Genomic DNA, 57671 nt, shown 5'->3' with positions numbered 1-57671 from the left:
TGGCTTCAAGCCCCTCGGGATTGGGGAAGACAGCTATGTTAAAGCGATCCACTGGTACCTCCTGGCCATTGTACACCTCGATGGGCTGACCATTTATATCCAAGACATGCTCCCCTTGAGGCGTGACCAGACGATTGACCATCACTCCGCCCACCTGTTCGGCCGAAACATGGAAACTCCCATCTCTGGTGTAACATAGTGTCCCGTCGGGGCGCAGCAATACAAAAAAGCCTTCCCCCTCGATAGCAAAGTCCATGGGACGGCCAGTCTCCTGCAACCTCCCATGGCGAAAATGGCGCTGGGTGGCCGCCACCCTCACCCCATTCCCTATCTGCAGGTTTACCGGCTCAGGCGCTCTTCTCGCGTCCATGGCCGAATACAGCGCATCCTGAAAAGCAGGCCTTACTTTCTTGTATGCCACAGTGTTCATATTTGCGATGTTGTTGGATATGATGTCCAGGTTTTGCTGCTGGGCCATCATGGCCGAAGCCGAGCTGTATAGCGCACGAATCATGAGCACTCCCTCCTTTTACACTCGCCCTAGCTCGTTTACCGTCTTGGACAGCACGCCATCTATCATCTTAATGACCTTTTGATTGGATTCATAATTTCGAAGAGCCGTTATCATGTCCACAGTCTCCCGCACCACGTCCACATTGGAGCTTTCCACGAAACCCTGGACGACTTCCCCTTCAAACTCTATTGCGGGATTGTTTTCAGGGTCAGGATTTATATAAAGGTTGTGCCCTACTTTTCTCAAAGCCTGAAGGTCTTGGAAATTCACCAGCCTCAACCGATCAACATACACCCCATTCACCGTCACATTTCCCTCAGAATCGATGACGAAATCCTGCGTCCCCACAAATATGGGCCCCATCTCGCCGGCCACTGGCCATCCATCAACCGTCACCAGACGCCCCTGATTGTCCAACACAAACCCTCCATCGCGCGTATACCTCTCCCCATCTTCCGTAAGGATGACGAAAAATCCTGCCCCTTTAATGGCCACATGGGTAGTCTCGCCGGTCTCCTGCAGGCTGCCCTGATCAAACGAGGTTACAACCCTATCGACATACACCCCGTGATTGATGGTCCCTATATGCCTGTTCAAAGGGGCCTGCCCCTTATCCACCCTTGACAGCAGCTCCTCATCAAACGCACGGCTTACCACTTGATCCCGTTTGAACCCACGGGTATTAACATTGGCGATGTTGTTAGCCACCTTGTCCAGCCTTCTCATCTGATTTATCATTCCGGTAGCTGCAGCATACAAGCCTCTCACCATCTCTAACACCATCCCATATCAACGTGTCAAATTCACTCTTTGTATGATAATATCGTCACCAGTTGGAATTGACTTTAGCAACAAAATGCAGAAGATACAACAACTCCAGGGCCAACTCAAACAATCATCCCTGATAGGCTGCCCCTCGGGAATGTTCCATGACCGCCATGGGCCCATAAACGTCAAGGGATTCCAGAGCCCTGCCTGTCCCAAGGGCAACGCAGGATATGGCATCCTCCATCACATGGACGGGAATCTGGGTATGTTTATACAAAAGCTGATTCATCCCGTAAAGCAGGGCACCACCCCCTACCATGATAATGCCGCGCTCGTGTATATCCGATGCCAGCTCGGGAGGCGTCTTTTCTAGCATGGCATGCACAGCCTCCACAATGGCCTGTAGCGGCTCTTCCAAAGCCTCCACCATCTCATTGGATGTAACCGTCACAGACTTTGGCAGTCCTGAAATTAAATTCCTCCCGGTTACCACCATGGAAGGGCCATCCGGCCGTGGAACGGCTGCACCTATGTTTATCTTCATGTCCTCAGCCGTCCTCTCACCTATGAGGAGATTGTACTTCTTACGCATATATCGTATTATGGCTTCATCAAACTTGTCCCCGGCCACCTTTATGGAATCCGATACCACAATGCCACCAAGGGAGATAACAGCGATGTTGGTGGTACCGCCGCCTATGTCCACCACCATATTGCCGCATGGCTTGCTTATGTCGATTCCCGCTCCGATGGCGGCGGCAATGGGCTCTTCTATAAGATATGTACGCCTGGCACCCGCCTCATAAGCAGCATCCAATACAGCCCTTTTCTCTACCTCGGTAGCTCCACTGGGAACGCATATCATCACCCGGGGCTTAAAGATCAGCGGGTGCCCACACACTTTCCGCAAGAAATACCGAAGCATCTTCTCTGTAACTTCGTAATCGGATATGACCCCATCCCGTAGCGGTCGAATAGCCACTATGTTTCCGGGGGTCCTACCTATCATCCTTCGGGCCTCTTCGCCCACCGCCAGTATCCTCTTGGTATTCTTATCAATGGCAACCACCGATGGCTCCCTGAGCACAATTCCTTTTCCTTTTATGTAAACCAAAACGCTGGCTGTCCCCAAGTCAATACCTATATCTCTAAACATGAACACGCATATCTATCCTTTCTTTGGTTTATTTAAAAATCATTTGTTTTACCAAACCCAACACTTACATTAAAATATTCTACTTTTTTTCCAAAAATCCTCTTTATTTTTTGGTTTTTTAATTTTGTTCTTTCATCTTTTTGTACTTTAAGCGGGTAGCCTTGCCTCCTCTTATATGCCGTTCCGCCTTGTTGTGCTCCAGCACCTTTTTTACTTCTTCCCACAGGATGGGATTGATTTTGGGAAGGCGTTCCGAGACGTCTTTGTGCACTGTGCTTTTGCTCACCTTGAAAACTTTGGCCACCTCTCTGACGGTAGCTTTGGATTGAATCATATAATTGGCTATTTCAAGAACCCTTTCCTCAATATAATCCTTCAAGTCCAAGACCCCCCTCACCGCAATCCCTTTTAACTATTAAAAATTGCCATAAAATCCACAAATCTGTGTTTATAAAATAATTATGCAGAGAAGAACTCATATAGAAGAAAAAAGATAAAAAAAGAGCCCCATAAAATAAATTTACGGAGCTCTTTACTCTAAGTAGTTCTTGGGATCGACATTTTTCCCATCCTTTAATACCTCAAAATGAACATGAGGGGGATCCAATATCTCGCTTATTGCCGTTCTGCCCACTCCGCTTATGACCTGGCCTTTTTTCACCTGCTGATTGGGCCTAACCATATCTTTAGTGGAGAGATTTGCATACCGCGTTTTCAGCCCGTTTCCATGGTCAATGGTGATTATGATCCCCATCAGAGAGTCCTCTTCTATGGATTCCACCACTCCGTCCAACGCCGCCCTGACCTGGCTGCCTAGCGGACTCTCAATGTCGATTCCAGGATGGGTTGTCCACTCTTTAAGCGTTCTCGAATACTGTAGGTGGTCCAGCGCAAAATCTACGATGGTTTTTCCATCCGCAGGCTTTTGCATCAAAACCCCATAGGATTTTTGTGACTGAGCTGCCGCGCTAACTTGCACAACCTCTAACTTAGGTTTTGTTGCCCTCACCGGAACGGGCTTGTCTGCTGTAGCTTTCGATTTATCGTCGTCATGGTCAACCTCACCGGACTGGGATTTGGGTGCCACTTGATTCTGCTCCCCCTGGGTCTTTTCATCCTCTACCACATCTTTTATCTTTATATCCACCTTATCGGCTTTATCGCTGGCATCTGCTTGTTGTACCGGCTCCTCAGGAGGCTCATCCTGCTTTTGCTCTTGACTGATCATATCGTCCTCGGCTTCTTCTTGCATCTGCACCTCATTCCTATCCATGGATGTCCAAAACGCGGTAGCGCCTATTGCGCACACGCATATGAACAGGATGATATAAAAGCCCTGTCTGTTCCAGAAGTCCTTAAACGCCTGCCTATTAAATATCTTCTTCATCTTCTCTTTATACTTAGCAAAACCCATTTAAATCACCTCCTCTTAGGATTCTATCCAAAAAATAAAAAAAAATACAGATATATGAATTTTACCTGTATTTTTCTATCTCCACTCCCTTGTAGTAATGCTTCAATATTTCCACATAAGTGTGTCCCTGCTGTGCCATATAGTTGGCCCCCACCTGGCTCATGCCTACCCCATGACCGTATCCCGTCGTCTCAATGACAACCCTATCCTCCTCAAACTTAAACTTAAAATCGGTGGAATTAAGGTTATAAAGATAGCGAAAATCCGTTCCCTTTACGGTAATGCCCCCTACTATCAGCTCTCCAACCCTGCCGCTTTTTGTATAGTTCTTTACCCTTATCTGAGAGGACAGGTTTTTGGCACTTAAATTGCTGCTGGGATATCTGCTCTTGAAAATCTTCACAAATTGGTCATTGGAAAAAGTAAATGTTTGCTTGTATTTGGGGCTGTTTTCCTCCCCAGGGCTGTCCACCACAGTATAATAGGGCAGTGAATGTGAGAAAACTTCGCCAGCATCCTCGGTTTTGCCGTTGCTGGTAGAATGAAAAAACACCTCGATAGGAGCACCATCATATGTCATTATGTAGCCCCTGGTCTCTTCCACCGCCCTGACTATTTTTTCATGGTTGGCGGCATAATCGCTGCCCCAATTCTTCTTCTGCTGCTCATCGGAGATCCATGCCTGGCAGTGACTGTACAAGCTGCATACATCGGCCTGTGGGTGGCTCGAACATCCGTTGCCGCCAAAGGTGCGCATCTTTCTTACAGCAAAAGTTCTGGCGGCAACAGCTTGGGCCTTTAATGCCTCCAGCTCAAAGGAGGCCGGCATCTCGGCCGCCACCACACCTATAATATATTCCTCCAGGGGCATCCTGATTATACTTTTGGTAGCATGGTCATACATCGCTATTTCAGGCTCATCAACGCCCTCTTTGCTTTTGCTTGTAATATCAATCTCATCATTCGGCTGTCCATTCATTTCAGATGAAGACCTCTTATCCTTAAACCCAAACAGGGAAAAGTCCTGTACAGTCAACGCGGGAATGACCACCACGATTATGACGATTGACAGCAGCAAATTGATCCACCATCTCATCCTCTCCCCCACTCTCCATCCAAAACTTCAATCAATAATACCATTGTATGATGGAAAGCAGGAGGTTTAGAACTCAAAAGTCAGCTCTCAGTACTCAATGCTTATAATCGGCGTTCCCACCCAGATATATGTTCTGCCTTTATAGGAGTTGTAGCGCAGGGCCACCTGAAGGTTCACCGGCCTGCCCCCTGATACAATCCCTTTGCCCAACGCTGGGGAATAACCGCTGATGCTCATAAGTCCTTCCTCATATAAGCCCTCTACCACCCTTGCCCTAAGCCATCCGAACAGGCTGCGGCAGATGCTTTGCATATCGCTGGGCTCAAGCCGTCCTTTAAAGCTCCCCACCAGCGTCACTGTGATAGTGGGATTCATCCCTATTGTGTCAAAAAACTCTTTTAACAAAGCTTTAACCGCCCTGCTATTAACCTTATGAGTACTGTCCACTATGTCCACGGCTATATAGCTTTCATATCCCTGGTTCTTATCAGCTAAGGCTTGAATGCTCTGGCACACTATTGAAATTACCTGTCCGCCCTTATTGACACCCCTTATACTAACCTGCTTTATACCATTGCCCTGGCTGGAAAAAAAGTCATAACTTTGTTTAAGATCAAAAAAGTCAGCTGCTTTCCTTGCCAGTGATTTTAAGTCGCTGAGAGACATATAATCCTTATTCAGCATGCACCAGCCACTTGCATTTAAATACTCTCTATTGCATCCGACAAAATCCAATACCTGCTCTATGGAAACAAGCTCCTGAAATGATTCCTGAACAGCCCATCCCTGCACAGAAACGGGAAATAAAGTTAAGCATATTATTATTGCTGAAAGCAATACCTTCTTATAACCCACTATAACCCTGCACCCTCTCGATAAATTCGTGTTAAACAACTGCTACGCTTTGATTATTGCCATTTGCAGGGTTTTATATACAGGATATTATCTGTTTTCGGGGTTATTTTATTTAATACACTCTATTTAAAATCCCTTTTTACACATTGTATTGGCTTAACTCAACAAACAATCAACTCAATATAGATATCCAAACCAAAATTGCAGGACGATCATCCTCCACCATTCTCGTCATGTTGGTAAGGCTGATAAGAGCTGCTACCAGGAAGAAAATAAGCGGAAATACATTCCCAATAGCCCCAACGCGCTGGGTATCCTGTTCATACCCCGAAAACCCGCTATTCATACTCAAGTCCAGTATGTACCATTCAGGTTGTGAGAGAGAGCTCAGCTCCTTTTCACCCTCCTCAATTTTTGCACGGGCATCTTCTATTTTCGCTACTGCCTCATCGTATCCATCTTCATAGGCTGCAAGGCTCTCCTGGTATTTTTGTCGCATTTTCTCCAGGTTAGCCCCCCCTTGGCTTCAAGCAGCTGCCTTTTTCCTTCTTTTTTGAACCGTACAAACTCTCTGTATTTTGCCTCATATTCTTTCAGCTTGCTATTGTACTCCGAAAAGCCTTGATCTAAGGCTGCCTTTCCCGCATTGAGTTCCTGTTCTGCAGCCTTTAGCATTTCATACTGTGCATCATACTGCTGACGTGCCTGCTCATACTGCGCTGCGTTTTGCTCATAAGCAGCTTGTAAGGAAGCGATCTGGGCTTGCAATTGCAAAGCCTCCTGGCTATCGGCAGGTAATTATGAAGCTATTTCTCACCTTCTATTAATTTTTTCTCCGCCTCCTGCAGTTCCTGCTTCGCATTTGCCAACTCTTGTTCTGCCTTTTTAACTTCCAGTTTAGTATCTTGTAATTTCGAAGTGGCTTCTTCTATCAATCTTTTATAAACGAATAGGATTACGCTCATCGCCTACTGCCTGTATACGTTGTTTAATATCCTCTATTAGGTCCTTATAATCATCGGAAAAACGGGATAAATTTTGCTTATCGACTACTACATATACACCGGTATACACCGGCATGGTGTACACACTCTTGGGAAGGTATACAAAACCCCTTATTATTCCATCGCCTTTGCTGCTGCTACCCCGGTCGTATGAAATGTATTCCACGCCATTATTGTCATCCAGCGCGCCCGTGGGTTCATCGCAAAGCAGAAGTTTAGGATTTTTCACAATTGCGCGGGCAATAGCCACACGCTGCTGTTCGCCACCCGATAATTGTGCAGGAAAATTATTCATTCGGTGGCTAAGCCCAACATCCTCCAAAACTTTTTTTGGATCCAGAGGATTTTTGGATAGCTGTGCTGCCAGTTCCACTTGCTGCACATGGGAGACTTACATTGAAGACAGCGCTTTGCATCCTCAATAACGTGCTTACTCATGTACTCGTTTCCTCCCGATTAATTTTTTGCGCCACTCAGTTATCCAAGCGGCAGCTGTGCCACACCATTGACAGCAAGAGAGAATACAATGGCCTTGGCATCTGTTTGAAGACCTTTTTTGCTTGGAACATTATCCGCTTTGGGAGACTTAATTCCTGTTGCTGTTTTATGCACCTGTGTTAAACGTTTGCAATCGGCTTCGGCAATGACCTTTCATAGCATTTTCTCTAAGACGCTGTGTGATGTTTGTAACTCCGGCAACCCCGCCCTTTTCTATAAAAGTTTCGACCATCGGTTAACTTTTCATACACAGCTCATATTACGAATCGAAGGCAATTCTCTAGAATACACAATAAAAAAGAGTTGTCAAATAGACAACTCTTACTCAAGATTATATTATATAGATTCTTAAGCAGTGCTTCTTTTCTTTTGGTCTATGTTCAATACAAGGTTAAGAAGGATTCCGAATATCGCTGCACCCGCAACACTTGGAACTTCTATACCAAAGAACGGAATATTTCCTCCAAATGCGTATTGTCCTCCAAGGCCGATAACCATGATGGTTGCAATAATCGCTATATTCTTAGCGCTAAACAGGTCAACCTTTTTTTCAACCATAATGGCAATACCTTGAGCGGCTATTGCACCAAACAAGTAAACTTCCATGCCTCCTATCACTGCGGTTGGAATTGAATAAATGGCATTTATAAGCGGTGTGAAGCAGGCAATAATCATAGCTATTATCGAAGCGGCAATAAGAACCGATATGGAAAACACTTTCGTGATTGCCATTGCGCTTATGTTTTCTCCGTAGTTTGTACCAGCAGGGCCTCCAATAAACCCGGCAACGATATCGCCAATACCGTCACCAATTAAGTTAAGCCCCAGCTTGTCCGCAATATTATACCTCCTACCCGTACCCTTTTTGTTTGCCAAATCATTTACATAAAGGTCGAGCTGGTATACATGTGCTGTTGACTCGGGAATGGTCGCAATTGCTATGGGCATAATGGCTGCAACTGCCATCCATGACGCTTTTGGGAACGTGAATATCGGAAGCGCAAAAATTTCGGTGTTTGCCGTCTCGGGCAAAACTTTAAAAAGATCAATGCCTGTTGCAAGTTTGATAATAAATGCTGTAATACACCCTAGGATTGGACCAAGAAGAAGTGGAATCTGCCCAATAAATCCTTTCAAATACACTGAAAACAAGATGGTTGAAATCAATGTGACGAGTGAAACAATCCAAGCCATATTCTTTGCAAGTGCTACCTGTGATTCTGGAACGGCAATCGTTCCTGCAGTATCAATTGCAATGGACGCTGCATCATTTAAAGCGGTTCCTGCAAGTGTAAGTCCGATTACCATAGCAATAGGACCTGTAACCGATGCCGGAAGAATCTTTTCCAAGGAATCCCTCCCAAAGCGTTTAACAATAAGACCTGCTGCTATTGACACAAACCCGGACATGATGATGCCAAATTGAGCTACCGCTATTTTTTCGTTGAGAGTGTATCCCGCAAGTGCCTCGGAGCTCATCAGACTGCCAATTGCAGCAATATAGGAAAAGCTTGACCCATAATAAAGCGGAATTTTTCTTCCTGTAACAATAATAAAGCAGATAGTCGCAAGACCACTTGCAAAGATAGTTGTTGAGATGTGGAAACCTGTAATAATTGCGACGGCTACTGTTGCAGGAAACATTACAATAACCTGTTGTATTGCGTAAAGTAGCAGTTTCCATATTGGTGGATGTTCATCTGGAAGATATCCTATTACTTGTTGACTTTTTGCCATAATATAACATCTCTCCTTATTTTTATTTATGTGCTCTTTTATGCAGCTGAATTGTGGCATTCCTATTTTACACAATCATCCATTATTTGCGACTTTAGTTATACTTATACTCATCCCCTTTTGCATAAAAAAATCTTGTCTGTCACATTGCGCAGGCAAGATTATCCCTCAAAATAAGACTATACGCTTATAATTAATTTTGTCAGATATCTTGTCGGCATCTCTGTACCAGACTTAAACTTGAGCTTGCATTCAAGCAATTCCTGTGTTCCCTGCGCGTTGAAATCCCGAATCGCTTGTGTTGCTCTAGGGCTTGTTCCCGTAACCTTTGCCAGCAGTACTATCATATAGTAAAACTCATTTAGGATTGGGAGGAATGTTCTGTTTTCTGCATTCATTATCAAGGTTGTTTTTATTTATTGATTCGAATTTATGAGCCATACACTCATCCCGCTTTCATCCCCTAAAGACTTTTCCACAGTATTTTGTAGATATTCTCTTTCAACTCCAGATAAGCCAAATCAACACATACCCTGTTGTAACGGCTGCCAAGGTAAACGGAACGCTGATTTTCATGAATTCGCTTGTGCGCACCTCAAACCTGGGGAACAAAAGCAACAATACATAAGTCAAAATAAAAAGTATAAGTGCCTTAATCATGATCGTATTACCTCGCTAACAAAAATTTATATTGGTTATATAAACCTAATATTAGTACAACAACCCTCGATAACTTGGGCAACAAGCTTCAAGTGGGGAAACTTATCATCCCATAATTTACAGTTTGCAAAAATCAATTATTTCGTTATATGGTTGCATCCTTTTTCTCCAGCATATCCTTCACCTTCATCAGCCTGGTACGGTTTCCGCGCTCGTTTTCATCCAGCTTCATGGTAATATAACGTATGGTCTCTTTAAGCTGAGGGATCACGACGTATTCCAGGGCATTTACCCTGCGACGGGTCTTTTCAATTTCATCAGCCAGCATCTGACACGTCTTTTCTATCTGAGCCAGCTCCACCATAAGAGGGAGGATGTCAGAAAAGGCGGCAATAGCGCCATCCAGCTCGGCCGAAGTGGCCGCAAAGCTATAAGGGTAAGGAGAAAGCTCCCGGTCGGTCACTTCCTTGTACTCAATGACCGGAACGGTCACCCCCATGATGTTCCCAATTGAAGGCTTTATCTCCACCTTACGGGTGGGAAACATTATGGCCTCTTCCAGCACTTCAGATGACATAACAGCCCGCGCCATCAAAAAATCCTTAAACGCCAGGGTTAATTTTTGCTCCACGCGCTCCCGCAACTCCTTATTTCGCTTTATCAAGTCTATAAACCTGCGCATCATCTCATCACGCTTGTCTTTAAGCAGCTTGTGCCCCCTTACAGCCACCTGGAGCCTATTCTTCAGGCGGGTAAGCTCCATGCGCGTGGGGTTAACCCTCATTACAGCCATAAACTATTCATCCCCTTTGTCTCCGGGAAAATATTTATCGATGTACTCATCGCGAATACGCTTAAGCTCGCTTCTGGGCAGTATTGACAACAGCTCCCACCCCAGGTTGAGCGTCTCCTCAATCGAGCGGTTGGTCTCAAAGCCCTGGGATACATACCGCCTCTCAAATTCGTCGGCAAATTTGGCGTACAGCTTATCTATATCCGAGAGAGCCGCTTCGCCCAGCACCACCGCTAGTTCCTTGGCTTCCTTACCCCGGGCATAGGCTGCAAACAGCTGGTTCATGGTATCGGCATGGTCCTCCCGAGTTTTACCCTCACCTATACCTTTATCCTTCAGACGGGACAGGGATGGCAAAACATCAATGGGCGGATTTACGCCCTTGCGGTAAAGCTCCCTGCTCAGTATTATCTGCCCCTCTGTGATATAACCCGTTAGGTCGGGAATGGGATGCGTCTTGTCGTCCTCTGGCATGGTGAGTATGGGGATCTGCGTAATAGAACCCTTTTTACCCTTTATCCTCCCCGCTCTCTCGTACATTGTGGCCAGGTCGGTATACATGTAGCCTGGATAACCGCGACGACCGGGTACCTCTTTGCGGGCCGCCGATATCTCCCTCAACGCCTCGGCGTAGTTGGTAATATCGGTGAGTATGACCAACACATGCATATCCTCTTCAAAGGCCAGATATTCGGCAGCCGTCAATGCCATACGGGGAGTGGAGATGCGCTCAATGGCCGGGTCATCGGCCAGGTTCATGAATAACACCGCGCGTTCGATGGCACCGGTCCTTCGAAAATCCGATACGAAGAAGTCGGCCTCTTCAAAGGTTATACCTATGGCAGCAAACACTACAGCAAAGTTGGTATCGCTGCCTAGCACACAGGCCTGACGGGCAATCTGTGCAGCCAGCTGGGCATGGGGCAAACCCGCCCCCGAGAAAATGGGCAGCTTTTGCCCACGCACCAGAGTATTAAGACCGTCGATAGCTGAAATTCCCGTTTGGATGAACTCGGAAGGATAGTCGCGAGCTGCCGGGTTGATAGGTTCACCGTTTATGTCCATGCGCTTTTTGGGAATAATCTCGGGACCTCCATCTATAGGCCTTCCCATTCCATCAAATACGCGTCCCAGCATATCCCTAGATACACCCAGCTCTATACTCCTGCCCAAAAAGCGCGCCTTGCTATCGGCAATCCTCAAGCCGTGAGAGCCCTCAAAGAGCTGAACCAGTGCTCTATCTCCATCCACCTCAAGGACGCGGCCTCTACGAATCTCGCCATTGGCCTGCTCGATCTCCACCAGCTCGTTATATTTTGCCCCCTCTACATGTTCCACCAGCATCAAGGGGCCAACTACTTCGGTAATGGTCCTGTATTCCTTAAGCATAAGCCACGCCTCCCTCTGACATCAAAGACGACATCTGTTCCCTTAACTCTTTTAGGATCTCATCCAGCTGCTCCAGCTGACCCTCGGGGATGTACTTGGCCCGCCCTATACGCTCTCTTACCGGAAGGTTGACCACCTGGCTGAACTCCGCCCCTGCATCCAGAGCTTTTTGGCCTAGATGATAAAACTCGATTATCAGCTTGAGCATCTTGTACTGCTTGGCAAGAGAAGTATAGGTATCCACGTCGTGGAAAGCGTTTTGGTGCAGGTAATCTTCCCTGATGGACTTAGCAGCCTCCAGCACCAGCCTATCCCTCACCGATAAGGCATCTACTCCCACCAGCCTGACTATCTCCTCCAGCTGAGCCTCCTCCTGCAAAAGGGCCATGGCCTCCTGCCTAAGCTTAAGCCACTCCTCCGATATTTCCTTGTTGTACCATTCGTTCAACCGATCAAGATACAGCGAATAGCTGGTTAGCCAGTTTATGGCAGGGAAGTGCCTGCGGTATGCAAGCTGCGAATCCAAAGCCCAGAAGACTTTAACTATGCGCAATGTGGCCTGGGTTACAGGTTCCGAGAAGTCACCGCCGGGCGGTGAAACGGCACCAATAGCGGTTATAGTGCCTTCTCGGCCGTCTTTCCCTAAACATATGACGCGGCCAGCCCGTTCGTAGAATTCCGCAAGCCTGGAGCTCAAGTAAGCCGGATAGCCCTCCTCACCAGGCATCTCCTCCAAACGGCCCGACATCTCGCGAAGGGCCTCAGCCCACCTTGATGTGGAGTCGGCCATGATAGCGACGTTGTAGCCCATATCCCTGAAATATTCCGCAATGGTAATACCAGTGTATATGGACGCCTCACGGGCCGCCACAGGCATATCAGAAGTATTGGCAATGAGCACCGTCCGCTTCATAAGCGGTTCACCGGTCTTGGGGTCTCTCAGCTGAGGGAACTCCATGAGAACATCGGTCATCTCGTTACCCCGCTCGCCGCAGCCTACATACACTATGATGTCGGCATCGGCCCACTTTGCCAGTTGGTGCTGTACCACCGTTTTACCGCTGCCAAAAGGCCCGGGTACGGCAGCCACCCCTCCCTTGGCCACTGGGAAGAAGGTATCAATAACCCGCTGGCCCGTTATCAGGGGAAGAGTGGGCGGGAGTTTTTCCTTGTACTTTCTCCCGATGCGAACGGGGGTCTTTTGCATCATGGTAATATCCACAGTAGCCCCATCAGCTGTTTTGACCTTGGCCACGGGCTCTACAATTGTAGCCAGCCCCTGGTGGATCCACTCTATGACACCTCCTATACCCTGGGGCACCATAATGCGGTGCTCCACTATAGAGGTCTCCTGGACCACCCCTATTATGTCACCGGGTTCAACCTGGTCCCCTGGCTTGACACAGGGCACAAATTCCCACTTGCGCTCTCGATCCAATGAAGGAACCTCAACACCCCTTGTAATACGGTCCCCCACCTTTTCACGTATGAGGGTTAAGGGACGCTGTATGCCGTCAAATATGGAGCCTATAAGCCCCGGCCCCAGCTCTACGCTTAAAGGCTCGCCAGTGGAGTACACAGGCTCTCCCGGCCCTAGCCCCGAGGTCTCCTCATATACCTGAATCGAAGCCTTATCTCCCCGTAGCTCTATTATCTCGCCAATGAGCCTCTTGTCGCTTACTCGCACCACGTCGAACATCTTGGCATCGGCCATTCCTTCGGCTACGACAAGCGGCCCCGACACCTTTATTATCCTACCCTGCATAGCTCACCTACCCTCGCTCTCCAAATAAAATGTCAACTCCTACTGCTTTTTCCACGCTGGCTTTGACCCCTTTCATTCCCAGCCCTATGCTCCCAGCATTATTGGGAATCAAGGTAATAATAGGAAAAGGCTGAGCGCTGTATCTATCGATGGTCTCCTGGATGTCCTTTGCTATCGGTTCGGTTATGAACAAAACCGCATAGTTCTCTTTGGCCAGCCTGTGAATAAGCCTAGCAGCCTGTTCAGGCTGTGTAACCGGAAAAACCGACAGGCCCAAAGCCTTAAACCCCAGTATTGAGTCCTTGTCGCCAATTACGCCCATCTTATACATACACATCACGTAGCCTTTCACGAATTTTTTCGGCAGGCAGGTTGTTTATCTTACCCACCATGATTATGCGTATGAGCTTAATCTCGTTTTCCTTGGCCAACAGATACCCCACAATGGCTTCTATTCCAAATGGATTATATCTCACCGACCTGACGTAACTCAGCAAATAGTCATCCATCAGCCTTTCAAAAGCAGTTAGAGTACCCCCCCGCAAAAAGTCCTCAACGCCCTCAGCTACAACTTTCCCGTAAGGAGTGGATTCCACCTCTTTGATCAACTGCTCATACGGCTGCTCAATGGCACGGCTATAGAAAGAAACACTCAGGCTGCCGTGTGGAATCAGCATTTCCTTCAAAAAGTCAAACCCCTGGCCCAGCCTTTTTGCCCGCAAAAGCGAACGGAGGTTTAAAAGGTCAACCTGCATTTGAAAATAACGGAGAGCAAACGAATTCCTTTTCCTACGGCACACTTCAAATATATGGTCATACATGGCCCGGTCCAGCATAGTGTCAATCCTTTGTGGGTCAACCTTCAGCACACAGATCTCGTCAATATCCTTTACGACATCAGCCATAAACGGCGGAAGTATGCCGCTGTCCGAATCCTCCACGGCCTTCTTTAAAACCTCCACCGGAATAGTGCCCATTCGAGCCAAGGGCAACTCATCATCCTGGCCGCTTAAATACCTGTGTTTCAATAAAACCTTGAGATTATGAAAATCATATTTTAAGAAAAACAGCTCGGTAATGGCTGGGTCAGGCGAAATCTCGTCGATGAAATCACGTACTCTCTTCATCTCTTTCGAAAGGAGCTCATCATATTCATAGGGAGAACTCAGCTCTGCAACCAGAGGAGCATAGCTGGTCTCCGACAGTACCTTGAGTGCCTCCTCGGCAGATTCGGCATCCACCATCCGCTCAATGCGCTCCCGAGTAAGCAGCCTGGTCTCCAAAACCCTGACTCTGGCCACCCCGTATTCATAACTGGGTTGAGGCATCATATCATCCTTCCTACAGCCAACAACAAGTCAATTATGTACTCTGCTACTCTAAAACCTTTTATAAGCTTAACAAGTTAAATTTAAGTAAGTTCACCGAATAGAATTTCAGCCACTTGAGGCTCCATTTCAATTCGCAATGCCCTCACAATTGCCTCAAACGAGCTGTTTATCTCAACTTCATGTCCTCGAAGGACAAATCCGGCCTTAAACTGCCCTCTATCGGGCGCCAAGCGCAACTGTCCCTTCCGCCCTTGTTTTTTTAGCTGTTCATTGACGTAATCCAGGAAACCCTGGTCCAGGCGGTACTGATCATAAGCCGAGAATACCACCTCTTCATCTCCCTGAAGAGGGGCATTCAAAAGCATGGAAGCAATGACCTCCCTGTATTGGTCATCGGCCATGCCGCTTATCCCCTCAATAACCCCTCTAAATACGGCTTCTATCATATCTCGCTTGGCAGCCAACACCTTTTTTTTCATCTCCAGCTGAGCTGACACCAGCATCCTTCTTTTATGCTCGCGGGCCGCCTCCATGTTTTGCTCGGTCAAGCGCTTTCTAAGCTTGCCGGCCTCATTGGCCTTGGCCTCTTTAATCTCCCTTGCTTTTTCCTCAGCCGACTGGATTATGCGTTCGGCCTCCTGCTGAGCATCTTCCAGAATACGCCGCTTGATCTTGTCAAACCCATTCATGGCACCCACTCCTACACTGGGATACCGTTCACCATGAGGAAGGAAGCCAGCAGAGCCAGCACAGCGTAGGTCTCCACCACTACCGGAAATGTGATGGCCTTACCAAGCTCTTCAGGCCGCTTTGCAATTATACCAATGCAGGCCGCGGAGGTTCTCCCTTGGTATATGGCCGATATAAGCCCCACTATGGCAATGGGCAAAGCGCTCACAAAGAGCAACAGCCCAGTCTCGGTGGAAATATCTATCATACCACCAAAGATGTTCAGCTTATTCATGATGATAAAACCTATGAGCAAGCCGTAAATCCCCTGAGTACCGGGCAAAGCCTGAAGCAGCAGTACCTGACCAAACTTATCAGGATCTTCGGTTACCACGCCTGCCGCACTCTGACCAGCAATGGCCACACCGAATACCGAACCGAGTCCTGCCAGCACTACTGCTGTAGCAGCTCCCAAAATAGCGTATATCTGTCCCAAGCTTAAACCTGTCTCAGTAGTTGACGCCGCAGCTCCCAATACTGCAAAAATCTGTCCTAATTCCATATCAAACAGCCTCCTCTTCCTTGTATACATCAATAAATTTTGTCTTGATACGTAAAGGCTTAAAGGCATGGCCTCCAGCCTCAAAAAACCTGCCAAAAAACTCTATATACTGCAACCTGCTGGAGTGAACATATGCACCCAGTATGTTGATGAGTATGTTGAATGAATGCCCTGCTGCCAAGACAACTATGGCAATTATCCAGCCGATCCACGACTTTGCTGCCATAAGCCCCAGCTGATTTATGACCGTGCCGATGACGCCACCGGCCAACCCTAAGGCAAAGAGCCTTGAATATGAAAGCATATCGCTGAAATAGCCGGTAATATTGTACAGGCTCAATATGCCAGACAGCAATCTCTTTATGATGCTCTTTTGATGTCTGCCTTGAGTGAGCACAAGCCCGATTGCCCCGGCCAGTGCCATGTACTGCCCTACCACTTTCGAATATGTTGCCATAAGCACCAGGCCTATTAAGGTAATATACCAAAACCCCTGGTCAAACATGGCATCCCAAACCTTGCCCTGGCGTATGCTCATGTAAGCCTTGATGCCTATGCCTACGAAAATCTGAATGAGGCCTAAAGCAAAACAAAATATGAGCATCTTTATTGGCTGAGCAGCCGGTTCAAACCATAAGGGGGGCAGCCCCAAAAGCCGACCCGCATTGCCAAACCATCCTCCAAACACAGCACCCCACAGAAAAGTGGATATCCCGCCCAAAAACACCAGCATACCCAGCTTTTTACCCATTCCCTTAAGCTTTAGCTTACGCATGGCCAAATAAGCTATAGATGCGATGACGATGCCATACCCCGCATCTCCCATCATTATGCCGAAAAATACGAAGAAGAACGGCGCCACAAAGGGATTGGGATCTATGCTTCGGGGATGGGGCGTGCTGTAAAGCTCGGTAACCAGCTCAAAAGGCTGTATCAGAGGCGGGTTATCATACGCCACCGGAAAAAGCTCATCAGGCTCCGGGTCCTCCAGCCGAATGTAAACCGCAGAAGTAATGCTGTGCATTTTAGATACAAAGGCTTCGGCATAACGGCTGGGAACCCACCCTTTAAGCACAAAAGCCTGGCCGGTTTGCAGAAGCTTTAACCCTTCCTCTTCCTTATCCCTCTGTATCGACAGAGCATCGTAAAGGATTTCCAGCTCCTTGACCCGTACCGCCAGCGCCCTTGCCTGCTCCTCTATCTTTTGCCTTTCGGCATCAATGGCACGCAGCTCATGGTCACATTGCTTTATAATCTCTGCAGGAGTGCCTTCCATATTGCTGAAGCTTACGCGGTTGAACCTCAGCTCCTTCAGCCGCACATCCACCTCTTCTGCCAAATCCCTGTGATATGCCAAAAAGTAGTTGACCTGCTCTTTGTCCTCTCCAACTCTCTGTATGTAAAACTCCCTTGCACCCAGCTCCTGTACCATCCTCTCCTCAAACTGGGCTGCAACTCCTTTTTCTACCGTACCTATCATCGTATGGGTCGCCAAGGTATTGCCTATCTGCTCCAGAGGGACGTTCAATTCCTTCCAAGGCAACAGCTGTTGTTTTGTGCTGAGCACGCGGGTCTCACGAGACGACAGCTCTGTAAGGCGCTGTTCCAGCTTACGGCAGGTGGCTGCAACCTGCAATATGGAATCAGCATTTTTGCGCACCTTGTTGAGCTCCTCAAGGCTGACAGCGGGTTTGGGCGCAAATGCCGAACGCTTCAAATTATTATAGCGACCAATAAAATCCAGCGCAAATTTTATTTCTGATAGCTGGGATTCGATGCACTCCACAATCCCCTGACCGTCATATCTTTCTAAAAGCTGGGTCTCGCCATCCTGGCCCTCTTCATCATACTCTTCAAGCTCGATATTATCGATTTCTACATTGCCCATGAGCTGAATGGCATTAAGTATCCTATCCTTGTCAGCCTGCAAGCCAACGAGGAGCAGTTTTTTCATTTCAACTATGGCCATGCATATTCACGACCTTTCCCATAATCAAGGAAATGGCTTTATCCAGCTTGGCCTGGGCCATTTGACGTATCTTTTGGCATTCTTCCTCCACTTTCTGGTTTAAAGCCTCTATCTCCTTCTTGGCTTCCTCTTCAGCCTGACGCATAAACCGCTGCCTCTCTTGCTGCGCTTGCTGAGTCACCTCTACCAGAAATCTGTTACCCTCTTCCTCGGCCCTCCTCAATATCTCCCTTGCCTTTTCCATTGCTTGCTTCTTTATCTCTTCAGCCTGCTGTTCTGCCTGCCTAATCTCCTTTATGGCATCTATACCCATAACCAGCACCACCTCTCTTAACCCACCATTATGTTTCTCGGTGCAAACAGCAGGACCTCTAATTCTTATTTCGTTCCAAACAGCCTGTCTCCGGCATCCCCCAAGCCGGGTACTATATACCCATGTTCGTTGAGGCATTTATCTATGGCCGCTACAAATATATCTACATCCTCATGATCCCGCCGAAGGCGTTCAATACCCTCGGGAGCGGCTATTAAACAAACGAACTTTATGCTTCTGGCACCCTTTTGTTTTATGAAATTCAAAGCCGCAGATGCCGAACCTCCGGTGGCCAACATGGGATCGATTACAATGAGCTCCCTCTCTTCTACATCTGGAGGCAGCTTACAATAATATCCCACCGGCTCCAGCGTCTCGGGGTCGCGATACAGACCGATATGTCCTACCTTGGCAGCCGGTATGAGCTTGAGCATGCCGTCCACCATTCCAAGCCCTGCCCTTAAAATGGGTATAATCCCTAGCTTCTTGCCGGATATGACCTTGGTTCTGGCCTTGCCCACCGGAGTCTCTATCTCTACCTCTTTGAGCGGCAGGTCACGGGTAACCTCATAGGCCATAAGCAGAGATATCTCTTCCACCAGCTCTCTGAACTCCTTAGCCCCCGTCTCTTTATCCCTGACAAGGGACAGCTTATGCTGAATCAACGGATGGTCTAAAACGTGTACTCTACCCATTTTACCTCTCCTTTTGTTGTTAAGCTTTACGTGGTTACCGGTATGGCATTCAGTCCTTTTGACTTGCCAGCATTACTTCCACTCCATCCTCCCATGCAACCAAGGCTTTATGGGCCATTCCTAAAAACAGGCCGGTTTCCACCACTCCTGGTATCGATTTCAGCACACGATTTAACCGGTATACATCAGGTGCTTCGTCAAAATACAGATCCACGATGAAATTGCCATTATCGGTCACCACCGGCCCAGCTTTTCTGACCGCCATTCTGAGCTCAGGTCTGGCTCCGATTTCTCCAACCTTTCGCATCACCAAACCAAGAGCTGCCGGAATAACTTCCACCGGCACCGGAAAAGATACAGCCAGCTTTTCCACCAGCTTGGAATGATCCACTATGATTACGAACTCATCGGCCATGGTGGCTATGACCTTCTCCATGGTATTGGCAGCGCCGCCACCTTTTATTGCGTTCAAGCTGTAATCGATCTCATCGGCACCATCAATGGCGATATCCAGCCTGTCCACCAACGAAGGATCAAGCAAGGGTATTCCGTGCTGATAACACATAAGCTTGGCTTGATACGACGTTGGCACGCCGCGAATGGACAAGCCCTGTCTAACCCTTCGGCCCAGTTCCTCAATAAAAAACGCAGCAGTACTGCCTGTCCCAATCCCAACCGTCATACCATCCTTTACCAAATCAGCCGCTGCCAAACCGACAATTTTCTTGAGATTTTTACCCTCATCCTGTACTTTCATGGCGCTGTAATACCCCCAAAAATATTCTTTAATATTATAACCTAACCCATCTGGCAATTGCAATAAAAAATATTAGGCTTTCAGCTTTTCTATCAGCTTTGTGAGGGCTTCCTCCAGCTCGCGAGCACAGCTTTCATAAACCTCCACCGGCTGGCCAAAAGGATCAAGTATCTGCGCCAATTCTCCTTTAACCGACCCACCTTCGACGTATTCCTTAAGCACATGTATCTTGGATGCGGCTTCTGGATACATGCTGCTCAATATCGATTTGTGTCGATCGGTCATGGTCAATATCAGGTCAGCTTCTTCAACAAGCGATGCATCCACATTCCTAGCCCGGTGATCGCTTAAGTCTATCCCTCTTCGCTCCATAACTTCAATGGCCTGGGGCGTGACGCTGTCCCCCTCGATAGCGGCTAGACCCGCAGACATGACTTTTATATCATCCAGCCCATTTTTCTTTGCCAGATCTTTAAACAAGGCCTCGGCCATGGGGCTTCGGCACGTATTGCCTGTGCACACAAACAGAACCGTTCTCAATCTATAAAACCTCCTTCTTGGCCGTAAAAATCCATTGGTCTACCGTTTTTTCTCCTATATTTCCCCAAATCCGTTCCTTGACATGCGCAATCAATTTATTTTTCTGCTGTTCTATTATATAGTTACTCCATAATATCATACGTGCTAAACAAATGCTGGTTTTTACGCATCAATCACGCGGAATGCGGCTGCCCTCAACATGCGGTTCATTATTGCCAAACCCTCATCCTTTGTCTCTATCCATTCAGCAAGGACTATATCCATCCCCAGGTCATCAAACTGCCTCAAAGCCGAAAACAGGTTGGAAGCCATCACAGCAGGCTGAGTGCGACTGCCCAATACCAGCACTTTCCCTTCTTTATAATAATCCTTTGTCTCATGAGTGGCAAGTATTCCTACCTTCATGCCCTGTTTTATATATTCTTCTGCCAGGGCATTTATTCTCTCCACCATTTGATCAAGCTCTCCCCGCACCACCACCACCTGGGCATGAGGCGCATAATGGGCATATTTCATTCCGGGAGATCTGACCGGTTGTCCTTCCTTGAGCGGTTTTAAAGCACTGGCATCAACCCTTACCTGCCCCAATACCTCCGTCAGCATTTCATATGTGATCCCTCCGGGTCTCAAAATCGTAGGGACCTCGGCCGTCATATCCAAAACCGTGGACTCCAAGCCCACCTGACATTTCCCTCCATCCAGTATAAGGGAAATCCTGCCGTCGAGGTCATCCAAAACATGCTGCGCCGTGGTAGGACTGGTATGGCCCGACCTGTTGGCGCTCGGAGCCGCAATGGGCACCCCGCTACACTCTATAAGCCTTAAAGCCACCGGGTGTCGCGGCATCCTAATGGCCACCGTATCCAAACCTGCCGTCACTGTATCCGGTATAAGATGGGACTTCTTCAAAATCAGGGTAAGAGGACCTGGCCAGAAACGCTCCATAAGGGTGCTGGCTGCAGGAGGCAATTCCCTTACCAACTTGTCCACGTCCTGGCGTTTTGAAATGTGCACTATGAGAGGGTTGTCTCCCGGACGCCCCTTTGCCTCAAATATCTTCTGAACCGCGGTTGCATCCAAAGCATTGGCCCCCAGGCCGTATACCGTCTCAGTGGGAAATGCCACTACTTCCCCACCCTGTATCAGCCTGGCAGCTTCCAGTATAGCACTACAATCGCTTTCCACATCATTTATCTTTAGTACCCTGGTCCTCAATTGTGCCTTTCTCCTTTCGGATAGACGCGTAACTTGATATTCATCCACAATATAATATACTTTACTTTACATTAAGTCAGAAGACATGTTTATATTAAAGCAAAGAAGAAACCAAAATCCCCGCTATCACTCCCATTATAAGGCCCAGCCCAGGAATTCTGCCCCTGTACAGGTCCCTGGACCTGGGTATGAGCTCCAAACACGTTATGTATAGCATCGCCCCGCCGGCAAATCCCAGGCACAGGCTTATAAAATAAGGCGATATCTCTCCCAGCAAATATCCCACCAATGCACCAATACCTGTCGGAACGCCGGCCATAACGGCAGCTAAAAAGACTTTCCACCTGCCCATACCGCCTATTCGCATAGGCGCAGCCATGGCAATGCCCTCCGGCACATCGTGAAAGGCGATGACAAGGCTCAAGCCCACACCGTACGACTCCATTGCCGTAAACCCCGACCCTATAGCCAAACCCTCGGGGAAATTGTGAAGCGCAATGCCTATCCCCAGCAATATGCCGGTCTTTATATACTGGCTTATGGAAGCGGCATTCCTTTTAAAATCGCTACTCCAGGAGGTTATGGCCTCATCGCAGGCTATAATCATGACCACTCCCAAGCACACGCCTCCTATACTTACGCCAAACCCTCCTATTTCAAAAGCCTCAGGTAGAAGGTCAAAACACACCACCGCTATCATGAGCCCAGCAGAAAAATTCAATAAGGTGCTCAAAAATCGCCTGCCTGGATTGTTTAAAACAAATCCGATGATACCTCCTAAACCTGTGCCCAAAATTCCGGCTGCCGTACCCATGATACAGCTAAACAGCAGCTCATCCAACCCAAACCATCCCCAAACATAGAGCTTTTATAAAAATTGTATTCACTGGGATGCTTGGGTATTCTTAAGCCTTTCGGTCTGATCGTTTATTATAAGCTCATTTATGATTTCGTCCAGGTCTCCATCTAGAAAACCTTCCAGGTTGTAGATGGTCATCCCAATCCTATGATCTGTCACGCGGCCCTGCGGAAAGTTATAGGTCCGTATTCTTTCGCTTCTATCGCCCGTACCCACCTGGCTCTTCCTGACCTGAGCATATTCCTGCTCCCGTTCCCTCTGAATAGCATCAAGTACACGGGCCTTTAAAACCCTCATGGCTTTTTCCCTGTTCTTCTGCTGCGACCTCTCATCCTGGCAGGTAACCACTATACCTGTGGGAAGATGGGTTATGCGCACGGCCGAATCGGTGGTATTGACGCTTTGGCCTCCATGCCCCGATGACCTGAACACTTCGATCTTTAAATCGTCGGGATTTATTTCCACCTCAACATCTTCCGGTTCTGGGAGCACAGCCACGGTAGCGGTGGAGGTGTGGATCCTGCCACCCGATTCGGTAGTGGGGATCCTCTGCACCCGGTGGACTCCGCTCTCGTATTTTAGCCGGCTATAAGCGCCTTTCCCTTCCACTACAAATATGATCTCCTTCACGCCGCCCATGTCGGTGTAGTTGGCGCTCATGACCTCTATCCTCCAGCCCTTACGCTCGGCATACCTGCTGTACATCCTGAAGAGGTCAGCGCCAAAAAGGGCTGCTTCCTCTCCTCCTGCCCCGGCCCGTATCTCCATAACGACGTTTTTCTCGTCATTGGGGTCTTTAGGCAGAAGCAGGAGCCTAAGCTCATGGAGCACCTTTTCTTTTCTTTCTTCAAGGGCATCTAGCTCATCTCGAAGCATGTCCAAAGACTCCCCATCCAGCTTTTCCTTTAACATCTCGCGGGCCACCGCTATGTCCTGCTCTATTGTTTTGTATTCCCTATATTTGACCACGATATCCTCCAGGTCGGCATGCTCTTTGACCAGCTTTTTCCATTCGTTTTGCCTAGCAATCACTTCTGGATCGGCAATTGCCTTGCTCAATTCTTCATATCTTCTTTCGATAAACTCCAGTTTATCCAGCATATATCTTCCCCTTTTACCACAAGTTTGTTTAAAAAATGAAACAAGATAGTTCGACAATCGGATCATAGCAATGCCGAGTTTAAAAACCTGCTCGTACGATCAACTTAGCGGCGTATAGCAGAAACCACGCGCTCAATACCCGCCAAATCCTTCTGTATGGTAATATCTCTGTAGCATCCCGTGCTTTCCAGTATGGCTCCAACGGCCCGGGCCTGACCATACCCCACTTCAACGGCCAACAGGCCCCCGGATTTTAGCCAGTCTAATCCCTCCCTGGCCAACCGGCCGTAAAACTTTAAACCATCATATCCCCCATCAAGGGCAATGCGCGGCTCATAATCTTTGACCTGCGGCTCCAAACCCTCGATCTCCTGTGTAGGTATATACGGCGGGTTGGATACAACAGCGTCAAAAGGCTGAGCACCAGGATGGCCATACAAGGGAGAGAACAGGTCTCCTTCCAAAAAGGTTATACGATCCTCAACCCCATGCCGGCAAGCATTAAACCTTGCCACATCCAATGCCCCGGCCGAAATATCAACAGCAGTTATACGGGCATTGGGCAAAAAAAACGCGAGGCTTACGGCAATTGCACCGCTTCCCGTACCCACATCCAGTATCTGGACAGGCCCATCTTTTTGAGATACCCATTTGATCACATGCTCCACCAGTATCTCAGTATCGGCACGAGGTATCAATACCCTGTGGTCAACATAAAATTCCAGCCCCATAAACTCCTGCCTGTTGGTTATATACTGAATGGGGCATCCCTCACAACGCCTGTATATCAGGTCGAAGAACTCCTGCACCTGAGCACCGTCTAGCTTCCAGTCCTTCATGAGGTACAGGTCGTGCCTCTGGCACTTTAGCATATGAGCCATCAAAATCTCTGCCTCCAGCCTGGATGCCGGGACATTATGGCACTCTAAAATCTTTTGCCCCTTCCTTAATACCTCCATCCCCTTCAGCTGCATCTTCAGCCTCCTTGCCAGTCAACCCCGCGGCCTCCACAAAAGCCCTTATGGCAACTTCCAGCTGGGCATCATCCGGCTCCCGGGTGGTCAGCTTCTGCAGCATAAGTCCTGGGAACATGACGAATTTTACACCCGGCCAACTGGTTTTACCCGCCCACTTTATTATCTCGTATGAGACGCCGGCCACCAGAGGTAACAGCAATATCTTTATGAGGATGCGCACTATCACGTTATCCCAGCTCAATGCCGAAAACACCACGATGCCCACCACCATCACCACCAGCAGAAACGCCGTGCCGCACCTGGGATGCAGCGTGCTGTACTTTCTGGCATTTTCTACTGACAGCTCCTCGCCGTGTTCATAGCAGTGAATAGCCTTGTGCTCTGCTCCGTGATACTGGAAGACCCGCTGTATATCTTTGATCCTGGTCACCAGTACAATATAACCGATGAATATAGCAAGCCTTATTATTCCCTCAATCAATCCCAGTATAAAGCGGTTGGCTATCCACTCTCTGAGCAATCCCGTCAGCACAGCGGGAACCACCACAAACAGCACTATCGCCAGGCCAATGGCCAGCAACAGCGCAAACCATGCCATTACGTCTTCCACCTTTTTGCCGGTTTTATCGGCTACAAACCTCTCAAACCTCGATGGCTGGTACTCTTCTACAGCGCTTTGGTCACCGTACATCTCGGCAGAGGCCATAAGGGATTTTACACCCATAACCAGCATTTCAGCAAAAGTTATAATCCCCCTTATGACCGGCAATTTAAAGATGCGATGCCTGTCCTTTAGGGAAGACAGCCGCTGGCTGTGCACTACAATCTCTCCGTCACAGCGCCTAACGGCTATAACCATGCGGGAAGGAGCGCGCATCATCACCCCTTCCAGCACCGCTTGCCCCCCTATATCGCATTTTCTCATTGGCTACACCCCTTGTAACAAACAAAAATGCAGACCAGGGTATAACCCCAATCTGCACTATTTTGTGGAATTCACACCTGGTCACTGTCCAGACCATATCTCTTCTTAAATCTTTCCACACGTCCTCCCGTATCTACCAGCTTTTGTTTCCCAGTAAAGAAAGGATGGCACTTCGAGCATATCTCAACCCTGATCTCCTTTTTGGTAGAACCGGTAACAAATGTCTCACCACATGCACACCTCACTATGGCCTCTCCATACTCGGGATGTATACCTTTCTTCATCACTGTCACCTCTTTCGTCGATAATTACAACCCTTTTATAACTACTACAGTATAGCACATCGAGAATGTGAATTTCAAGACGTTTTTCAGCATCTCAGCATCCAACCAGCTTTGAACTGCCCTTCTTTCATCCGGTTCCAGTTGTTTTGTAACGGCAGAGCTTAAAGCTCTCGTCATTTATGCCTTCCACTGAGGCAAAATCCTAGCCTTTTGTAAAGCCTTTATAATAGCCACAATAATGGGCCCCAAAAACAGCCCTATGATTCCAAAAAGCTGCAGCCCCACATATATCGATATGAGGGTGACAAGGGGATGCAAGCCTAGGCTTTGTCCCACCACCTTGGGCTCTAAAAACTGGCGGACTATCAATATAACGATATAAAGAGCTATAAAGGCAAGCGCCTTTGGAACGTTGCCCATAATTAGGTTAATGGCTGCAGCAGGAATGAGAATGGTGCCGGTACCCAATACCGGCAGGGCATCCACCACTGCCGTTATGAGAGCCAATGAAAAGACGTATTTTACGCCGATCAGGCTATATCCTATAAGAAGCTCGATGAAAGTAACCGAAATTAGGATGGACTGCGCTTTGATGAAACCTACCAGTGCAGCAAAAAGGTCCTCTTTCACTGTGCGGATCTTGTTTCTCCATCCCTCCGGCATCTGCTTATAGACAAACCTAGATATCTTCTCCCTGTCCCTGCTCATGAAAAAGGAGGCCACCAGCGATATCACTATGAAGAGAAACAGCTGGGGCAAAAGCTTTACCATGTCCAACAGGTAATTCAACAGGCTTTGCAAGAATACCGATATGCTTCCCACAACAGACCCCAGGCTGTCCCTGATCGTCCTTTCAAGCTCAGCAGGCAAGCTCAAATACAAATTCTGCACCCTGCCCAACAGCATATCGATATACCCTTTAACCACCTGAGCGCTGGGAATCTCCCTGGTCAAGCGCCATATCTCATTGACCAGCTCTGAGAATATGAGTATCACAATTCCTCCCGTAACCAGAGTGAAAAAGAGGAGGACTATGCCCACCGCTGCCCCCCGGGGCAATTTGAGCTTAGTCGTCAAAAAGCTTACCGGCCGTTCGATAATAAAGGTTACAAACAGGGCCACCACAAATGGAGCCACATAAGGGAAAACTTTGATGAGCATCAAGAGCACCAGCAAAAGCACTAGCACTGTCCATGCTATGATCTTTAAATATCTTCTATGCCGTGGACTTATGCTTATCATAGTTTACCCATACCCCGCTGTACCATTATTTAGCGATAGCTGTAATAGCTGTCGCGCTCGACGAAATAGCCGTCTTTCTCCATCTTTTCAAAGTGCTCCAGCATCAAGTCTATAAACTCTTCGTTGGAATTGGTACGCAACAGGTCGTTGATTATGAGCTCAATTACCCTGTCCGGCCGTCCTTCGCTCAAGTTCTTGCGTATGGCCCATACGCATTCCAGTTCCCTCTGGCTGAGCAGCAGCTCTTCCCTTCGCGTCCCCGATCTGAAGATATCAATAGCCGGGAAAATTCGCTTTTCAGAAAGCTTTCTATCCAAATGGATCTCCATATTGCCCGTACCCTTAAACTCCTCGTATATCACCTCATCCATACGGCTTCCTGTATCGATTAAAGCGGTGGCAATGATGGTCAGGCTCCCACCCTCCTCAATATTACGGGCTGCACCAAAGAACCTCTTAGGTTTATGAAGCGCCGCTGAATCGATACCACCTGATAGCGTCTTCCCGGTTGCTGGAACGGTAAGGTTGTAAGCACGGGCCAGGCGGGTAAGGCTATCCAGCAGCACCACAACATCCTTACCATGCTCTACCAGCCTTTGAGCGCGCTCCAGCACCATCTCAGCCACCTTTGTATGGTGTTCGGGCAGCTCGTCAAAGGTGGAATACACAACATCTCCTTTTATAGAGCGCTGCATATCGGTTACCTCTTCGGGGCGTTCATCGATGAGCAGCACTATGAGGTAGATATCAGGATAATTGGTTGCAATGCTGTCGGCAATCTTTTTGAGCAGCGTGGTTTTTCCTGCCTTTGGAGGCGATACAATCAATCCTCTTTGCCCTTTGCCTATCGGGGCTATAAGGTCTATCAAACGCGTGGCCAGCTCTTTGGGATTCTTGGGATTCTCCAGCGTTATGCGCTCATCGGGGAATATGGGCGTCAGCTCATCAAACGGCTTTCTCTGGGTAGCCTTTTCGGGGTCTTCGCCGTTGACCGCAGTCACATACAGAAGGGCTTGGAATTTTTCGCCCTCCTTTGCAGGACGGGTTTTGCCTTCCACCAAATCGCCGGTCTTGAGATTAAAACGGCGTATCTGCGATTGGGAAACATATACGTCTTTGCTGCCGGGCATATAGTTTTCAGCGCGTAAGAATCCGTAACCATCTGGCAGCACTTCCAGTACGCCTTTGGCGTCACCGCACTCCCCGGTGCTCAGCAGAATGGGCACAGCGGGATTGGATGTATTAAAGTATTTACGCGCATAGGCAACCTGCCTTTCATACTCCTCTTTGTCAGTGATGATCCTCTCTAACAGGTCCTCTTTTTTGCGGGCTGCAGCAACTCTCTCTCTCTCAGCATCCTCTTCATCGTCGTACTCTTGAGGTTGATGTGGCTCCCTGGCTTGAACTGGCTGCTCATCTTCCTGAGCCTTACGCTCTTCCTCGGGCTCCACCTGCTTTTCTGCCATCTCTTCCCTTTCAGGCTGCTGCACGGCCCTTTGTTCCTGTACCTCCTCTTCTTCTTCCTGTTTCACTACACGGAAATGCCGTTGCTCTGAATCTTCCTGCTTCACATCCAGGCCTCTTTCTATTTGCTGCTCTGCCTGGTCAAGCAGGTGCAATTGCTGGGCAGCCCCACCAGCTGTCTCTCTCTCCTGAGCAGCCTCCACATTCCTTTTCCTTGGCCGCCCTCTTCTGAGAGGCTTAGGCTGAGCAGCTTCCTGCTGTAGCTGAACAGCCTGTCCCTCCTGCTCAAACTGCTGATCAGCTCGCTTCTCTTCCTGTTCCTGCTGTACGCTTTGGTCTTCCTGCTCCCGCTGCACATCTTGCACTTCCTGCGCGAACTGGGCAATTTGCTGTTCTTCTTGCACGGGTTGATCCTGCTCATTTTCCTGCTGTGCCACCTGTTGAACATCCTGGTCCTGATGTTGAACCTCCTGCCCCTGGAGCTGCTCACCTTGCTCTTCTTGTTTTTTGGCAAGCCATTCCCGCTGCTGCTCTTCGGCCAGCTCCCTCAGCTTCTCTTTTATGCGTTCAATGAGTTCAGCCTTTCTATATCTGGTAACACCCTTTACTCCTATTTCCTTGCCAAACTCTCTGAGTTCAAATATGTTATTGTTTTCTAAATTGTTCAAATCTAAATTGCTCAAATCCAAAGTCCTTTCTCCTCGCTTTCTATTTAGGATTTTTGCTTCAAATGCACAAATGGTATACAGTTTTTGCTTGTGCTGTGTTTTTTATCATTTTTTGATAGTAAACCACTCCATCTTATAGAAGATGAAGCTTCCTGCTTCAACGACACCATTTGGTATCTCCACAGGCGTGAATTCGGAGCGTTCCGACCAAATTTGCAATTCATCTCCATCCTATAGAGAATGGAAACTTCTTGCAACTACTAGGTTAAATGGTTTATACGCTAAACATACGGAATATCAAAAACTCAAGGGATGCGTTCATAAATGCCGACGGGAATACACTCTACTTCCATATTATTTCCAGCTTCCCGTCTTTCATACAGCGTGCATTAAATTCAATAAACAAAATAATCAACCCAACCAACACAACAGCATAGAAAACACAGCTTCACAACACATGAAAACCCAAATGTAGAACTACATTTAGACTTTTAATTATATATATATCTATACCCCTTGCCACGCTTTTCAATCTAAAACGCCATTTTATATAAAATACTTACAAAAGCAAAATGAACAAAACCTCATAAGCTTTTGTATGTAAACAAACTTTCCCAAATGAGAAAGTAGATTTGAAAGGCATCCAAGGGTACCGGCAATATGGCATTATGAGCAGCTTATAGATATCATAATCTAAAAGCCTTCTGCCGTCAACAAAAAAATTCACAAAAAAACCCCACTTAAAATTAGTAGGGTTATACAAAAATTATATAAAATCACTGCATATTACTGTTCTTACGATTCTTATATTCCACAGCAGCCCCTACAAAATCCCTAAACAGAGGATGAGGCCTGTTGGGACGAGATTTAAATTCAGGATGATACTGCACGCCTACAAACCACGGATGGTCAACTAGTTCCACCGCCTCTACCAACCTGTTATCCGGCGAAATGCCCGATACAATAAGTCCATGAGATGAAAGCATATCTTTAAAACTGTTGTTATACTCATATCTGTGGCGATGCCGTTCTTCTACAATTTCCTGCCCGTAGGCTTTTCTGATCAGCGTGTTTTCCAAAGTCTTACACGGGTATACCCCCAACCGCATGGTTCCTCCTTTTGAATCCACTTTCTCCTGCTCGGGCATGAGGTGTATAACAGGATAGGGGGTATAGGGATCAAACTCGGTGCTGTGAGCACCGGTAAGCCCCGCCACGTTTCGCGCAAACTCTACCACGGCCAGCTGCATACCCAAACATATGCCGAAATAAGGTATTTTATTTTCCCTGGCGTACTGGCTGGCGTACATCTTGCCTTCTATCCCTCGATCTCCAAAACCACCCGGTACCAGTATCCCATCTACATCAGACAGCAACGCATCCACATTGTCTTGGCATACCTGTTCAGAATGGATCCACTTTATTTCAACCTCGGTATCATGATAAAGCCCCCCGTGTGAAAGGGCTTCCACCACGCTGAGGTATGCATCGTGAAGCTCAACATATTTGCCTACCAGTCCAATAGTAACCTTGTTTTTTAAATTTTTCATACGCCTGACCATCTCGCACCATTCATCCAAATCGGCCTGTCCACAGTTGAGCTTCAGCCTTTCAATCACCAGGTCATCCAGTCCCTCTTTTTTGAGTAACAGGGGTACTTCATACAGGTTATCGGCATCCAGGTTTTGTACCACCTGCCTGGCTTCCACGTTGCAAAACAGCCCTATCTTTTCTTTGAGCTCCCGGCTGAGCGGCTTTGCAGATCTGCATACTATTATATCAGGTTGAATGCCAATGCTGCGCAGCTCCTTAACGCTGTGCTGTGTAGGCTTGGTCTTCAGTTCCCCGGCCTTCCCCAAATATGGGACCAGGGTGACATGTATATACATGCAGTTATCTGCCCCTACTTCCCACTTGATCTGACGGATGGCCTCCAAAAAAGGTAGGCTCTCGATATCGCCTACCGTACCACCGATTTCGGTGATGACCACATCCACGTCCGATTCCTGTGCCACGCGGAAAATCCTGTCCTTTATCTCATTGGTTATATGAGGAATTACCTGAACAGTGCCTCCCAGGTAATCTCCTCGACGCTCCTTGCTAATGACCGACCAATATATCTTTCCGGCAGTCACGTTGTTATTCTTGCTCAAGTTTTCATCAATGAACCGCTCGTAATGTCCCAGGTCCAAGTCGGTCTCAGCGCCGTCCTCGGTAACAAAGACCTCACCGTGCTGATAGGGGCTCATGGTACCCGGGTCAACATTAATATAGGGGTCGAATTTTTGGATGGAAACCTTCAACCCCCTACTTTTTAACAATCTTCCTAAAGATGCGGCAGTTATACCTTTCCCGAGAGAAGACACCACCCCTCCGGTGATGAATATAAACTTAGCCACCTTATCCCCCTCCGAAACATGCTTCAGCAAATTTCTACAACCATCAATTTTATACACCACTCAATCCCGTTGTCAAGGATTTTTATCACGATTTGTAATCAAGAACCACGATGCGGGTCTCTTTTCCTTCTACATCCTGCTTTTTAACCTCCAGGGTATGGTCATTGAGATGGGTCCCACCCCCCATGACCTTCAGGAACTTATCCACGCCGTCGATGGGAAAATCAATCCTATCGGTCTTGTAGTGCATGGGAATCACTATGGAAGGCTTGAGAGATGAAACCACACTGGCCGCCGCGTTTGCGTCAATGGTATAGGTACCTCCCACAGGTATGAACAGCACGTCCACGTCTCCTATTTGCCCAACCTGCTCCTCAACAAGAACATGCCCCAGATCCCCCAAATGGCATACCCTTATCCCATCTATCTCAAATACGTATATGATGTTGATGCCCCTTTTACTGCCGCCCTGGTCATCATGATAGCTCTTTATCCCCTTTATGGGTATGTCCTTTACGTAGAAATTTCCTATTTTGTTGATAACCTCGGGGTTCCCAGGCACACCCTGTACGTAGTTGTGGTCAAAATGCTGGTGGCTTACCGTAACGATATCGGCCTGTTCGTCTGGCAGCTCGTACCCCACAGTCTCATCAAAGGGGTCGGTAATTATGGTAACCCCAGAGTCCGAGACCAATCTGAAACAGGCATGTCCAAACCAGGTTATTCTCATAACTTCTTCCCTCCTCAAATTTTAAATGAATTTACTAATAATTTTCTATGTCCACCTTACCAGCATATTCTATCTCCCTATTCAAAAAACGGCTTCCTATCTGTTTAAACCGCTGGCTGAAATCGCTCAAGTAATAGCAGTATTGAGGCTCCTTATAGCTGTTATTGAGCATGTCCCGCTGCTTTAAAATTCGTTTTACCTCATGGGCCGTCCCCACCGCAGGGTTAACCAACGTCACATCAGGGCCCATGACTTTGGAAATGGTATTCATGAGCAAAGGATAGTGAGTGCAGCCCAGTATAAGGGTATCCGCACCCCACTCCTTCAAAGGCTCCAGGTATATTTCAGCGGTTAAATATGCTATGGACGTGTCGCTCCACCCCTCTTCCACTATTGGCACAAACAGCGAACAGGCCACACTGCAGGTCTGTATATCGGCATTTATACTGGCAATGGCCCTGGAATAGGAACCGCTCTGTACCGTAGCCTCGGTGCCGATTATGCCTACCTTGCCATTCCGCGTAGCTTTGACAGCAGCTGCCGCACCGGGTTCAACGACCCCTATTATGGGGATATCAAAAACCTCTTTTACGGCATCAAGTGCCATTGAACTGGCCGTGTTACAAGCGATTACCACGGCCTTTATGTTCTGAGTAAGAAGAAATCGTATGCACTGCATGGAGTACTTGATGATGGTCTCCCTGGACCGGGTACCATACGGAAGGCGCGCCGTATCGCCAAAATAGACGATGTTCTCGTTGGGCAGCTGAGCCATCAATTCCTTCACCACCGTCAGCCCGCCCAACCCCGAATCGAATACGCCAATAGGCCTTTGATCCACCGCACAATCTCCCTTCACTCGGGATGCTTTTCCCTGAACCTGTCCAGCGCAAGCTCTATTAGCCGATCTATAAGCCTGGAATACGGCACACCCGTCGCCTCCCACAGTTTGGGATACATGCTTATTCTAGTAAATCCCGGTATGGTGTTGACCTCGTTTATAAACACCTCCAGGGTGTCTTTTTCCACAAAAAAGTCTACCCTGGCCATTCCGCTGCAATCCAGCGCTTTGTAAGCCTTTATGGCCAGCTGACGAATCTCTTGGGCCTTTTCCTCTGGGAGGTCGGCCGGTATGATCAAACGCGACTTCCCATCATCGAAGTACTTTGCGTTATAATCGTAAAATTCATTGCACGGGATGATCTCTCCCAGCACAGAGGCCTGAGGGTCATTGTTGCCCAAGACAGCACATTCTATCTCCCTGCAATTGATAAAAGCTTCAACCACCAGCTTTCTATCATGCCGTCCGGCTTCCTTCAAACCTTCGATGAGCTCCTGCCTGTCGTGGGCTTTTGTAATCCCCACGCTGGAGCCCATATTGGACGGCTTTACAAAGCAGGGATAACCCAAATGCGATTCAATGGCATCTATTATGTGCTGTGGCCTTTGCTCAAGCTCCTGCCTCAATACCACCAGATACTTTCCCTGCGGCAAGCCAAAGCTATCGAAAACGGCCTTTGCCATAGCCTTATCCATGGCCACAGAGGAGGCCACCACGTCACATCCCACATAAGGGATATTGGCCAGCTCCAACAGGCCCTGTATGGTCCCATCCTCGGCATGAGGCCCATGCATTATGGGGAAAACCACGTCTACCCTATACACTTTAGACGGGTTGTCTACAAGAAAAAAGCCCTTGAACGAAGGATCGCCAGGGAACACTATGGGCTTTGAACTGGCTTCCCATTTTCCGTTTTGTATGTCCTCCACGTCTCCCTCAAACAGGAACCATTTGCCTGTTTTGGTAATACCTATAAAGTATATATCATACTTATCACGGTCCATGTTTTTCACCACCGAAGTGCACGACATCAGGGAAACCTCATGTTCCCCCGATTGACCTCCAAAAAGAACGGCTACCTTTAACTTTTCAGGCATATCCTTCTTTCCTCCTTCAGCCTATCCACCACTTTGCCTACCAAAACTTTGCGGCGGCATTTAGGCATAATATTAAGATAGCAGTCGACGTTGTGTAGTACAGTTGTAGTTGTTTCCATGACTTTTCGTTTATAATTACATTATACCACAATTATTAGAAGTATTAGAAGCTTACAATTTATTTAACACCAGGACCGCCTTTCATCCCACCCTTAAAAGGATGGGCTTCCCCGACGGATCTTCTTAAACAATTATTATTCAATGTTTCATCGATATTTTCTTTAAAAATATGGTGAGACATAAAACTCATTTGCTTATCAAAAAATCGCCAAAACACAAATGGTATGACCAAAAGCTTAAGCGGAGGCTATAGCCTCCGCTTAAGCTTTTGTATTATATGGCTACTTGGTCCGGCTTATGCTCCTCTCGGCCATTTCTATGGCCTTAGCTACAATGTTCCCACAGTCGCGAGAAGTCACGTCACCCCAGCCTCTGTTCTTGACGATGTCGTACACGCCCAGCTCCTTGGCAATCTCTTCCTTAAGCCTGTCGGACATTATTCCACGCCTTCTAGCCATATAATATACCTCCTTTTAAAGCAAAAGACGTTTTGCTGTCCTTTGCTGATAATAATTTTCCCCGACTCGCAGCACAGTATGCTGCAAAAAATATGGCTAGATTGCCAGCGTTCCATTGGCAGTATCAATAATTTTCAATATATTAACTTCTTTTCCATTGTTTGCATCAATGTAGACTATGAAGTTATCTCCTCCGTACTCGCCCTTAAACTCATAGCAAAGCTTTTCGCCGCCCGACTCGGTGGGAATGATGGCCAACCCTTCGGACTTTATCTTGAGGTTGGGGTTTACCAGCTTTCGCGCTTCGTCAAGCGACAGCTTTGGGGGTTTTATATCCCTCTCTTTATGGGCTATAAGGTAGTTGCGGGCATCAAACCCCACGATATTTCCATCCTCAAGCGATACCTTTACTTTGACTAAATCGGGGTACACTATGACGTCGCCCTGCTTGTATGCAAAGTTTATCACCAGCGTGCCGTCAAACTTCTGGCTGTAGGTAGGTACCATGGATTTATATCCCTTTTGGGACAAAAACCTTTCTGCTGAACGCCGCGCCTCCTCAAGGGAGATCCTAGCCGATTTAATCTCCCCATCAGAAATCATGTTTACCACCTTGCCGCCTCTCTTGCTTACAGAGACAAATATGGTCCCCTTGCCATCCTTCGGCTTTATATACACTCCCCACGTCTCTATATCAGCTGTAGTCTGAGGGCCGCTATTTACCTCGGCCACCCTGTCCCTCCCCACAAAGTCGGCGGCAATCTTCTTGGCCTTCTTCTGGTCAATAGCCTGACCCTGGATGCGGATATCTCTTCTTTGCTGAAGCGTTTCGGAGAAGGGGCCATCGTATATCAATGTGGGATAATCAATGCTCGTCCTCTCTACTCTGATAAACTGCCTCTCAATCAGATTCTCAACGTCCTCATTGAGCTCCTGCTTGACCTTGGCCTGCCTTATTTCGCCCCATTTAACCCCACCCGAATTGATGTTATCAACCAGTATTTTAAGCTCATCGTTCAGCCGCGCACAGCTGTTATGTAACCTTCGTAGGTTATTCATCTCCTCCACCGAGATGGTTTGATCCCGTCCTACCTTTTTGGTGAGGTAATAGCAGTAATCTGCCAGCTGATTTATAAACTTCGAGGTTTTGATAAGCGATAGATGCCCCAATGGCAATTGCCCCAGATTTACCTGAGCGGCATCGGCCTGCCTCCACACATGGGAGAGTAGCACCATGCTTTGCTCTTGATCCCCGCTTACCATGAGCTTCGAAAGCTTTGTCTCTATATCGCCTATCTGCCCTACCAGCTCAAAAAACGACTTCTGATACAGGTTTTCCATATAGTTGCTATACTCCAAATTCTGCAAATACTGGTTGTATCCCCACAGTCCTACTACTATCAAAGCCACTGCCAACACTATTGTCAGTATCCATCTGGTCATGCACTTTGCCTCCTGTCATACATATTGGTTATCGCCTGTAAAGAACCGATATATGACCGTGCAATACTTTTTTAATGCTTTTGCTACCCAAACGCCACAAGAATATCCAACAATGTCGCTTGCGTTATCACAGTTTATTTGGCAAAACGATGATTTCCAATGATGATATGCACTGGCCTCGACCATATCCAGCTGCTGGTAGTTTTAGCTGGGTTATAATAGTAAAGAGCACCGTAAGTAGGGTCCCAGCCATTTAAAGCATCCCTGGCAGCGCGTAGCGACTCTTCATCGGGAGCCAGGTTCATCTGGCCATCAGCAACAGCCGTAAATGCACCCGGCTGGTATATTACCCCTGCTATGGTATTGGGGAAAGAAGGATGTTTTACGCGGTTTAACACCACTGCCGCTACCGCCACCTTTCCAATGTAGGGTTCACCCCTAGCCTCGGCGTGTACCAGTCTGGCTAGCAAGTACAAATCCCCACTGCTGTGCGTTCCACCGGCCCTTGAAGGCTGATAAGAGGTGGTAGCAGTGTCCTTGAGGGTAATGCCCAAGGCTGCCGCCGTCTGTGGCCCCACCACACCATCCACTTTCAGTCCGTTCTTCCTTTGAAAAAACTTTACTGCTTCAAAGGTTTTGGGGCCGTATACTCCATTAATGGGCCCATTGTAATAACCCCACTGTTTGAGTTTCCTCTGAACCTCCATCACCTTGCTGCCAGTAGATCCCCAGTACAGTATGGTCTCAATGGCAGCATATTGACTTTTCCAATGCTCAATCAGCATTGCGCCACAAATAAAAAGAGTTAACAAAACAGCTATAACAGAAAGCCTTCTTTTATGCCTCATACCATCTCCCTTTCTAGCATATGGCTTCTGTTATATTTTTTGTTAACCCGAAACCAAATATACCCACCAAAATATTCCTTTGTAGAATCAATCCATCTTACATATCCAGCACTTTAATATAGTTGATAAACGGATCTTCCGTACCCTGAAGCTGCGTTTCTTCTTCCTTTAACGCCTGAACATACTCCACCACCTCATGGGTGATGCGTTCCCCCGGGCAGATTACTGGAATCCCGGGAGGATATGCCATTATCATCTCGCCACTTATCTCGCCCACAGCTTCCTCCAGCTTAACGCTTCGCTTGGGACTGTAAAAGGCATCACGAGGCCTTACAATCATCTCGGTTTTGCAGGGCACCAGGTTGCAGTTGGGCTTGCTCTTTACCCCCCTCTTTCTGGCAATGTCCTTTAAAGCCTCAATTAGCCTTTTTACGTCCTCCTTTCGATCTCCAAAGGTTATGATGGCCATTATATTGTAAAAATCTGAAAGCTCGATCTGAATGTTGTACTCCTTGCGGAGGACGCTCTCCATTTCATAGCCAGACATGCCCAGCTTACGAACATATATGCTGAGCTTGGTCTCGTCAAAGTCGTATACTCCAGGACTGCCTACCAGCTCTTTCCCAAAGGCATACAGTCCTTCGATCTCGTTTATCTTTTGTCTGGCATATCTCGCCAGTTCCAGCGCATTGCTGACCAGTTCCCTGCCCCGCAAAGCCAGCTGCTTGCGCGCTATATCAATTGAGGCCATGAGAACGTATGACGCGCTGGTGGTTTGCGTCAGGTTAAGCACCGATTTTACGCGGTTGCTGTTTACCTTATCGCTCTCGCGGATGAACAAAGCCGAGCTTTGAGTCATGGAACCCCCTGTCTTGTGCAGGCTGACGGCGCTCATGTCGGCTCCCGCTTCCATGGCAGACACCGGCAACTCATCGCAGAAGGGCAAATGCGCCCCATGAGCCTCATCTGCCAATACCAGCATATTGTTTTCATGGGCTATCCTGCAAATCTCCTTCAGGTTGGATACCGCACCGTAATAGGTTGGATTTATGACAAACACCGCCTTGGCCCTGGGATGATTTCGTATGGCCTCCTTCACGCTGTCCACAGACATGCCCATGGCAATACCCAGGTCATAATTTATCTCCGGCTGAACGTATACGGGTATGGCACCGCTCAATATCATGGCTCCAATAGTGGACTTATGGGCGTTCCGTGGTATGATTATTTCATCCCCGGGCCCGCAGGCATAGAGAATCATAGCCTGTACCCCCTGCGTGGTGCCGTTTACCAAAAAAAATGAATCGTCAGCTCCATATAGCTGGGCCAGAAGCCTTTCGGCCTGTTTGATAACGCTGATGGGATTACATATATTATCCAAATCCTCCATTCCGTTGAGGTCTATTTGAAATACCTTTTCGCCTAAATATTCTACCAGTTCACCAGCTCCTTTGCCCTTTTTGTGCCCTGGCACGTGGAATGGGATTACTCCATCCTCGACGTTTTTCTTGAGAGCTTCAAACAAAGGGGCTGTGTTCTGATTCAGCTTTTCCATGCTTTCTACCCCTTCCCCTTGAGAAAATCAACAAAAAGCAAAAATCCTTTTTGCTTACAAAGAATTATTACAACACAAATCGGCGTAAATTGCAACAACAATTTTTATAACAAAAAAAGGTGCCATACGCACCCTTTTACCGGTCCCAGAAACTTAAAAAAGAAAACAACCTCTTTATCTTAACGCTTGAAACCTTTAACCATTCCACCACTTTCCATCTGTATTCTATTTTCCCGGAACTTTCAAAATCCTTGCTAATATCATAAGAAACAGACGCGTGCTGGTGGTCGTTTACACCATCCTGCTGATCAGCATGGCCCGTTATGCCATTGCTTGTCCCCCTATTATCAGCAAATTCATGGTATTCCGACTTACCGCTTGCTCTGTAGCTTTCGTCCTCTTTATCAGCCGATTCTCCAAGCACCACAGCTTCCGTCCCCTTGGCAACCCTTTTCTGTTGAGGTTCGGTCCTTTTAACCTCGATGGCTATATCGGCTTGTGAAGCGCTGTCACCCTTTGTTGTCTCTTCTTTCTGCCTGGCCACCCCATGAGAGATATCTATAAAGCACAGCGGCGGAAACATTACGCACCACCAGTTGGATCCTTCTCCCTTGCCTATGACCACCTTCAAAGCCTCATATTCCCCTGCCGGCAAAACCAGATGGCCATACGCCTTGGTGGGAAATGAAAAGCGTCCAAACTGAACCTGCACAGGATATGACTTGCCGCACCGCTTTATTTCAAGAAGAGCAATTCTCTCTATCTCGTCTATGCTGCCCTTGATCTTCTCTCTTCCCGTTTCTATCGAATCGATATTGGCAAACTCCCCGCCAAATCTCTCCAAAAGTCTATCCCGTACCCTAAGCTTCAAAGCTTGATCTTCTGGGGAATCGCTGTTTGCCACTACATGGAAACGTATATACTGCTTTTGAGAAGCATTTGCACACACGCCAACTGCTACTAGTACGATTGTTAAGAAGATTACAAATAAATACACAGCTCTTTGCTTGTGCTTCACTGCCAATACCCCCAATACCTGCCGTATTATTCTAAACCGATATTAGAAGTATTGACAGTTTTCAATTTTTTAATCATTTGGACAGATATTTCTCTACCATTTCAATATCGCTAAGTTTGTCTACATCATTGGCCAACTGGGGGAAAGGGGATATGATGGCCACTGCCTTTATGCCCAGAATCTCAAAAAAGCGCTGCTCCACCTTTGATATCGACAGCCTGCCTAGAGTCAACAGTGTCAACAGGTCAAGTCCCAAAATCCTGGCTGTTTTCCAGGGGGTCTTACGGTATTCAACCAGCAGGGCTGCAAATTCGCGGCATCGGTCAAAAATAGTGGGATTTATGTAAAATATATTGCCTCCGGTGAATGTGCCTTCCTTAAGCCGCACATAGGTCCTTTTAAAGCCAGGGAACAGGCTCTCATTTAAACTCTTCTCAACAATTGGATAACACAGATCGGCATCGGTATTTATACACCGATTCACAAAATCATCCACCACTTTGCCTGTGATCATCGGTATATCAGATGAGACGATTATCACCCTCTTATTAGTTTTAAAGGGCTGCATGGCAGCCTCCAGGTTTTCAAAAAACGAACCTGTATCCTCAAAATAATAGTCCACTCTGTCCCCAAGGCAATCCTTTAAAGGTTCAACCGGCCCCACGATGGAAATGCCATACACAAAAGAAGAGCACCTCAAAGCATCAACGACATATTCTATCATTGGACGTCCACAGATGCTGAGCAATGCCTTATTAGCTACATTAATCCTGGCCAGGTCTGCCTGGTTATCCCCTGCCAATATTACTGCATTCATGCCTTAAAAAACCTCCTCCACCACCTGTATCCCCAAACCCATGGTTTGAGCAACAAAGCACTGCGAATATTTCTGATTGAGTGCCGCATATGCCTTTCGCGCCGCATGCTCATCCCCAAAAAGACCATATACAGTGGGACCGCTTCCGCTCATACAGCACCCAACAGCCCCTTGCCTCATGATATCGTCCTTAACCGTATTTATCCGAGGGCACAATTCAATGGTTACTCCCTCAAGAACGTTTACCATGTTTCGGGCAATGCCTTTGAAATCCCTGCACTGTAAACTATCCATCATGCTGGCTATATCCGGCCTTACAGATACTTGGCTCAAATCCAGCCTGCCGTAAACCTCGGCTGTGGAGATGCGCTGCTCAGGGGTTACCAGCACCAGCCATATCCCTTCAACCGGAGAAAGCACCATTATCTCCTCTCCTCTGCCTCGAGCCAGGGCAGTGCCCCCAACGACGCAAAACGGTACGTCGCTACCTATAATGCCTGCCAGAGCCATAAGGTCCTTCTCTTGAAGATTAAGTTTCCACATCCTGTTAAGCCCCACTAGTACAGCAGCGGCATCAGCGCTTCCTCCTGCCATACCCGCCGCCACAGGGATATTCTTTTGTAACTCAATCTCGACACCTTTTTCAATGCCAAACCTTTCTTTAATCAAAGCAGCAGCCCTGTAAGCCGTATTTGTTTCATCTACAGGGATGCCGTCCACATCGCATCTGATGCTTATTCCATTGTCCTTTTCCATAAGGACGACAATATCGCATAAATCTATCGACTGCATGACCATTTCCACATCGTGATATCCATCGAAGCGCTTTCCCAGCACATTCAGCGCCCAGTTGATCTTGGCATAAGCCTTTAAAACAATCCTTCTCATCGCATTCCCAACCCTTATCTTACAGTATATTTAAAAACAATGCTTTAGTAATTATACATTAACACATGCCATCTTGCCAATGTCTTCATCAATTTATCAGCCCCAGGGAAATAGACGATATATCATCAGAGATTAATTGGTAGGCCATAAAAAACAAAAGCGTGTTCCAATGCCCCAAATACACGATAGTCTTAATTCAGGGCCATGAACACGCAAAAGCTTCAAACCCCTTTGGACTTCACAGCAAAACCTCAAGCTTCTTATAGATCAACAGCTTATCTCCAGGGGTCAATACCTGTGACTCATCTATCGCGTTATACTTCAAAATGCTGGCTATTGTGGTGTTGTACTTCTTGGCTATTGACCACAGACTGTCTCCCGGCTGAACGAAATACACAAAAATGCCCGACTCTTCTCCCTGTTTCAGCTCCTCAACTTCAACATCCAGAAATACTTCCTTTTCCACGCTTGTAAACACGCTTACCTCTGCCGTCATCACCGCACGAAACTCGACTTCATCAGGAGCAATTAAAGTGCAGTTCACATGATCTATCACCAGCTGGCTTTGGCACTCCATGTCTTCCTGCGCTCCCTCAACTCCTACGCTCTGCCTGAAGGGGATATCCTCCTTTATGCTGGCCGGCCCATAGGATGGATCGGTGGATTGGTAGATCACCTTGCTCACCAGCACCCCCTCAATGACTACCTTGCCATCGCTTATATGCTGATCTGTAATGATGGGTTTGGCTTCAACATAAAAAACCCTGGCAGCCTGTGGAACGTTTTCCGGGAATGTCATGCTATCCTTTACCACCACTTGGTCCTGTGCCTCACCCACCACCTGCGTCAACTTTATTTTTCTCTTCTTGGGCTGAATGGACAATCCCGGGCAGTAGGCGTCTATCAACAGCTCCTTTGTTTCGGTTTCAAACACCCGGGCCTCGGCTGCTATCACTGCTTCCACATTGAGCACCCGCATCTCCCCGTTGATATCTTCCCGCGGCTCAACGAAAAGCTCCTGTACCCATACATCAGCGGCGCACTCCAATCCCTGATATGCCCCTACGATGTCCACCGAATGGCTAAACGGCATGTCGTAGCTCACATGCTGAAGAGGTTCATTGGGTTCGTCGCACACGTAAAGAAGCTGAATCTTTATATCCCCCTCAATGACCACCCTGTTATCCATGACTTTCCTATCATTAACCTTTACTGAGGCATTTTTCTTCAATATCTTCTGTATAGAAGGCATTCCTTCCTCCAGCTCCAGGTCCTCCCTGACTATAGCCTGTGAACTGCCCTGCCCCTGGCTGCGTGACACCACTATCTTGTCCTTCAGCATCTGGACATTGGGCATATCTTTAAAATTCTGGATGACCTCCAGCTGAATGGCATCGTTGACCCTGCCCTGCAGATTGACCACCGTTTTTATGTTAAGTTTTCTGCTGTTTATGACTTCATACTCAACGTGCTCAACCTGGCACTTCAATGTGGATAACATGTTGGGCTTGGCACCCGGCATATCGAGATAATGAGTAAAGCCTATCTCAGTCTCCAGGCTCTCTATAAGCTGAGAATCGCTTTGGCCAACATACAGGACAGTACAACGCACTACCCCTTCCACCATCACCCTGTCCTGAACTACCTCTTTGCTGTTTACAACCACTGTACCGTCAACGTCCAGTACCCTGGCGATATCGGGTTTAGCCTCTGGAACTACAACATCCCCTTCCACCAGCGCCTGCGACAACTCTTGCCCCACTGTTTGGTCCACTTTCAAAACATCTCTTATGCATTCGACAGTCACCTTCACTCCTCCTTCCCATGCTTTTGTCCCATAAGGATATCTATTATAATAAATATAGGTGACCGTCGAAAAATATGTTTAAATCCTCTCGTTATTTTTGCATATCACTACTTCCACATTGGAAGTGAGTATATCGAAATATGTAAACGAAAGCGTTTGGACAGACCTGTCGTCTATGTTGACGCGCACCGTAAAAATGCTGGGATAAACCTCATGGATAATCCCTTCCTTGACAAAACTCCTCTTTCGCCCTCTGTTTGCTTTTAGTTTGACCTTTTCACCTATATTGGACTCCACTGCCTTTCTAACCTTCATCAAAGCCTGTGCGTCAATCATAATCCTCACCTTTAAACAAAATTTTCGCTCAGGATTATTTTTGCCACAAATGACATAAAATATATTTGAAAATAAAAATTTATGTTCCCTTTCTCCAACTTACACCAATCACAGGGTAAGGGATGCCGTATAATTGGCACCCCTTACTTCTTTACAAAAACAAAAACGCCCATACTGTCAAAAACAGCATGGGCGCATACAGTACCCTTATGATATAAATCATTCCTCTTCTTCATCCTCTTCAAACTCTTCTTCGAATTCTTCGTCGATCTCCAAATCCTCCAGTGGTTCCAGGTCCTCTGGTTCGGCCAGATCTTCCAAATCTTCCAATGGGCTCAAATCGTTGTCGATATCCTCGTCAAATATCTCGTTGTCTTCATCAACTGCTAATAAGAAATCATCCCAGCTATCGTCCTCAATGCGCTCTCCTTCAGCCTCTTTCATGCGTTCCATGGCGCACTGGTAACACATCTCTTCTCCTGGTTCAATGATGTTTTCGCCGCATTCTGGACATATATCGTATTCCTCTTCCCTATCGTTAGCGCTTAAAGATTTTCCAACCTCCTCCAAGCAGACCTTGCATAAAGACTCGGTATCTTTAATATAGTTTAAATTGCAACGTGGGCATTTCTTATAAGCCATCCCCTTATATCCCTCCGAAAACAAAATTTGCCTTATATAGAATCTTCAATCTGGTTAAATAAAATTGTACGGTTTGCATTTATTTTTTATTCGTCGCCCTTCAGAAAAATTCTCTTAATAAATTAATATAAATCTATATTAAAATCAAGATATTTCCTCAATTAGTTATCTACAACTTGTTCATAAAGTTATCCACAATATCCACATAATTATCCCCAGGCCTTCATTTTATAGCCTTTTCAACTGTGGATATATGGACCTATTTTTCCACAAAACCCACATCACATATCCACACCTCACGCAAAAGGATATATGAGCAACCCGCCATCTAACACGCTTAAACGCTCAAAGCCCATTTGCCTAAGCCTGACAAAGGCGAGATAGGCCCTGCGACCTCTCTCGCTTATCAATACTATATTGCGTTGCCTGTCTAATTCGTCCTTCCGAACCTCCAATTCCTCCAGGGGTATGTTTATGGCTCCCGGCAATGTCCCCATCTTAAACTCGGATTCAGTGCGAACATCCAACAGAACCACTTCTTCTTTTTGCATAAGGTCATTTAGCTCAAAGGGTGAAATACCCTTCAATTTGCCCTCCAGCTTATTGAGCATCACATGGGCTACAAGCGGAATAGGATGCAGGTTCATGAAATACGAAAAATGACGCGCAACATCCAGCATGGCCAAATCCCTGACCGTACCGCCCATGCTTATGACGGCGGCCACTGTATCGACCAATTTATCCGACAAAACCCCTCCCACGCACTGCACTCCCAGTATCTTACCATTGGACCTATCAACCATGAGCTTAATCACATTTTCTCTGTAACTCCCACCGCCCGCATACCTGTCATCATAGACCGAAACGATGGCTGTCTCCACTTCATAGCCTTCTTCCCTGGCCTGCTGTAAAGAAAGGCCCGTTCTGGCTATGCCAAGGTCAAAAGCCTGTATACTTATGGTGCCCAGCACGCCTTTCTCCAACACATAACCGTTCCCGCCAGCTATATTTTCGCTGACCACCTGGAGCGCCATATCATCAACTGCCTGCCTGTAAAGACATACAGGCTTACCGGTTATCTGGTGAATTCTCTGGGCACAGCTGCCCACGGCGTATATGCCGGGCACATTGGTCTCCATATACTGGTCCACCTCGATTGCACCGCTATTCCCTATTATAATGCCCGCTTTCTTGGCTACTTCCACACTAGGCTTCATATCCTCCAGCCATATGACCAGATCGGCAGGAAGGATGTACTCAGGAGTATGGACCTCCACCACATCCCCTTTTGCATTGCCTATTAATGACAGGACTTTCTCTCCCACCAGCACTTCAACGCCTTTGTGTCCCATCTGCCTTCTGACCAGCTCGGCCATTTCCATATCCAACTCAGGAAGTATATGTGACCCTCTTTCCACAAGGGTAACCTTAACGCCTCGCTTCCACAGGCTTTCAGCTGTATAGACTCCCGCCATGTTGGCTCCTACCACAACGGCCTTCTTTATTCGCCCGGCTTCTATTCCCTCCTGAACTGCCATCACATCGTCCAGAGACTTGAGAAACAGAACATTGCCCAAATTGATGCCTTCCACCGCTGGAACAACCGGAACAACTCCTGTGGCAATGATTAGCTTATCGTATTCTATTGCAGAACTATGCCCTTCTTTTAAGTCTTCAAACACCACTTTTTTTTCAAGAGGAAGGATGTCCGTTATTCTGAGATGCGTTAAAATGTCAATACCATACTGCGCTTTAAAGGTTTCCATAACGCTTTCCATAAAAGAAAAAACATCCTCGTCGGAGTTTTGAATGAAATAGGCAAGTATATAACAGTTAAACGAAAGATGCTCACCCGGAATCAAAACCTTTGCCTCTATCTCTGGATTTTCCCGAACAGCTCTGGCAGCTGCCCTTATACCGTCAAGTTCATCCCCAATCACAACCAGCCTTTTCTTACCCATAAACTATTCCTCCTTTACCCGTGTAGAAAAAGGGGCCTCATCATCCAACAGGACCTTCACCACTTTAATGGCATCATCGTGGACTACCGAATACTTTACCTCCACCCCTCTTCGTTCTCCCTTAATGATACCTCTGGCTTTCAATATCCCTAAGTGCTGGGAAATTGTGGACTGGGGAAGCTTTAAACACTCCTGAATTCCAGATACATTACACGCATTGTGCATAAGACCGTGTACAATACACAACCTTACAGGATGTCCCAACGTCTTCAAAAGCTCAGCCTTCTGCTGATATTTCGACACATCCATTTATAACCCATCCTTCCTACCATGAATACTTTCCACGTCGTCTATCTATTATATCCTTGTACTATCATATTATGATAGGAAGGCGCTGTCAACATTTATTGAACGTTCAACAGCTATGCCGAACGCTCCATGCTCAGCTTATCGGCAACCAGTGCAATAAATTCCCCGTTGGTAGGCTTTTCATTCTTGCCATATACAACATACCCAAACAGCTTGTTGATGTTCTCCACTTTGCCGCGACTCCAGGCCACATCGATGGCGTGGCGAATAGCCCGTTCAACCTTGCTGGGAGTGGTATTGAACTTTTTGGCAACGCCGGGATAAAGCTCTTTGGTAAGGCGGTTTATGAGCTCGGAATTTTCCACCACCATCTTGATGGCCTCTCTCAAGAAGTGATAACCTTTGATGTGAGCAGGGATTCCAATGGTCAAGAATATGTTAGAAATCCTTTCTTCAAGGTTTTCGCTTTTTACAGCACCAGCTGCGTTGGCCTTGGCCGGTTCGACTTTGCGCATGACTTCCCTTATCCTCTTGACCATCATTTCCAAGTCAAACGGCTTCACCATATAATATTTAGCACCCAATTCTATGGCTCTCCGAATCAAGTCCTCCTGTCCTACTGCCGACAAACATATCACCGAAGGAGAGAATTGCAGACCAGCTGTATTGAGATGCTCAAGCACTCCCAAGCCATCCAGCTGAGGCATAATCATATCCATGATGATGACATCAGGGCAAGCCGCCTTTATGACCTCCAGGCCTGTCGCTCCATCCCCGGCCACCCCAACCACTTCCATATCGTCCTGCATGTTGACGTACTCTTTCAAAATCTCCCTTATGCCCATGTTATCATCCAAGATAACAACTTTGATTTTCGATCCCATTTTCCACCCTCACCCCTTAAATCAGCATTTTTGATGTTAAATTTACACGAAATTTGTTGTTTTGTATCGAAATTTCCCATAATTAGTATAATTTGTAAAACACTATTTTATTTTACCATATTTCTTTGGAATTTGGAAGATAGCGTTAACAATATTTTTACACAAGAAAAAGGACAAAACGCCAAATATAGCGCTGTCCTTTTTATTCTTTACACCTCAGTTTAGACAATAAAAGTATTCCATCACGCATTGTGCAAATCATATGCCTACCACAGATCAGCAGGTATGCTCAGTAGGGATACGCAATTTCTCCCGTATAAGCATCGACATACAGCAGCCAATAACCTATTCCATAACCGTACCTCGATGGGACCCATCTAGAAAATCCTTGCATAAACATGGATGGCATGGTGCCGTACGGCCCAGGAATCCCATATGCCACATAACGAACTTCCCCGTTCTCCTTTACAAGCCCCACGATGTAATGGTCATAATAAGGATAATAATCATAATAGCCACTGCCAATATGCTGGGCTGCTATGTAGGCATACTGGCCGTAATCATCCACGTATGGCACCTCGACCCATTGTACCTCTCCCATCTCCACCATGAATGGATAAACCCTTCTATGAGTCTCAAACAACTTGGTATAGTATTCCTTGGTCTTCTCCCAGTAGGTTTGTTTCCCCGGTAGGTCAGGTCTGCACCGTTGAATCTCGTTTTCTCCCTCAATGGGTTTATGTTCAACCTCGTCAGCCTGCTTTTGAACTTGCCCTCTTTCAGGGAACACCCCTTCTACCACAGCTTCTTGGGCTTTATGTTCTTCGTCCACTTTGCCTTCTTGAGATACATCTTCCAGCGGGACAGCCATTTCACCATCAGCCCCGGCCTGAACAACCCCGTTGCCTTCTGCCTTAAGTACATTTTGTGGTGCTTCAGATGCGCTATCGCCTTCATCGGCCTGTACCTCCATCGCCTCTTCATCCCTCTTTTCCTCTTGTACCAGCATTGCATCATCTTTCGGCTCTTCCCTATCACCATCTAACCCTTTCACGATATCCAAATCTTCTTTTGCCTGTGCCTGTTCCGCCTGTAATTTGCTGTCGTCCGTTTCGCCTTCCTGTCTTTTGCTCTGCAGCAAAGGCCCCAGTGCCGCAATTATATCCTGTATGGTTTTCTGCTTTTTATTCTCCATCGAGAATGGCACTTCCCTTTGAACTCCCTCGCCCTTTTCCTCCTCAACCAACCTCGCCTGGCTGCGTTCCTTCCTGCTCTCAACCATTGGCTTTACTGCCTTATTATAAAATCTCCCGATATCCCTTTTTATTCGTCCTCCCCAATCCAGTTCTATCCGTTTATTAGCATAACCCACCAACGGATAACTGATATCTTCACGGTCATTGTGTACAACGGCTAGTCCATGGAATTGGTCAAGAGAACAGCCTGAACCAGCAACGTCGTTTACGTCTATTTCCACAGTGCATTCTCCACGCCCCCGCTGATCAACGTAGATGCTGGCAATCTTTTGGGGGGATATCCCTTCCTGTGCCGATACCAAAAAGACGTCATACCCTTCCTGCTGAGCTCCCTGGGGTTTTAAATCCTGTACATGAAAATACATCTTGCATTTATCGTTTCGCACCTCAATTTTACAGTAGCCCGCAGTCGGCTTTTCAGCTTTTATGTTGAATTTTGAATCCCGAGGCTGTAAAATAACAAACGAACGATGATAATACCCTTTGGCCAACTCTTCTCCCTCCTTTACCTTTTTTACTATAAATATATGAAGCAAGACAAAAAAAGAAACCCCAATTCAATAGAATTGGGGTTTTTCATTGTCTAACACACGCTCATCTATCAGCCTTTTTGCTCCTCCAAGCACAGCTCATTGGCTATGTCAGCGTATTGCTGTATAGTGAGGTCCTCGCCCCGCATTTTGGGGGCGATACTGCATTTGCTCAATACATCATACAATCTCCCTTTATCCACGCCTTCCAGCTCCAAAGCCGTCAAGGCATTAAGTATAGTTTTTCGTCTCTGACCGAAAGCTGCTCTTACCACCTTGAAAAATAGCTCGGAATCTTGCACATGTACGGGCGGATTCGACCTCCTTTTAAGCAGCACAATGGCCGAATCCACCTTGGGAGGAGGGATAAATACATTGGCCGACGCCACAGCTACTATTTCAGGACAGGTGTAATACTGAACGGCAATGGACAGCATCCCGTAGTCCTTTGTACCAGCCACAGCCGTCATCCTCTGCGCCACTTCCTTTTGTACCATGACCACCATGGACTCATAAGGTAGGCCACTTTCCAGAAACATCATCAACACCGGCGTGGTAATGTAATAGGGCAGATTGCCCACCACTTTAAACGGCTGGCCCCCAAAGTATTGCCGTACCAGCTGCTTTATGTCCAGCTTGAGAACATCCCCCTGAATAAGCTTCACATTAGAGCAGCCCGACAGGGTCTCATCGAGAATGGGAAACAGCCTACTATCTATCTCAATTGCCACCACCTGCTTAGCAGCATTGGCCAGCTCCCTGGTCAAAGTCCCTATCCCTGCTCCGATTTCCAGCACGACGTCTTCTCTATCAAGTTCAGCTGCCTTTATTATTTTCACAAGTATGTTTCTATCAATTAGAAAGTTTTGCCCCAAACCCTTCTTAAAACTGACCCCGTATCGGGCCATGAGCTCCTTTACCACTCTCGGCGAAGTAAGCGGTTGTATATCCTTACACATCATCATTTAGGAAAATATACTTTAACACTCCTTCTACCAAATCTCAAGCACTGGCTTTCACTGTCCATAAATATATCGATCCTGTATCCCTTGATAGCTCCTCCGATATCCATGGCTTTATAGTAACCGTTTAAGTGTTCCCATCCTCTGGGGAACTCTATATACACCGTTTTGTACAATGGAATTATCCTGGGGTCTACTGCGATGTAGCCCACCTTTGGCATAACACCAGTTTTGGTAGGCCTTCCGGTATGGGTATAAGCCGTGGCTTCAAAGGTCTTCACAGTGGAATAGCGCAAAACATCTCCACGCGAGGTTATCTTCTTCTTTACCGTTCCAACATGCACAATGCAATCTACCGGCTGTACCGCTACCTTTTCCTCTATCACTCTTCTCGATATCTCCTGGCCATCCCTATAGGTGACCAGTATCTTCCTTTGAAGTTCCCCTTCCCTTCCCTCCTGGACGACCTTCTGTACTCCCTCGTCCATATTGTCATCTTTTTTAACGATCACGCTGTAAGCAATGGGCTCCTTCTCTGTTATAACCTCTTCATCGTACCTGGTTACTATGATCTTTTCCCGCGGAATGGCACCAGCATCCAACCTGTAGTTTACCACATCCTTTTCTCTTAAGGCAATACCAGCCTTGTTGAGTACATCGGCTACCGTAGCTCCTTTGGGAAGGTATACCGTTTTTTCCTTTTGATCAGCCACAACATAAAAAGGCAAGGTACGCGTTATCTCAATTATGACACCATCGTAAAGCCTGTATCCTCTATCAAGATTTATGATGTCCCCTGGTCCCAGCTCAATTTCGTATCTCTTTAGAAAATCACCAACCGTTTTCTCTAGAGTAACTATTTCGACCTCCCGACCATCATCTCTCAACGTGACCGCATAGCTTATGCTGTCTATATAATAGACAGCTGCGGCCGAAACTCCGCTTAATACCAGCAGGGCAATCAGGACTGCCAGTAAAAACTTGCTATTTAGTGCCTTACCTGCCCTGCCTATTTGAGGTTCCATGAATCACCCTCCTTCATTCGTCAAGGCTTTGCGGGGGCCACATGCAGTAAAAGCAGCTAAAAAAGCTGTTACTACATTGTAATATTTTTTTAATATTTTGTCAACGTTTTGTAACATTTATGGCATGCGTATAGCTCTAACCATAAAGTCCCCAAAAACAAAGCCATCCCCAAATTTTTAACCATATTTTTCTTATTCTATTTCTATATTATTCCATTGGATATGGATTCTATACCTCTTGATTGCGGTGGACAACGAAAATTCACTAGATGAACCTTTGAACAATGTATGATAAAATATACAAAAGCACGGATTATTGACAAAGAGGTGAATGGTTCTCATGAAAAGATTTGTAACATTAGTAGCACTGAGTTTAATCATTTGCTGGGCAGTACCGGCTTGTTCCAGGCCCAATCCTAAAGAGCCTGCCAATGCCTATCTGGATGCGTGGAAGCAGGGCAGGTACCAGGACATGTATGAACTCCTATCTTTGGAGTCGCAATCCTCTATCAATCAACAGGACTTTGTGAACAGGTACACCAACATATTTTCGGCTATCAAATTAGATAAGCTGGAAATCACCACAGAGGAAATTATAATCGAAGACGACAAGGCCTATCTTCCCTTTAAGGCCGAATTCCGTACAAATACAGTGGGAACCTTCGAATACGAATATACTCTTCCGCTGGTTCTGGAGGATAAGCAGTGGAAGATAGCCTGGTCCCCTTCCCTCATATTTCCCATCATGCATGAAGGGGACAAAGTGAGAATAACCCAGCACAGCGCCAAACGAGGAGTGATCACCGACAGGGAAGGGAATCTGCTGGCCACTGACGGACCGGCTTATACAGTAGGGGCCAAGCCGTCGGCCATTCCCGACATCGATGGCTTTGTAAAAGCCCTGGCGCCTCTTATAGAAATGGACGAAAGCGCCATACGCGACATACTCAACCAAAAATGGGTAAAGGACAACCCTGACCTATTCGTACCCATCAAAAACCTACCATTAAATATCTCTGAGGATTATAAAAATAAGCTCCTCAATGTAAAAGGGGTCATGCTGTCCAGCAAAAGCCATACCACGCGCCAGTATCCCATGGAGCAAGCATTTGCCCATGTAACGGGATATGTACAACAGATCAATCAGGATGAGCTGAAGGAAAAGTCACCCGAGGGGTATGAAGCAGAAGACCTGATTGGACGGCAGGGGATAGAAGCAGCGCTGGAAGAAAAGCTAAGGGGTCGCAGAGGCTATACGCTCTACATAGAGGACGAAGAAGGGAAACAAAAAAATATTATAGCCAAAGTGGAACCCCAGGACGGCAACAATGTTATGCTGACCATCGACTCTGACCTTCAAAAAACCGCATACGAGGCATTAAAAGGTCACAAGGGCAGCGTTGTAGCCCTCAACCCCGCCACCGGTGAGGTACTAGCCCTGGTGAGCCAGCCGTCCTTTGACCCCAACATATTCCCCGTGGGGGTATCTCCTTCCTCATGGAAAGCAATATCCCAGGACCCTAACCATCCGCTTATAAACAGGTGCATACAAAGCCTGTATCCTCCGGGATCGGTATTTAAACCCTTCACGGCAGCCATGGCCCTGGAGCTGGGGGTCATCACTCCGCAGACCGTAGTGCCCGAAGCCCAAAAAGAGGAGTGGGTCCCTTCGCCCAACTGGACGGCTCCGCCTATCAGGCGGGTACCCCATCCGCCAGGGGAGGTAAACCTGCGCAATGCCATCGTGTGGTCCGACAACATATTCTTCGCATGGACCGGATTAAAAATAGGCCATAAAGACTTCGAAGCATTTGCCAACCGATACGGGCTAGGCAAATTCCTGCCCTTCATCTTGCCCGCCAAAAGTTCCCAGGTGAAAAACGACGCCACCCAGTGGAGCGATGCCCTGCTTGCCAACACCAGCTATGGACAGGGCGAAATGCTGGTAACTCCCTTGCAGATGGCTGCGATGTATACCGCTTTCTACAACGGCGGCGATATGATGCTTCCACAGCTTATAAAGGAAATCCGCACCGCCTCGGGCCAAACCGTGGAATCCTTACAGCCCAAACCATGGCGGGAGGATGTCATACCCCAACAGCAGGTGGAGACCTTGCTGCCCATGCTGGTAGACACAGTGGAAGACCCAACTGGGACGGCACATAAAGTAAAAATCCCCGGACTTACCATTGCTGGCAAAACCGGGACGGCACAGGTTAGAGATAAAACCGAAGAGATAGCGTGGTTTATCGGGTTCACCTTAAATACTGAAAGACCCCTTCTGGTATGCGTGGCACTAGAAGTGCCAGCAGGTGAAGGGGACATAAAGCTGGACATAGCCAGGAGGATGTTCGCCGAATATTACCGGTGAGCATCCTCCTCATTCTATCATCTGGCGTACCTTAAGCTGAGCTCCTATATCCTCGGCAATGGCACGACACCTTTCAATATCATCAGGGGATAATACGTCCACCACCGAAAGCACCACTGTTGGAATGACCTTGACGCATTCCCTGGCAAACTCCAGAACGCCTTCAAAGGCTTCCTTTCCATAGCACGAATGGCATATGGCGTCATACTGTTCAGCAGTGGGCGCATTGAGGCTTATGGAGATTACATCCACCAACCCTTTGAGCAATGGCACCACATTCCTGCCGTGGTAAAGGTTGGCCTGGCCGTTTGTGTTGATTCTCACCTTGCCTCCTTTTTTCTTCACTTCCCGAGCAATCTCTATGAGCTCCTCAAGTCTTATCATGGGCTCCCCAAACCCGCAAAACACTATTTCGCTGTACTGAGTGGGATCCCCTATCTGTTGCAACACCTCTTGGGCAGTAGGTTCATTGTCCAACCATAGGTTGTACTCCCCCATGCCCTCATGCGTATTGCGAATGCAAAAATCACAACAGTTGGTACACCGATTGGTCAAATTGATGTATAAAGCATCCCCTAGCCTGTAAACATAGGTATTCATTTCTCCATCTCCTTTTTTTCATTGGGCCCATTTATCATATCTAATTTTTAAACACTATTATTGTATTTTAAATAGCTTTTTTGCATTGTTCAAGGTAGCCTCAGCGATTTCCTCAAAGGTCATCCCACGAACCTCCGCAATCTTTTCGGCCACCAGCCTTACATATGCTGGATTGTTGCGCTTGCCGCGGTGAGGTGTAGGCGCCAGATACGGGCTGTCGGTTTCAATGACCAGCCTGTCCAGAGGAATTTTTTGGGCTACCTCCACCGTCCGTTTAGCGTTTTTAAAAGTGACAGGGCCGCCCAAAGAAATATAAAGCCCAAGGTCCATGAAATCCTTTGCCATCTCCCAGCTTCCCGAATAGCAGTGCATCACCCCGCCCAATATCCTATCCCTTTTGGCTTTGAGTATGTCAAGCACATCTGCATGGGCCTCCCTATCGTGTATGATTATAGGCAGTCCCAGGCTATATGCCAGGTCTATCTGCCGGGCAAACCACTCCCTCTGTAGCTCCCTGGGCGAAAAATCGTAATAATAGTCCAAGCCGATCTCGCCAATTGCCACAACCTTATCGCTTCTGGCGATAGCTTCAAGGGCATCCAAATCCTCTCTGCTCATCTGCGACACCTCGTGGGGATGAACCCCCACAGCAGCGTATATGAAAGGATACTGCGCTGCCAGCTCCACCGACATACGAGAGGTTTCAAGGGTGGAGCCTACATTTATAACGTAGACCACACCCTTTTCAGGCAACTCTTCAATCAGCTGTTCCCTGTCCTCATCAAATCTTTCATCCTCCAGATGTGCGTGGGTATCAAACAGCATCTCCATCCCCTCAATTCCCTTTTTACTACTTCACGTGCTTTGCATACACCTGTCAGCTTATTTTGGAGCCGCTGGCAATGTCCTGATCCACCGTCAATAGGGCCAAGTTCCCTTTATCATCGGTGGCAGCCAGTATCATGCCTTCCGATACTATACCCATGAGCTTGGCGGGCTTTAAGTTGGCCACCAGTATAACCGTCTTGCCCACCAGCTGCTCTGGCGCGTAGTACTTGGCGATCCCCGACACAACCTGGCGCGTCTCGTCTCCTACCTCCAGCGTCAGCTTGAGCAGCTTGTTGCTCTTCTCCACAGCTTCAGCGCTTACAACCCTTGCCACCCTAAGGTCCAGCTTTACAAAGTCTTCAATGGTAATCTGGCTATCTGCCTGCTCTTTCTGTTGCGAACCCTCCTGTCGCCCTTGATGTGCAGCGTCGCCCGCAGTCTGCACCGTCTCTTTGGCAGCAGGACGGGTTGCGCTGTCGCTATGGCTTGCTTGCTTCATCCTTTGCTGTATCTCTTCCAGCTCCTTAAGCTCCTTCTCCACATCCAATCTGGGGAATATGACCTCGCCGCGCTGTACCCTGGTTCCCGGCGGCAGCTTCCCAAACTCGGCCAGGCTATCCCAGGTGGTAAGGCTTTCATCCTTTATGCCCAGCTGCTGGCGAATCTTCTCGGGCGTTCTGGTCATGAAGGGGCTAATCAACACCGATATCATGCGCAGGCACTCGGACAAGTTATAAAGCACCGTACCCAGTCGATCGCGCTTGCTTGGGTCTTTAGCCAAAATCCACGGAGTAGTCTCATCAATATACTTGTTGGCCCTGCCGATCAGCTTCCATATCTCAGCCAGAGCGTTGCTGTATTCAAACCGATTCATCAATCCTTCAACTGCAAAGGGGGTAGAAAGGGCCAGCTGCCTCAAGTCGATATCGGCGTCTTCAAGCTCTCCCGGCTGTGGGATCAAGCTGTCAAAATACCTGTCCACCATGGCTATCGTGCGGCTGACCAGGTTACCTAAATCGTTTACTAGATCCGAATTTATCCTGTTGATCAAAGCCTCATTGGAAAAGACCCCATCAGCACCAAAGGGTACTTCTCTCAACAGGAAGTAGCGTATCGCATCCACGCCATAGCGCTCAACCAGTACCACCGGGTCCACCACATTGCCCTTGGACTTCGACATCTTGCCCCCTTCCAGCACCAACCAACCATGGCCAAACACCTGCTTGGGCAGGGGCTCACCCAGGGCCATCAGCATTATGGGCCATATGATGGTGTGGAACCTGACGATCTCCTTGCCCACCAGATGTACATCAGCCGGCCAGTATTTCCTGTATTTCTCGTCGTTGTCTGTCAGGTATCCCAGGGCCGTAAGATAGTTGGAAAGCGCATCGATCCACACATATATCACGTGTTTGTCATCGAAGGGCACTGGGATACCCCACCTGAACGAAGTACGGGAGACGCACAGGTCCTCCAGCCCGGGCCGCAGGAAATTGTTGAGCATCTCGTTCTTGCGCGAAGGCGGCTGGATAAACTCATCATGGGCCTCAATATACTCTATCAGCTGCTGCTGGTACTTGGACAGTTTAAAGAAATAGGCCTCTTCCTTCACCAGCTCCACCTTTCTGCCGCAATCGGGGCATTTCCCGTCCACCAGCTGTCGCTCGGTCCAGAACGACTCGCAGGGGGTACAGTACCACCCCTGATATTCGCCCTTGTATATGTCGCCCTGGTCATACAGCTTCTTGAATATCTTTTGCACCACTTTCTCATGCCGCTCTTCAGTGGTACGAATAAAATCGTCATAAGATATGTCCATCAGCTTCCACAGCTCTTTGATGCCGGCCACGATGTTATCCACGTATTCCTTAGGGGTCACCCCCTTTTCCCTGGCCAATCGCTCTATCTTTTGGCCGTGCTCGTCGGTCCCGGTCAAAAACATGACGTCGTAACCGGTAAGCCTCTTGAATCGCGCCATGGCATCAGCCGCCACAGTAGTGTAGGCATGCCCAATGTGAAGCTTATCGCTGGGATAATATATGGGAGTGGTAATGTAGAAAGTCTTTTTATAGGCCATATTTAACCCTCCTCTTTTTATTATTGTTGATCGCCGCATTTTTGTCTGACTTCCTACCATGTTCATCGATCTCGGTCAAAAACACAACGTCATAACCGGTCAGCCACTATCAAAGCCCGCAAAGCTTGTACAGCATTCAAAAACGCACTACTTCCCCATATTCACAGGGTGATAGGTTTGCCACCTTGAAGGGCTTCAATGCAAAAAACCCCTCGCTCCAACATAGGGGCGAGGGGTATCCTTCGCGGTACCACCCTAATTCTTTTTCGCCTCGCGGCGAAAAACTCTGCCGGTGACCATCATCACCTGCGTCTATAACGGGACCTCCCGTAACGGCCTACTTGCCACTTCGACCGCTCCGCTCCAGGGCCATGTTCAACAGGAAACTCCGCCACCGGCTTTCACCTGCCCCGGCTCTCTGAAGGCGGGTCTGCCTGCCTACTCTTCCCTTCATCGCGTTTACAAGCTTACAAATACTATACTATGATATTATCCATTATGTCAAGTATTATTCCCAGCAAGCAGAAATTTCGCATCTAATTTCCAGTGTAAATTTTTTTGAATATGGAATTAATGTTTTTCCATTTTGTTACAATTTTGGAATTTGAAAAGCCCATAAACTCCGGTTTTTAGGTATACTTCCCCCCTC

Annotated in this window: 58 protein-coding genes, 1 pseudogene and 1 other annotated feature (1 of these 60 running past the window's edge); of the genes and pseudogenes, 1 reads left to right on the top strand and 58 read right to left on the bottom strand. The window is 47.5% G+C overall.

The features are described from left to right. The 55 genes and pseudogenes from KVG29_RS09410 to KVG29_RS09155 form a co-directional block, all read right to left on the bottom strand. Positions 1-514, bottom strand: partial view of a flagellar hook-basal body protein gene (locus tag KVG29_RS09410; RefSeq protein ID WP_252228140.1) — the 5' portion only. It extends 215 nt beyond the left edge of the window; the window shows 514 of its 729 coding nt (coding positions 1-514); the start codon lies at positions 512-514; its stop codon lies beyond the left edge, outside the window. Positions 515-529: 15 nt separating this feature from the next. Next, a complete protein-coding gene (flgF, locus tag KVG29_RS09405) occupies positions 530-1285 on the bottom strand; it encodes a flagellar basal-body rod protein FlgF (RefSeq protein ID WP_252228139.1) in 756 nt (251 codons plus the stop codon). A 124-nt stretch (positions 1286-1409) separates the two neighbouring features. Next, a complete protein-coding gene (gene mreB / locus KVG29_RS09400) occupies positions 1410-2438 on the bottom strand; it encodes a rod shape-determining protein (protein ID WP_252228149.1) in 1029 nt (342 codons plus the stop codon). A gap of 118 nt (positions 2439-2556) precedes the next feature. Continuing rightward, positions 2557-2817, bottom strand: coding sequence for a sporulation transcriptional regulator SpoIIID (gene spoIIID, locus KVG29_RS09395; RefSeq protein WP_252228137.1), 261 nt, complete (start codon positions 2815-2817; stop codon positions 2557-2559). Between the two features lie 153 nt (positions 2818-2970). Beyond that, positions 2971-3852: a M23 family metallopeptidase gene (locus tag KVG29_RS09390; RefSeq protein WP_252228136.1), complete on the bottom strand. Its 882-nt coding sequence runs from the start codon at positions 3850-3852 to the stop codon at positions 2971-2973. Positions 3853-3913: 61 nt separating this feature from the next. Next, positions 3914-4948 (bottom strand): stage II sporulation protein D, encoded by a 1035-nt coding sequence (gene spoIID / locus KVG29_RS09385; RefSeq protein WP_252228135.1) that lies wholly within the window; start codon positions 4946-4948, stop codon positions 3914-3916. An 87-nt stretch (positions 4949-5035) separates the two neighbouring features. After that, positions 5036-5803: a YwmB family TATA-box binding protein gene (locus KVG29_RS09380; RefSeq protein ID WP_252228133.1), complete on the bottom strand. Its 768-nt coding sequence runs from the start codon at positions 5801-5803 to the stop codon at positions 5036-5038. A 172-nt stretch (positions 5804-5975) separates the two neighbouring features. Further along, complete coding sequence (locus KVG29_RS09375) at positions 5976-6302, bottom strand: hypothetical protein (RefSeq protein WP_252228132.1); 327 nt, start codon at positions 6300-6302, stop codon at positions 5976-5978. Then, complete coding sequence (locus KVG29_RS09370) at positions 6242-6571, bottom strand: hypothetical protein (protein ID WP_252228131.1); 330 nt, start codon at positions 6569-6571, stop codon at positions 6242-6244. The genes KVG29_RS09375 and KVG29_RS09370 overlap by 61 nt, the downstream gene beginning before the upstream one ends. A 38-nt stretch (positions 6572-6609) precedes the next feature. Next, complete coding sequence (locus KVG29_RS12440) at positions 6610-6738, bottom strand: hypothetical protein (protein WP_276576498.1); 129 nt, start codon at positions 6736-6738, stop codon at positions 6610-6612. Between the two features lie 235 nt (positions 6739-6973). After that, positions 6974-7189, bottom strand: a pseudogene (locus tag KVG29_RS09365) (ATP-binding cassette domain-containing protein); the annotation flags it as partial. A gap of 95 nt (positions 7190-7284) precedes the next feature. Continuing rightward, positions 7285-7419: a hypothetical protein gene (locus KVG29_RS12435; protein WP_276576497.1), complete on the bottom strand. Its 135-nt coding sequence runs from the start codon at positions 7417-7419 to the stop codon at positions 7285-7287. Between the two features lie 234 nt (positions 7420-7653). Further along, complete coding sequence (locus tag KVG29_RS09360) at positions 7654-9042, bottom strand: uracil-xanthine permease family protein (protein ID WP_252228130.1); 1389 nt, start codon at positions 9040-9042, stop codon at positions 7654-7656. A gap of 805 nt (positions 9043-9847) precedes the next feature. After that, positions 9848-10495: a V-type ATP synthase subunit D gene (locus KVG29_RS09355; protein ID WP_252228129.1), complete on the bottom strand. Its 648-nt coding sequence runs from the start codon at positions 10493-10495 to the stop codon at positions 9848-9850. A 3-nt stretch (positions 10496-10498) separates the two neighbouring features. Continuing rightward, positions 10499-11884, bottom strand: coding sequence for a V-type ATP synthase subunit B (locus KVG29_RS09350; RefSeq protein ID WP_092282571.1), 1386 nt, complete (start codon positions 11882-11884; stop codon positions 10499-10501). Continuing rightward, positions 11877-13649 carry a V-type ATP synthase subunit A gene (locus KVG29_RS09345; RefSeq protein WP_252228127.1) on the bottom strand — a complete coding sequence of 591 codons (1773 nt, stop codon included), beginning with the start codon at positions 13647-13649 and terminating at the stop codon, positions 11877-11879. Before KVG29_RS09345 ends, KVG29_RS09350 begins: the two co-directional genes overlap by 8 nt. 7 nt (positions 13650-13656) lie before the next feature. After that, on the bottom strand, positions 13657-13980 hold the full coding sequence (locus KVG29_RS09340) for a V-type ATP synthase subunit F (protein ID WP_252228148.1): 324 nt from the start codon (positions 13978-13980) through the stop codon (positions 13657-13659). Continuing rightward, complete coding sequence (locus KVG29_RS09335; RefSeq protein ID WP_252228126.1) at positions 13973-14977, bottom strand: V-type ATP synthase subunit C; 1005 nt, start codon at positions 14975-14977, stop codon at positions 13973-13975. Before KVG29_RS09335 ends, KVG29_RS09340 begins: the two co-directional genes overlap by 8 nt. Positions 14978-15060: 83 nt before the next feature. Further along, on the bottom strand, positions 15061-15669 hold the full coding sequence (locus KVG29_RS09330) for a V-type ATP synthase subunit E (RefSeq protein ID WP_252228124.1): 609 nt from the start codon (positions 15667-15669) through the stop codon (positions 15061-15063). Positions 15670-15680: 11 nt separating this feature from the next. After that, positions 15681-16211: a V-type ATP synthase subunit K gene (locus KVG29_RS09325; protein ID WP_252228123.1), complete on the bottom strand. Its 531-nt coding sequence runs from the start codon at positions 16209-16211 to the stop codon at positions 15681-15683. Position 16212: 1 nt separating this feature from the next. Next, positions 16213-18180 (bottom strand): V-type ATP synthase subunit I, encoded by a 1968-nt coding sequence (locus tag KVG29_RS09320; RefSeq protein WP_252228121.1) that lies wholly within the window; start codon positions 18178-18180, stop codon positions 16213-16215. Then, positions 18167-18493, bottom strand: coding sequence for a V-type ATPase subunit subunit G family protein (locus KVG29_RS09315; protein WP_252228120.1), 327 nt, complete (start codon positions 18491-18493; stop codon positions 18167-18169). The genes KVG29_RS09320 and KVG29_RS09315 overlap by 14 nt, the downstream gene beginning before the upstream one ends. Positions 18494-18558: 65 nt before the next feature. Further along, entirely contained in the window at positions 18559-19188 is a 630-nt protein-coding gene (upp, locus tag KVG29_RS09310) for a uracil phosphoribosyltransferase (RefSeq protein WP_252228119.1), read from the bottom strand. A 49-nt stretch (positions 19189-19237) separates the two neighbouring features. Continuing rightward, on the bottom strand, positions 19238-19945 hold the full coding sequence (gene rpiA / locus KVG29_RS09305) for a ribose-5-phosphate isomerase RpiA (protein WP_252228118.1): 708 nt from the start codon (positions 19943-19945) through the stop codon (positions 19238-19240). A 72-nt stretch (positions 19946-20017) separates the two neighbouring features. After that, positions 20018-20485 (bottom strand): low molecular weight protein arginine phosphatase, encoded by a 468-nt coding sequence (locus KVG29_RS09300; protein WP_276576496.1) that lies wholly within the window; start codon positions 20483-20485, stop codon positions 20018-20020. Positions 20486-20647: 162 nt separating this feature from the next. Next, positions 20648-21700, bottom strand: coding sequence for an L-threonylcarbamoyladenylate synthase (locus tag KVG29_RS09295; RefSeq protein WP_252228146.1), 1053 nt, complete (start codon positions 21698-21700; stop codon positions 20648-20650). Between the two features lie 94 nt (positions 21701-21794). Beyond that, positions 21795-22541, bottom strand: coding sequence for a ZIP family metal transporter (locus tag KVG29_RS09290; protein ID WP_252228117.1), 747 nt, complete (start codon positions 22539-22541; stop codon positions 21795-21797). A 42-nt stretch (positions 22542-22583) separates the two neighbouring features. Continuing rightward, on the bottom strand, positions 22584-23660 hold the full coding sequence (prfA, locus tag KVG29_RS09285; RefSeq protein ID WP_252228115.1) for a peptide chain release factor 1: 1077 nt from the start codon (positions 23658-23660) through the stop codon (positions 22584-22586). 104 nt (positions 23661-23764) lie between these two features. Continuing rightward, on the bottom strand, positions 23765-24634 hold the full coding sequence (gene prmC, locus KVG29_RS09280) for a peptide chain release factor N(5)-glutamine methyltransferase (RefSeq protein ID WP_252228114.1): 870 nt from the start codon (positions 24632-24634) through the stop codon (positions 23765-23767). After that, positions 24576-25562, bottom strand: a complete 987-nt coding sequence (locus tag KVG29_RS09275) for a DUF1385 domain-containing protein (protein ID WP_252228112.1) — start codon at positions 25560-25562, stop codon at positions 24576-24578. Before KVG29_RS09275 ends, prmC begins: the two co-directional genes overlap by 59 nt. Before the next feature lie 71 nt (positions 25563-25633). After that, positions 25634-25846, bottom strand: coding sequence for a 50S ribosomal protein L31 (gene rpmE / locus KVG29_RS09270; RefSeq protein WP_025748187.1), 213 nt, complete (start codon positions 25844-25846; stop codon positions 25634-25636). A 24-nt stretch (positions 25847-25870) separates the two neighbouring features. Then, positions 25871-26023 (bottom strand): hypothetical protein, encoded by a 153-nt coding sequence (locus KVG29_RS09265; RefSeq protein WP_252228110.1) that lies wholly within the window; start codon positions 26021-26023, stop codon positions 25871-25873. Continuing rightward, the gene (gene ytvI / locus KVG29_RS09260; RefSeq protein ID WP_252228108.1) at positions 26024-27088 is read right to left on the bottom strand and encodes a sporulation integral membrane protein YtvI; all 1065 of its coding nucleotides are present in this window, start codon (positions 27086-27088) and stop codon (positions 26024-26026) included. Positions 27089-27117: 29 nt separating this feature from the next. Beyond that, positions 27118-29241, bottom strand: coding sequence for a transcription termination factor Rho (rho, locus tag KVG29_RS09255; protein WP_252228106.1), 2124 nt, complete (start codon positions 29239-29241; stop codon positions 27118-27120). A gap of 755 nt (positions 29242-29996) precedes the next feature. Continuing rightward, positions 29997-31619, bottom strand: a complete 1623-nt coding sequence (locus KVG29_RS09250; protein WP_252228104.1) for a CTP synthase — start codon at positions 31617-31619, stop codon at positions 29997-29999. 85 nt (positions 31620-31704) lie between these two features. Further along, on the bottom strand, positions 31705-32349 hold the full coding sequence (locus KVG29_RS09245) for an MBL fold metallo-hydrolase (RefSeq protein ID WP_252228103.1): 645 nt from the start codon (positions 32347-32349) through the stop codon (positions 31705-31707). A gap of 34 nt (positions 32350-32383) precedes the next feature. Next, complete coding sequence (gene murI / locus KVG29_RS09240) at positions 32384-33190, bottom strand: glutamate racemase (RefSeq protein WP_252228101.1); 807 nt, start codon at positions 33188-33190, stop codon at positions 32384-32386. 14 nt (positions 33191-33204) lie between these two features. Continuing rightward, a complete protein-coding gene (locus KVG29_RS09235; protein ID WP_252228100.1) occupies positions 33205-34287 on the bottom strand; it encodes a D-alanine--D-alanine ligase family protein in 1083 nt (360 codons plus the stop codon). Beyond that, entirely contained in the window at positions 34272-34406 is a 135-nt protein-coding gene (locus KVG29_RS12430) for a hypothetical protein (protein WP_276576495.1), read from the bottom strand. The genes KVG29_RS09235 and KVG29_RS12430 overlap by 16 nt, the downstream gene beginning before the upstream one ends. Positions 34407-34688: 282 nt before the next feature. After that, on the bottom strand, positions 34689-34865 hold the full coding sequence (locus tag KVG29_RS09230; protein WP_252228098.1) for an alpha/beta-type small acid-soluble spore protein: 177 nt from the start codon (positions 34863-34865) through the stop codon (positions 34689-34691). 96 nt (positions 34866-34961) lie between these two features. Continuing rightward, complete coding sequence (gene ypeB, locus KVG29_RS09225; RefSeq protein WP_252228097.1) at positions 34962-36308, bottom strand: germination protein YpeB; 1347 nt, start codon at positions 36306-36308, stop codon at positions 34962-34964. A gap of 134 nt (positions 36309-36442) precedes the next feature. Further along, entirely contained in the window at positions 36443-37156 is a 714-nt protein-coding gene (gene sleB / locus KVG29_RS09220; RefSeq protein WP_252228095.1) for a spore cortex-lytic enzyme, read from the bottom strand. Positions 37157-37253: 97 nt separating this feature from the next. After that, on the bottom strand, positions 37254-38711 hold the full coding sequence (locus KVG29_RS09215) for an aminotransferase class I/II-fold pyridoxal phosphate-dependent enzyme (protein WP_252228093.1): 1458 nt from the start codon (positions 38709-38711) through the stop codon (positions 37254-37256). Between the two features lie 136 nt (positions 38712-38847). Then, positions 38848-39729, bottom strand: coding sequence for a stage II sporulation protein R (gene spoIIR, locus KVG29_RS09210; protein ID WP_252228090.1), 882 nt, complete (start codon positions 39727-39729; stop codon positions 38848-38850). A gap of 73 nt (positions 39730-39802) precedes the next feature. Beyond that, positions 39803-40546, bottom strand: a complete 744-nt coding sequence (locus tag KVG29_RS09205; protein WP_252228089.1) for a nucleotidyltransferase family protein — start codon at positions 40544-40546, stop codon at positions 39803-39805. A 3-nt stretch (positions 40547-40549) separates the two neighbouring features. Further along, positions 40550-41434, bottom strand: coding sequence for a 4-(cytidine 5'-diphospho)-2-C-methyl-D-erythritol kinase (ispE, locus tag KVG29_RS09200; RefSeq protein WP_252228087.1), 885 nt, complete (start codon positions 41432-41434; stop codon positions 40550-40552). A 238-nt stretch (positions 41435-41672) separates the two neighbouring features. Continuing rightward, the gene (locus tag KVG29_RS09195) at positions 41673-43241 is read right to left on the bottom strand and encodes a DUF3794 and LysM peptidoglycan-binding domain-containing protein (protein WP_252228085.1); all 1569 of its coding nucleotides are present in this window, start codon (positions 43239-43241) and stop codon (positions 41673-41675) included. A gap of 78 nt (positions 43242-43319) precedes the next feature. Continuing rightward, positions 43320-43577 (bottom strand): Veg family protein, encoded by a 258-nt coding sequence (locus KVG29_RS09190; protein WP_252228083.1) that lies wholly within the window; start codon positions 43575-43577, stop codon positions 43320-43322. A 219-nt stretch (positions 43578-43796) separates the two neighbouring features. Further along, complete coding sequence (locus tag KVG29_RS09185; protein WP_252228081.1) at positions 43797-44219, bottom strand: hypothetical protein; 423 nt, start codon at positions 44217-44219, stop codon at positions 43797-43799. A 296-nt stretch (positions 44220-44515) separates the two neighbouring features. Beyond that, positions 44516-46180, bottom strand: coding sequence for an FAD-dependent oxidoreductase (locus KVG29_RS09180; protein ID WP_252228079.1), 1665 nt, complete (start codon positions 46178-46180; stop codon positions 44516-44518). Between the two features lie 3 nt (positions 46181-46183). After that, the gene (locus KVG29_RS09175; protein WP_252228077.1) at positions 46184-46489 is read right to left on the bottom strand and encodes an ArsR/SmtB family transcription factor; all 306 of its coding nucleotides are present in this window, start codon (positions 46487-46489) and stop codon (positions 46184-46186) included. Between the two features lie 113 nt (positions 46490-46602). Continuing rightward, positions 46603-47373 carry a sporulation transcription factor Spo0A gene (spo0A, locus tag KVG29_RS09170; protein ID WP_252228075.1) on the bottom strand — a complete coding sequence of 257 codons (771 nt, stop codon included), beginning with the start codon at positions 47371-47373 and terminating at the stop codon, positions 46603-46605. Between the two features lie 289 nt (positions 47374-47662). Then, positions 47663-49120, bottom strand: coding sequence for a hypothetical protein (locus KVG29_RS09165; protein ID WP_252228073.1), 1458 nt, complete (start codon positions 49118-49120; stop codon positions 47663-47665). Positions 49121-49230: 110 nt separating this feature from the next. Beyond that, positions 49231-50124, bottom strand: a complete 894-nt coding sequence (gene rsmA, locus KVG29_RS09160) for a 16S rRNA (adenine(1518)-N(6)/adenine(1519)-N(6))-dimethyltransferase RsmA (RefSeq protein ID WP_276576493.1) — start codon at positions 50122-50124, stop codon at positions 49231-49233. Beyond that, entirely contained in the window at positions 50121-51146 is a 1026-nt protein-coding gene (locus tag KVG29_RS09155; protein WP_252228071.1) for a 3D domain-containing protein, read from the bottom strand. Before KVG29_RS09155 ends, rsmA begins: the two co-directional genes overlap by 4 nt. Before the next feature lie 340 nt (positions 51147-51486). On the opposite strand from KVG29_RS09155, the gene KVG29_RS09150 reads away from it, so the two are divergent. Continuing rightward, positions 51487-53517: a penicillin-binding transpeptidase domain-containing protein gene (locus KVG29_RS09150; RefSeq protein WP_252228069.1), complete on the top strand. Its 2031-nt coding sequence runs from the start codon at positions 51487-51489 to the stop codon at positions 53515-53517. Positions 53518-53526: 9 nt separating this feature from the next. Here KVG29_RS09150 and KVG29_RS09145 read toward each other — a convergent pair whose 3' ends face one another. The 3 genes from KVG29_RS09145 to metG are packed head-to-tail and all read right to left on the bottom strand — an operon-like array spanning position 53527 to position 57022. Next, positions 53527-54117, bottom strand: coding sequence for a TatD family nuclease-associated radical SAM protein (locus tag KVG29_RS09145; RefSeq protein WP_252228067.1), 591 nt, complete (start codon positions 54115-54117; stop codon positions 53527-53529). A gap of 57 nt (positions 54118-54174) precedes the next feature. Continuing rightward, positions 54175-54942: a TatD family hydrolase gene (locus KVG29_RS09140; protein WP_252228144.1), complete on the bottom strand. Its 768-nt coding sequence runs from the start codon at positions 54940-54942 to the stop codon at positions 54175-54177. 52 nt (positions 54943-54994) lie between these two features. Further along, on the bottom strand, positions 54995-57022 hold the full coding sequence (gene metG / locus KVG29_RS09135; RefSeq protein ID WP_252228065.1) for a methionine--tRNA ligase: 2028 nt from the start codon (positions 57020-57022) through the stop codon (positions 54995-54997). A gap of 221 nt (positions 57023-57243) precedes the next feature. After that, positions 57244-57485 (bottom strand) — a binding site (T-box leader). Positions 57486-57671 lie beyond the last annotated feature (186 nt).

Source organism: Caldicoprobacter algeriensis (genome assembly GCF_023838525.1).
GTDB lineage: Bacteria > Bacillota > Clostridia > Caldicoprobacterales > Caldicoprobacteraceae > Caldicoprobacter > Caldicoprobacter algeriensis.
The sequence above is the reverse complement of the archived record's forward strand: the minus strand, read 5'-3'. Positions and strand labels throughout refer to the sequence as shown.

Bases quoted from the DNA above. Each gene is read 5' to 3' on its own strand.
- flgF (WP_252228139.1), bottom strand. From the start codon at position 1,285: ATGGTGAGAGGCTTGTATGCTGCAGCTACCGGAATGATAAATCAGATG.
- mreB (WP_252228149.1), bottom strand. From the start codon at position 2,438: ATGTTTAGAGATATAGGTATTGACTTGGGGACAGCCAGCGTTTTGGTT.
- KVG29_RS09390 (WP_252228136.1), bottom strand. From the start codon at position 3,852: ATGGGTTTTGCTAAGTATAAAGAGAAGATGAAGAAGATATTTAATAGG.
- spoIID (WP_252228135.1), bottom strand. From the start codon at position 4,948: ATGAGATGGTGGATCAATTTGCTGCTGTCAATCGTCATAATCGTGGTG.
- KVG29_RS09375 (WP_252228132.1), bottom strand. From the start codon at position 6,302: ATGCGACAAAAATACCAGGAGAGCCTTGCAGCCTATGAAGATGGATAC.
- KVG29_RS09360 (WP_252228130.1), bottom strand. From the start codon at position 9,042: ATGGCAAAAAGTCAACAAGTAATAGGATATCTTCCAGATGAACATCCA.
- KVG29_RS09355 (WP_252228129.1), bottom strand. From the start codon at position 10,495: ATGGCTGTAATGAGGGTTAACCCCACGCGCATGGAGCTTACCCGCCTG.
- KVG29_RS09350 (WP_092282571.1), bottom strand. From the start codon at position 11,884: ATGCTTAAGGAATACAGGACCATTACCGAAGTAGTTGGCCCCTTGATG.
- KVG29_RS09345 (WP_252228127.1), bottom strand. From the start codon at position 13,649: ATGCAGGGTAGGATAATAAAGGTGTCGGGGCCGCTTGTCGTAGCCGAA.
- KVG29_RS09340 (WP_252228148.1), bottom strand. From the start codon at position 13,980: ATGTATAAGATGGGCGTAATTGGCGACAAGGACTCAATACTGGGGTTT.
- KVG29_RS09335 (WP_252228126.1), bottom strand. From the start codon at position 14,977: ATGCCTCAACCCAGTTATGAATACGGGGTGGCCAGAGTCAGGGTTTTG.
- KVG29_RS09330 (WP_252228124.1), bottom strand. From the start codon at position 15,669: ATGAATGGGTTTGACAAGATCAAGCGGCGTATTCTGGAAGATGCTCAG.
- KVG29_RS09325 (WP_252228123.1), bottom strand. From the start codon at position 16,211: ATGGAATTAGGACAGATTTTTGCAGTATTGGGAGCTGCGGCGTCAACT.
- KVG29_RS09320 (WP_252228121.1), bottom strand. From the start codon at position 18,180: ATGGCCATAGTTGAAATGAAAAAACTGCTCCTCGTTGGCTTGCAGGCT.
- KVG29_RS09315 (WP_252228120.1), bottom strand. From the start codon at position 18,493: ATGGGTATAGATGCCATAAAGGAGATTAGGCAGGCAGAACAGCAGGCT.
- upp (WP_252228119.1), bottom strand. From the start codon at position 19,188: ATGGGTAGAGTACACGTTTTAGACCATCCGTTGATTCAGCATAAGCTG.
- rpiA (WP_252228118.1), bottom strand. From the start codon at position 19,945: ATGAAAGTACAGGATGAGGGTAAAAATCTCAAGAAAATTGTCGGTTTG.
- prfA (WP_252228115.1), bottom strand. From the start codon at position 23,660: ATGCTGGATAAACTGGAGTTTATCGAAAGAAGATATGAAGAATTGAGC.
- prmC (WP_252228114.1), bottom strand. From the start codon at position 24,634: ATGCAGCTGAAGGGGATGGAGGTATTAAGGAAGGGGCAAAAGATTTTA.
- KVG29_RS09275 (WP_252228112.1), bottom strand. From the start codon at position 25,562: ATGAGAAAATGCGATATAGGGGGGCAAGCGGTGCTGGAAGGGGTGATG.
- rpmE (WP_025748187.1), bottom strand. From the start codon at position 25,846: ATGAAGAAAGGTATACATCCCGAGTATGGAGAGGCCATAGTGAGGTGT.
- KVG29_RS09265 (WP_252228110.1), bottom strand. From the start codon at position 26,023: ATGACGAGAGCTTTAAGCTCTGCCGTTACAAAACAACTGGAACCGGAT.
- ytvI (WP_252228108.1), bottom strand. From the start codon at position 27,088: ATGATAAGCATAAGTCCACGGCATAGAAGATATTTAAAGATCATAGCA.
- KVG29_RS09245 (WP_252228103.1), bottom strand. From the start codon at position 32,349: ATGAGAATAACCTGGTTTGGACATGCCTGTTTCAGATTGGTCTCGGAC.
- KVG29_RS09235 (WP_252228100.1), bottom strand. From the start codon at position 34,287: ATGCCTGAAAAGTTAAAGGTAGCCGTTCTTTTTGGAGGTCAATCGGGG.
- KVG29_RS12430 (WP_276576495.1), bottom strand. From the start codon at position 34,406: ATGGAAACAACTACAACTGTACTACACAACGTCGACTGCTATCTTAAT.
- KVG29_RS09230 (WP_252228098.1), bottom strand. From the start codon at position 34,865: ATGGCTAGAAGGCGTGGAATAATGTCCGACAGGCTTAAGGAAGAGATT.
- ypeB (WP_252228097.1), bottom strand. From the start codon at position 36,308: ATGACCAGATGGATACTGACAATAGTGTTGGCAGTGGCTTTGATAGTA.
- sleB (WP_252228095.1), bottom strand. From the start codon at position 37,156: ATGAGGCATAAAAGAAGGCTTTCTGTTATAGCTGTTTTGTTAACTCTT.
- KVG29_RS09215 (WP_252228093.1), bottom strand. From the start codon at position 38,711: ATGGAAAAGCTGAATCAGAACACAGCCCCTTTGTTTGAAGCTCTCAAG.
- KVG29_RS09205 (WP_252228089.1), bottom strand. From the start codon at position 40,546: ATGAATGCAGTAATATTGGCAGGGGATAACCAGGCAGACCTGGCCAGG.
- ispE (WP_252228087.1), bottom strand. From the start codon at position 41,434: ATGAGAAGGATTGTTTTAAAGGCTTATGCCAAGATCAACTGGGCGCTG.
- KVG29_RS09190 (WP_252228083.1), bottom strand. From the start codon at position 43,577: ATGATTGACGCACAGGCTTTGATGAAGGTTAGAAAGGCAGTGGAGTCC.
- KVG29_RS09185 (WP_252228081.1), bottom strand. From the start codon at position 44,219: ATGGCTTATAAGAAATGCCCACGTTGCAATTTAAACTATATTAAAGAT.
- KVG29_RS09180 (WP_252228079.1), bottom strand. From the start codon at position 46,180: ATGGGTAAGAAAAGGCTGGTTGTGATTGGGGATGAACTTGACGGTATA.
- KVG29_RS09175 (WP_252228077.1), bottom strand. From the start codon at position 46,489: ATGGATGTGTCGAAATATCAGCAGAAGGCTGAGCTTTTGAAGACGTTG.
- spo0A (WP_252228075.1), bottom strand. From the start codon at position 47,373: ATGGGATCGAAAATCAAAGTTGTTATCTTGGATGATAACATGGGCATA.
- rsmA (WP_276576493.1), bottom strand. From the start codon at position 50,124: ATGATGATGTGTAAGGATATACAACCGCTTACTTCGCCGAGAGTGGTA.
- KVG29_RS09155 (WP_252228071.1), bottom strand. From the start codon at position 51,146: ATGGAACCTCAAATAGGCAGGGCAGGTAAGGCACTAAATAGCAAGTTT.
- KVG29_RS09150 (WP_252228069.1), top strand. From the start codon at position 51,487: ATGAAAAGATTTGTAACATTAGTAGCACTGAGTTTAATCATTTGCTGG.
- KVG29_RS09145 (WP_252228067.1), bottom strand. From the start codon at position 54,117: ATGAATACCTATGTTTACAGGCTAGGGGATGCTTTATACATCAATTTG.
- KVG29_RS09140 (WP_252228144.1), bottom strand. From the start codon at position 54,942: ATGCTGTTTGATACCCACGCACATCTGGAGGATGAAAGATTTGATGAG.
- metG (WP_252228065.1), bottom strand. From the start codon at position 57,022: ATGGCCTATAAAAAGACTTTCTACATTACCACTCCCATATATTATCCC.